Here is a 57671-nt window from a genome sequence, read left to right as displayed (position 1 = left end):
CGGACACCGGCGCGGCGATAGCCATTGCCAGCGCCATGGCGCCAACCGTCAGAAAATGTTTTTTTCCGATCAGCATTACTTAGCTCCTTGAACCCTTGGTATATGTTCGTCGGGTATTTGTTCGTGGTTACGGCGGCGCCGGCGGCTTCCCGACGGCTTGCGCAGGCCGTAAAGCCGTATAGTCTAACTTGCCGCCACGCAAAAGAATTTGGGGGGAATCCCTGAAATGGTGCATGCCGGAAGTGGCGCGCCCCACGCCGGGGCACGCGGCGCCAATATACTAAATCCGCGCGGCCGCCCTTGCCCCAAGACCGGCCGCCGCATCCAAAGGCCTCATCATGATCAAACGCGCATTGGGCCGTTCCGGCCTGCAAATTCCCCCCCTCACTTTCGGCGGCAACGTCTTCGGCTRGACCGTTGACGAGGCCGGCACGTACTCGCTGCTGGACGCGCTGGTGGATGCCGGGCTGAACTTCATCGACACCGCCGACGTGTACTCGCGGTGGGTGCCGGGCAACCAGGGCGGTGAATCTGAAACGCTGATCGGCAAATGGCTAAAGCGTTCCGGCAAGCGCGACCGCGTGATGATCGCCACCAAGGTCGGCATGGAAATGGGGCCCGACGCCAAAGGTCTGGCGCCCGCCTACATCCGCCGCTCGCTGGATGCGTCGCTTGCCCGGCTGCAAACGGATTACGTGGACCTGTACCAGTCGCACAAGGATGATCCCGATACGCCGCTGACCGATACGCTGGCCGAATACGCCAAGCACATCGAATCGGGCAAGGTGCGCGCCATTGGCGCGTCAAACTACACGGCCGTGCGCCTGTCGGAAGCGCTGATTACCGCCGAACGCCACGACCTGCCGCGCTATGAAAGCATCCAGCCGGAATACAACCTGTACAGCCGCGAGCCCTTCGAGTCTGGCCTGCAAAGCCTGGTGAAGACGCAGCAGATGGGCACCATCAACTACTACGCGCTGGCCAGCGGCTTTCTCAGCGGCAAGTACCGCAGCGCCGCCGACGTCAGCAAGAGCGCGCGCGRCCAGAAGATTGTGGACACGTATCTGAACGAGCGCGGGTTCCGCATCCTGAAAGCGCTGGACGAGGTTTCGGAAGACGCCGGCTGCACGCCTGCGCAGGCGGCACTCGCCTGGCAGATCGCGCAGCCCGGCATTACCTCGCCGATCGTCAGCGCAACATCGATCGCCCAGCTGGACGAACTGGTCAAGGCCGCCAGCCTGACGCTGACGCGTGACCAGTTGGCCAAGCTCAGCCAGGCGAGCGACTGGCGATAGCACGTTGACTAGAAGCGCTGCGTCAGCGTGAGCAGCGCGGTTCGGCCTTCGCCATAGAAGACCGAGTTGTAAAAGCCCATCGAGCGGTAGTACTTCTTGTCGGCCAGGTTGCGCACATTCAGCTGCAACTGCGTCTTGTCCGTGAAGTTGATCTGCGCCATCAGATCAAACAACGCGTAGGGTTTCTGCACGATCGAACCGGACTTCAGGCCGTAGTACGTCTGTGCGCTGGTCTGGCTCTGCCAGCGCACGCCGCCGCCCACCGTCACCTTGTTCAGCGCGCCGGGCAGACGGTACGCCGTGCTCAGCTTCAGCAGCTGTTCGGGCTGGGTCGTCTGCACCTTCTTGCCGTTGTTGTCCTTGGACTGGCGATACGTATAGCCCAGGAATACGTTCCAGCCCGGCATCACTTCGCCCGCCACTTCGGCTTCGAAGCCGCGCGTGCGCGTGCCGTCCAGGATGTAATACCAGCCGTCGTCGTGCGCGTAGTCGTAGCCGCCGTACTCGGCCACATCTTTCTGATCGGTTTGGAACACCGCAACGGATGCGTTCACGCGGCCATCCAGGTACGCCGCCTTCAGGCCCATCTCGTAGTTGTGGCCATAGGCTGGGCCGGCCATGTCCCACGTCTGCGTTTTCACCATCTGCGGCTGGAAGATGTTGGTGTAGCTGGCGTAGGCGGTGTAGGTGTCGTTCAGGTCATAGGTCACGCCCACATACGGCGTGACTTCGGAGTACGTGTGCGAATAGCCCGTCACGCCCCCGCTGGTTTCGGTGGATTCCCAACGGGTCCAACGCGCGCCGGTCAGCAGATGCAGCCGCTCGGTCAGGCCCAGGCGCAGCGTGCCGTAGATGCCCGTCTGCTTGTTGCGGTTGGTTTGCGACAGCGCCAGGATGTCCCAGTTGGGCGCGGGCCAGTCGCCCGTCCAGTGGTGGACGTCGGGAATGGGATAGGTGTCCTGATCCGTCGTGTCCCAGCTTTGGTTCCAGGCCTTGATATCGGAATGCGAGAAGCCGACGTTGAACTGATGCTGCCGGCCAAACGCATCGAAGCCGCCGTCCATCGAACCGCCCACCACGTTCTGGTCGCTGCCGCCCACGAATTTACGCAGCAATGGCGGCGTGGAAAAACCATCGATGGTGACGGGCACGTCTGACGTGAACAGCAGCGGCGCGTCAAACTTGTTTTCCAGGCGCGTGAACGACAAACGCGCGTTCCAACCGTTGGCGAAGCCATGGTCCAGCTGCGCGAAATACTCATGCGAATCGGTGTCCCAGCGCGACCACTTCGCGCCCATGGCCTGGCCCTTGGGCCAATCGATCGGCTTGCCATCGGCATCGAGTGCCGGCAGCCCGCCCCAACTGATGCCGCTGGGCCGAGTGCGCTGCACCGATGCGCCCAGGCTGACCGTGGTGGCGTCGGCGATGTCGGCCTCGACAATGCCGTAGAGCACGTCGCGCTTTTTCTTGTAGAGATCCATCGTGTCGCCGCGCCGTTCCTTGGCGCCAACGATGCGCCCGCGCACCGAGCCCGACTCATTGAACGGCGTGGACAAGTCCACTTCGCCGCGATAGGTGTCTTCGGTGCCGGCCGACAATTTGATGTCGCCCTGGAACTCGCGGGTGGGACGCTTGCGGATGAAGTTCACCGAGCCGCCTGGGTTGCCCGTGCCGCTCATCAGGCCGGTCGCGCCGCGGATGATTTCCACGTGGTCGTAGATGACCGGGTCCAGGTTGCTATCGCCAAACTGGTAGAGGCCGTTCAGCGGCTTGACCACGCCGTCGAACTGGAACGTGTCCATGGAAAAGCCGCGCGAGTAATACGTCAGGCGCTCGGACTCCGCCTGCTGCACGTTCATGCCGGTGGCGTTTTCCATGACGTCGCGCACGGACGTGATGGAACGGTCGTCCATTTGCTGGCGGGTCAGCACGCTGGTGGATTGCGGCGTTTCGCGTTGGGAAAGCACCAGGCCGTTGGCCGACCGCATCCAGTCAGCGGTGTAATCGCCCGTGCCTTCGGTGGTGGCGCCTGCGCCCAGCACCACCACCGGCGCCAACTGCGTGGCCTGAGGGCCGCCCGCGCGCTGCAACTGGTAATCGCCATCGGCGCGGCGCACGGCCTCCAGGCCCGTCCCCGCCAACAGGGCCGCGAAGCCCTGGTCGATGTCGTAACCGCCTTGCAGCCCGGCCGACTCCATGCCTGACGTCAGCGCCGGGTCGAACGACAGCAGCACCTGCGTCTGCTGGGCGAAGCTGGACAACGCGGCGCCGAGTGCGCCGGCCGGAATGGTCACGGAATGGCGGATCGTATTGGCGGCGCGGGGTTGCGCCTGCACCGTCATGGGTGACAGCGCGGCGCCCGCCATGGCGGCCAGCACCAGCGCGGCAAACGCCTTCAAGCGCAAACCCGCTGGCGCTGAGCAATGAGAGGGGAAAAACGGCAGAGACATTTCGTTGGGTTCCAGGCGAAGAAAATCGAGGCTTCACCCGTATGCCAATCGAGAATGCAAAAGTGACAGGGCCGCGCAGAAAATTCTTTGAATCACCCTCGCGGGCGGATCGTTACCCAGTAGCGTGTGAACCGATCGACGCGCACGGGCAGCGCGCGTTCAACGGCGGCCAGGATGCGGTCGGTGTCGCCCAGCGGGTACGAGCCCGAGATACGCAAGCCCGCCACGGCCGGGTCGCACACAAGCCTGCCCTTGCGATGCCGGCTGAGCGCATCAACGAAGGCATCCAGCCGCATGGCATCGGCGTACAGCGCGCCTTGCACCCAGTCGTCGGCATGGGGCGCGGGGCGGGCGGCTTGCACCGCGCGCGCATCAAAATGCGTACCGGCGCCCGAGTCCACCACGCGCGCCGCGCCCGCGCCGCCTGAGATCGGTTCGATTCTGACGGCGCCGTCGGTCACCGCCACCCAGGCCTCGTCGTCCAACAAGCGCACGACAAAGCGCGTGCCTAGCGCGGTGATGCGGCCCAGGGGCGTGGCCACGACCAAGGGCCGCGCAGGCGCGTGCGGATCGGCGTGCGACGCAATATGCAGCTCGCCCCGGCGCAACACGATCTGGCGAAGCAAGCCGTCAAACTGCACGTCGGCCGCGCTGTCCGTGTTCAGGCTAAGCACCGTGCCGTCGGCCAGCGTGGCGACGCGCCGTTCCCCCACCGATGTGGTGAAGTCGGCGCTCCAGGCGCGCCACGGCAAGCCCGCCGCCGCCAGCCCGCCCGCCCCCAGCACCAGCGACAAGGCCTTCAGCGCCTGACGCCGGCCACGGGATGGCAGGCGGTCCAGCGCCGCCAAACCGGCTTGGGGGTCAACCTGACCGAATTGGCGCCCCAGCATTTCCACGCGTTCCCATGCCAGGCGATGCAAGGGGTCGGCGTCGATCCAGCGGCGACAGGCCGCGCCATCGGTCGGCGTGGCCTCTTCGGCGCCCAGGCGCACAAACCAGTTGCTGGCTTCTCGGATGACGGCGGGCGGCAATTCCACCCGCCCCGTGGCGCGCGCGCTCACCACGCCGCCAGGCAATGCTGCATGGCGCGCGCCAGATACTGGCGCACCGAGCTCACCGACACCGCCATGCGTTCCGCGATCTCGCCGTGGCGCAGCCCTTCCAGCTGCGATAGCAGAAACGCCTTGCGCACCTTGGCGGGCAGCCCGTCAAGCAGCCGGTCAATTTCCAGCAACGCTTCCAATGCCAGGGCGCGGCGTTCGGGCGAAGGCGCGTGCGCGTCCTCCACCAGCGCCAGGCTGTCCAGATAGGCGCGTTCGATATCGCGGCGGCGAAACAGATTCACCATCAAGCCGTGCGCAATAGTCGTCAGATACGCGCGCGGCTCGCGCAGGGCGCGCGTGTCGTCCTCGCGGACCAGCACTTTCAGATAGGTGTCGTGGGTCAGGTCGGCCGCATCGAATGGGCAGCCCGTCTTTCTGCGCAGCCAGTCGCGCAGCCAGGATTGATGCTGAATATAGAGCCCTTCGATGGGGGCAGGCGTACCGCTTTGATTCATGACGTTCGACGGACCGGAAAGCAGATTTACCAATGATAACGATTATCAATAGTAATATGAATCCGGTCCGGCAAACGCATCAATCCAGCTTCACCCCGGAATCTTTCACGACTTTCGCCCAGCGATCCACCTCGCTATCGACGAACTTACCGAAGTCAGCGCCCGTCAATGTCGGCACCGCAGAACCGTTACCGGCCCAGGTTTCCTTGAGCTTCGGCGTGTTCAAGGCCTTGGTGATTTCCACCGCCATCTTGTCGACCGCTTCCTTCGGCGTGCCGGCGGGCGCCCAGATGGCGTACCAGGTCGACACGACGTAATTCGGCACGCCTGCTTCGGCGGCGGTCGGCACGTCGGGCAACGAAGCCGAGCGTTCGGTCGCGGCCACGGCCAGGGGCTTGATGACGCCAGCGCGAATATGGCCCGACGACGACCCCAGCCCGTCAAACGCCAGATCCACCTGGCCGCCGATCAGCGCCGACAACATAGGTCCTGCCCCCTGATATGGCACATCAACCAACTTGATGCCGGTCTGCATGGCAAACAATTCGCCCGCCAGGTGATGCGTGCTGCCCTTGCCGGCCGTGCCGTAGTTGATTTCGCCAGGGTGCTTCTTGGCGTAGTCGATGAATTCCTGCAAGGTCTTCACTGGCAGCTTGCTAGCGTTGATGACCACCACCTGCGGCGGCTGCGCCACCAGCGCAACGGGCACGAAGTCCTTCTGGATGTTGTAGTTCAGGCTTTTGTACAGCGACGGGGCCAACGCGTGATGCGCGCCGCCCATGAAGAAGGTGTAGCCGTCGGGCCGGGCCTTGGCGGCCACGCCCGCGCCCACCGTGCCGCCTGCGCCGCCCTTGTTGTCGATCACCACCGTCTGGCCAAGCTGCATGGTCAGTTGCTGGGCCAGCGGACGGGCAAAGGTATCCGTGCCGCCGCCTGCGGGGAACGGAACGATCAGCGTGATGGGGCGCTCAGGCCATTGCGCGGCGGCCACACCGCCAACACTCAGGGCTGCCACGGCGAATACGGCTGCGGCGGTCGTGCGAACTCTCATAGTGTCTCCTCTTGCTGCATCATGGGGACGGCGCGGTTATGTGCGTCTCGTCTCTTGGATTTTTTATGGAATGAAGCTGCCAGGACTGCGTTCACATTGAATGGGGATGGTCTCCTTGGGATAAAAAAATGCCGGCCCCTGGGGACCGGCATCTTCGCCTGGCGTTAAAGCGCCTTGTACGTTTCGCGCAGCACGTTCTTCTGCACCTTGCCCATGGTGTTGCGCGGCAGCTCGCCCACGATGTGCACGCGCTTGGGCACCTTGAAGTTCGCGATGCGTGACTTGAGCTCAAGCTGCATCGCCGCGGCATCCAGCGACACGCCGTTCTTGGGCACCACCACCGCCACCACGGCTTCGCCGAAGTCGGCGTGCGGCACGCCTATCACTGCCGATTCCGCCACGCCGGGCATGTCGTCGATCAGCGTTTCGATCTCTTTCGGATAGACGTTAAAGCCGCCCGAGATGATCAAGTCCTTGCTGCGGCCCACGATGGACAGGTAATCGGCCGGCACGTCTCGCCCAGCGGATTCGCCGCCCCAGCGGCCCACGTCGCCCGTCTTGAACCAGCCGTCTTCGGTGAATTCTTCGCGCGTCTTTTCCGGCATGCGCCAGTAGCCTGAGAACACGTTGGGGCCGCGCACCTGCACGTTGCCGATTTCACCCGGCGCCAAGGCGATGCCCGCATCGTCCACCACGCGCACCTGCACGCCCGGCAGCGCACGGCCGACGGTGCCGGCCAAACGCTCGCCCAGCTTGGCGTCGTAGGGGTTGGACGTCAGCATGACGGTTTCGCTCATGCCGTAGCGTTCCAGAATGGCGTGGCCGCTGCGCTGTTCGAAGTCGGTAAACGTTTCGGCCAGCAACGGCGCCGATCCCGAAATGAACAGGCGCATCTTCGCGCACACGTCGCGGGTAAAGCGCGGGTCGGCCAGCAGACGAACGTAATACGTCGGCACGCCCATCATCACCGTGCTTTGCGGCAGGTAATGCAGCGCCTGATCGGCGTCCAGCTTGGGCAGCCAGATCATCTTGGCGCCGGCCAGCAGCGCGCCGTGCGAGGCCACGAASARGCCGTGCACGTGGAAGATSGGCAGCATGTGCAGCAGCACRTCGTCKYYGCGCCAGCCCCAGTATTCRTGCAGCACCTGGGCGTTGGCGGCCAGGTTGCCATGCGACAGCATCGCGCCCTTGCTACGGCCGGTGGTGCCGGACGTGTACAGAATGGCGGCCAGGTCATCGGCCTGCCGGACCACGGTGGTGAACGTTTGCGGCAGGCTGCCGGCGGCGTCCAGCAAGGTGCCGGTGCGGTCTTCATCCAGCGTGTAAACATGCGCGCAGCCCGCCTTGTCGGCGGCGCGTTGCACCCAGTCGCGGTTCTTGCTGGCGCACACCACCACGGCCGGTTCGGCATTGCCCAGGAAGTATTCGATTTCGGATTCGCGGTACGCCGTGTTCAGCGGCAGGTACACCAGCCCGGCGCGCAACGTGGYCAGATACAGCAGCAGCGCTTCGGGCGATTTTTCCACCTGCACCGCCACGCGCGAGCCTTCGGGCAAGTCCAGCGACATCAGCAGGTTGGCCAGGCACGCGGTGGCGCGGTCGATGTCATCCCAGGTGTATTCCAGGTCGGGCGTTTCCAGCGCGACTTTGCTGCGGTCCTTGGGAAAGCCGCCTTGCAGGACGGCATAGAGGTTGGCGTTGCTCACCTTGGTCAATCTCCGGAAAAGGAAGGGTCTACGCCGGCCAGGAAAGCGCGCACGCCTTCCTTGTGGTCCCGGCTGTCGGCATAGGAGAAATAATCTTGATATTCGGCTTCGGTCAAGGCGCCGCCTTGGGCGAGCCTTGCGGACAAGCGTTTATTGATGCGGGCGGCGATGGGTGCGCCCTGCGCGATGCGCTCGGCGCTGCGGCGGGCCGCGTCGGCCACCTGCTCATCCGGCACGATGCGCGTCAACAGGCCCAGGCCGAGCGCTTCGTCGGCGCCGAACACGCGGCCTTCGAGCAGGATGGCGAGCGTGGCGGCGCGCCCGGCCAGCGCCAGCAGGCCGCGCATTTCGTCGGGCGCCATGGGAAAGCCCAGCCGGTTGATCGGCACGCCAAAGCGGGCGGATGCGCCGGCAATGCGCAGGTCGCACTGGCTGGCGATTTCCAGCCCGCCGCCCACGCACACGCCTTCAATCTGAGCAATGACAGGATGCGGGCATTGCGCCACGGCTTGCAGCGCGGGCGCCAGGATGTCACGGTGATAGCGCTGCACGCCGGCCATGTTGGCGCGCTGCTGCGGGAATTCGCGGATATCCGCACCCGCCGCAAAATTGCCGCCTTCGCCGCGCACGATCACGCAGCGCAGGCTGTCATCGGCGGCCAGCTGCGTGAACACGTCGCGCAGTTGCCCCCACATGCCTACCGTGATCGCGTTCAGGCGCCCGGGGTGCGATAGCGTCACCCAGGCAAAGCCCCCTTCGCGTTCCAGCCGCACGCGGCCAGCGTCGTCTTCCTTCATGTCCCCTGCCCTTCTTATGGATGGATGGCGCCGTGTATCCGGCGTTCAGCCCACGCGTCCCACGCCCCGGCTGACCTGGGGCTTGCCTTCACCCAGACGCGCCAGGTTGGTATCGAGCTCGTCCAGGTCATACAGGTAATTGACCATCAGCGCGCACGATTGCTTGAGGCCCTTGGGCGACGTGTCCGCCGCCCAGTTCAGGCGTTCGATGCGCGCGCCATTGCCCAAGTGAAAGCGCGCCACGGCGTCCACCGGCAAACCGTTTTTCATGGATTGCAGATACGTCGCCGCCAGCTTGAAGCCCGCACGCTTGACCACATCTGACGTCTTGCCCTGCGCGGCCGTGGCCAGGCGGGCCACCCAGCGTTGGCCGTCCGGCACGCCTTCGCGCTTGCGGTCCTTGGCGCGCGACTTGTCTTCGCGCACGATGGCTTCCACGGCGTCAGCATCCAGCTTGCCCAGCCAATCCGAGAACCCGGGAATCGGCGACAACGTCGCAAACGCCTTCAGCTTGGGCAGCTCTTCCAGCAATTGTTCCACCACGCGCTTGAGCAGGAAGTTGCCAAAGCTGATGCCCTTCAAGCCCGGCTGCGTATTCGAAATGGAATAGAAGATTGCCCAGCGCGCCTTGTCCAGATCCTGCGGCGGCAGCGTGCTGTCCAGCAGCACCTGCACGTTGTCGGCCATCTGGCTGGCGAATGCGACTTCCACAAAAATCAACGGCACGCCCGGCATTTGCGGATGGAAGTAGGCGTAGCAGCGGCGGTCGGGCGACACGCGGCGGCGCAGATCATCCCAGGATTTGATCTCGTGCACCGCTTCATACAGGATCAGCTTTTCCAGCAGCGACGCGGGCGAATCCCACGTCAGCGGACGCAGCTCCAGCAGGCCCACATCGAACCACGCCGACAGCAGCGCTTCCAGTTCCTTGTCCAGCCCCTGAATGCCGGATACCTGTTTGCGCCAGCGCACCATGTCGGCCCGCAATTCCACCAGGAAGCGCAAGCCCTGCGGCAAGCCATTGAATCGTTTGAAGAGGCGCGTGCCCTCGCCGCCGTCGCCCGCGTAAGTTGCGCGCACCTGCGCCAAGGCGGCCAGCATCAGCCGGCGGTCTTTGCCGTCGGCCGCGCTGTATTGCTCGCACCAGCGGCGCGCCAGCTTGTTGGCGGCTACGTCGGTCAGGCGCGCTTCGAACAGACGCCGGACTTCGGATTCGCTGGGCAGGCGGCCGCGTTCCCACAAGCGGCCCAGCCGCGTCATCAGGCTGGCGCTTTCGGCCGCCGTTGCGGCGTCGATCAGTTCGGCCTCGGGCTCAGGCGTGCGTGCGCCCCGCGCGGGCGCGAGATTGGCGGGGTCGGACATGGGCGGGCTCCTGGATAACGATGGGATCGGATAACGCCGGATCGGCGGCGTCTTCATTGGCCAACACGCGCAGCGCTTCCAGCTGCCGCATCAGATGGGAGTGGGCGAGCGCCTGCGCGGCTTCGCTGTCGTGCGCCTTCAGCGCGTCGAAAATGGCCAGGTGTTCGGTGCAGGATTGTTGGATGCGCCCCGGCCGCGCCAGGCTGCGGTGCCGCGACAGGCTCAGCACCTTGCGCAGATTGCCGACCATATCGGACAACCATTGGTTGCCGGCCAGCGCCTGCACGGCTTCATGGATCAGGTAGTTGGTTTGGTAATAGGCGTCGATGCGGCCGGCCTGGGCGTGGCCCGCCAGTTCGGCGTGCAGCGGCTCCAGCGCCGCCAGCTCCGCGTCGGTGGCCTTGCGGGCGGCCTCGAAGGCGCAGCGCCCTTCCAGCATGGCCATCAGCGGGAAGATGTCTTCCAGATCTTGCGTGGACAGTTCATTGACGAAGCAGCCGCGGCGCGGCTCCAACCGCACCAGCCCTTCGGTGGCCAGCACTTTCAGGGCCTCGCGCAACGGGGTGCGCGAAATGCCCATTTCGCCTGCTAGCCGAAGCTCGTCGATCCATTCGCCATTGCTGAGCGCGCGCGCATGGATCATGGCGCGCAGGCGATCCGCGACTTCCAGGTACAGGGCTTGACGGACGATGGGTTGGCTCATGGATGAACGGCTTGAACTGCGCCGTAATTCATAATTATGAATAAGGCCATGATAGAGCCCGCCACGGAAAAAGGTAAACCCCCTTCCGCCCCCGTACCTACCCTAATAGGGAAACACGCCCGGCAGAACGCCGGGCGATGGTCTTAGAAATGCAGCACGCCGTCCACGGCGTGGCGGGTCAGCGCCCGCGCCCAGCGGCGCGCCGGCAGGCCGTACTTCGATTCCACGACCTCGGCCCGCGCCAGCAGGTCTGCCGGGGTCACGGCCAGGCGCGGCCCGGAAAAGGCCAGCACGATCTGGTTGCCCGCGTCGACCTCGGGCAGCAGCAGCACGCGGTCGTCAAACGCCTTGGACAGGTTGTCGATGTTCTTGCCAAAGCTCTCGTGGCGGCCGAACAGGTTCACGGCCAGCACGCCGACATCACCCAGCACACGGCGGCAATCGCGGTAGAACTTCACGCTGTCGCGCACCGGCCCTTCGGCGGCCGCGTCGTACAGGTCAACCATCAGCACCGGGCAACGCCCCGCGTTCATGGGGTCGGCCACCCAGGCGCCCGCGTCCGCGTGCTCGACTTCCAGCCGGTTGGCCCCCGGCAGCCGGAAGAACATGTGGCAGGCCGCCGTCACGCGCGGGTTCCACTCCACCGCCAGCAAGGGGCTGCGCGTGTGCTTGACGCAGTACCGCACAAGCGACCCCGCGCCCAGGCCCAGCATGCCGATGGCTTCTTCCTTGGGCGGCTCCAGGAACAGCAGCCAGGCCATCATCTGGCCGGTGTATTCCAACACCAGTTCCGACGGGTTCTTGATGCGCATGGCGCCCTGAACCCATTCGGTGTTGAAGTGCAAATAGCGCACGCCGTCCACTTCGGACAGCGTCGGCTGATCAAGTTCAGAGGGGAAGTTCGATTTATGCATGGCGGGATTGTAGGGCGGACGCCGCGCGGCGTCAGGCACGGCGGCCCCGCTCACGCCGCTATTGCCGCGCCGCCTTCCCAGATTCGTTCCAACAGTTCGGCGCAGGAGGCTTGCGCATGCAGCGCCGCCGCCAGCCGCAGCACGCGCTTCAGATACAGATGCGCGTCACATTCCCACGTGACGCCCATCGCGCCGTGCGTCTGGATGGCGTTTTGCGCGGCGCGGCGGCCGCCTTCAACCGCCAATAGCGGCACATAAAGCGCATCGAGGTCCGCATTTTCGGAACCCGCGTCGTGCGATGCCACCGCAGCCATGCCGGCCAGCCGGGCGTCATCCAGCGCCATCCAATCGTCCGCCAGCCGATGCTTGATGGCCTGGTTGGCGCCGATGGCGCGGTCGAATTGACGGCGTTCCTGCGCGTAGGCCGCCGCCATATCCAGGGCCGCCGTGGCCGCGCCCAACAGTTCGGCCGAACGCAGCAGCGTCAGCCGGGTTCGCAAGCGGCGCGCGGTTTCCGTGCCAATGGGCAGTTCGATGCGGTCCAGAACGTCAGGCCGCGCCACCACCGCCACGGGCATCGTCGGGTCCAACCCCGCCAAGCCGCCAACGGGCGCGTAGCGTTCCAGCAGCAAGGCGTTCGGCCCCGTGCACCGTACGGACAACGCCGACACGCCCTCGCCCGCGCCTTCGATGAAGATCGACCCATCGGGACGCACCGAGGCGTCTGCAAAATAGCGGTCGCCCTGCATCACTTCACGCGCCCACTGCGCAGCCAGCCCGTTGATGCCCGCATCAACAAGCGCAGGCAGCACGACCATGTTGGCCACAAGCGGCAGGCTCAGCAGATGCCGGCCGGCCGCTTCGGCGACTACCCACGCGTCGGACAGACCCAGCCCCAAGCCATCCTGTTCGGCGGGCGCCAACAACGCCGGCCAGCCTTGCGCGGCCAACTCGCGCCATTGCGCCAGACGTTCAGCGTGCGTGCGCGCCGCCGCATTGCGCGCCAATGACAGCGGATGGCGTTCGGACAAATAGCGGCGCGCCGCGTCTTGCAGCATGCGCTGGTCTTCAGTCAGCAGAAAGGTCATGGTGATGTGGCTACGGGATTCAGATCGGGCTTCAGATCGGGTTTCAAAATTTGGGCAAGCCCAGCATCTGCTCGGCAATGATGTTGCGCTGGATCTCGGAGGTGCCCGCCAGAATGGTCTCGGCGCGCGACCACAGATAGGCGTGTGTCAGCGCCGCGGCCTGCTCGTCGGCGCCGTCCGTCAGGCAGGCGGATTCGCCCAGCAGCTGCATCGACAGTTCCAACAAGCGCTGATGCGCTTCGCTCCAGTGGATCTTGGTGGACGAACCCTCAGGCCCCGGCGGATCGCCCCGCATGGCGCCGGCCAACGCGCGCTGCGACTTCAACGCCAGCACATGGCTGTCCGCCGCCAGCCGCGCCCACTTGTGGCGCACGGAAGCTGACGAGGCTGGCACATGGCCATAGGCGTCGGGGCGCAGCGCCAACTGGCGCACCGTGCCGAGTTCTTGCGCAAAACGCACCAGACGCGGGATGAAGTAGGTGCCGCGTTCGAAACTGGCGGCCGCCATCGCCACCTTCCAGCCCTGGTTCTGTTCACCCAGCAGCAAGTCCGCCGGCACGAAGACATCTTCGAAGAACACTTCGCAGAACTCGGCCTCGCCCGTGATCTGGCGGATGGGCTCGACCCGCACGCCGGGGCTGCGCATGTCCACCAGCAAGAAGCTCAAGCCTTTGTGCTTGGGCGCTTGCGGGTCGGTACGCGCCAGCACGAAGCACCACTGCGCGCGGTCGGCAAACGACGTCCATATCTTGTGGCCGTTCAGCCGGTAGCCGCCGTCAACGGCCTCGGCGCGGGTGCGCACGGAGGCCAGATCGGACCCCGCGCCCGGTTCCGAATAGCCCTGGCACCAGACTTCGCGGTTGGACAGAATGCCGGGCAGGAAGCGGGCCTTTTGCGCGTCGGTGCCAAAGTGCAGCAAGGTCGGCGCCAGGATGCCGTGGCCAATCAGGTTCACGCCCAGCGGCGCGCCGGAACGCGCGTGCTCTTCATGAAACACGGCTTGGCGAGACAGCGGCAAAGCCTGTCCGCCGTGCGCCTTGGGCCAGCCCAAGCCCGACCAGCCGTTGGCGCACAAGGTGTCTTCCCAGGCGCGGCGAAAGTCCAGGTCGCGCGGGGCCGCGCCGCCCGGCCAGTCCCGGGCGAACCGGGCATAGGCCGAGGCCAGCCACGCGCGCAACGACTGCCGAAAGGCCGCGTCGTCAATCGCTGCGCTGTCGCACGCGGTGTTGCCTACGGGGTCGCACGCGGTGTTGCGTGCGGATTGCACTTCACTCATTCCTGCTACTCCAGACGAATATTCGACTCGCGCGCCACCTTGGCCCACGTGGTCACGTCCTGCCGGATGAAGGCGGCAAACGTCTTGGGGTCGCTGCCGATGATGTCCAGCCCCAGCCCCACAAACTGGGCTTTCACATCGGGCTGCTCCAGAATCTGCGCCAGATTCTGGTAGAGCTTGTCGATCACCGGTTGCGGCGTGCGGGCCGGCGCCACCAGACCCAGCCACGGCATCGCGGAATAACCCGGCAGACCTGAGCCCGCCACCGTCGGCAGATCCGGCACAGACGCCGACGGCCGCGTCGTGGTGACTGCCAGCGCGCGCAGCTTGCCGTCCTTCACGAAGGGGCCGGACGAGGCCCAGGCGTCGAACATCACCTGAATGCGCCCAGCCACCAGGTCATTCAGCGCGGGTGCGCTGCCTTTGTACGGAATGTGCGCCATCTGCACGCCCGCCATGCTGTTGAAGAGTTCGGCCTCCAGATGCGTGGAGCTGCCGGTACCCACCGAGCCGTAGCTGACCTTGCCGGGGTTCGCCTTCAGGTAGGCGATGAGTTCGCCTACGTTCTTGGCGGGAATCGACGGATGCACTTCCAGCACGTGCACCACCGACGCCACCTGGCTGACCGGCGCGAAGTCCTTGATGGGGTCGTAATTGACCTTGGCGTAGATGCTGGGCGCGATACCCAGCGACGAAGCCGCCATCAGCAGCGTGTAGCCATCGGGCTCGGCGCGCGACACGTAGTCGGACGCGATCATCGTGCCGCCGCCCGGCTTGTTTTCGACGATCACGGTCTGGCCCAGCTTGGCGGTCAGGCGCTCGGCCAGCAGCCGGCTCATGATGTCCGCCGCGCCGCCCGGTGAAAACGGCACCACGATGCGCACGGGCCGGCTGGGATACGGGTCCTGAGCGTACGACGGGTTCGCGACGCCAATGCAGGCCAGCGCGACGCCGGCCAATAGTCTCTTCATCATGCTTGTCTCCTCCTGGGGATGCGCTGCGCGGATTGCGCGATGGCGCTACGGGGTTGCGGGCAGGATCAGGGCGTCCAGTACCGCAACGCCTTGTCCCGCCTCTTTGATCAGCAAAGGATTCACTTCAATTTCCGCCACGTGGGCGGGCGCGGCAAGCAGCGCATTGCCAATTGCCACGATGCTGCGGCACGCCGCCGCCAGATCGGCGCGGGGCTTGCCCCGGTAACCGTCCAGCAGCGCAAACGCCTTGAGCTCATGCAGCATCTGCAAGGCGATGTTCTCGTCCACCGGCAACAAGCGATGGCTGGTGTCTTGATAGATCTCGGTCAGCACGCCGCCCAGGCCCACGGTCAGCACGGGTCCGAAGACGGGGTCGCGCGTGGCGCCCACGATCAGCTCTGCCACGCCGCGCTCCATCTTCTGCACCATCACGCCGTCGATGCGGGCGTCCGGCTGCGCTTGCGCGGCGGCTTGGCGAACCTGATCGAACGCGGTGCGCACGGCGGCGGCGTCGGCCAGCCCCAAGGCCACGCCGCCCGCTTCCGTCTTGTGCGCGATGTCGGCGCTTAGAATTTTCAGGGCTACGGGGTAGCCGGCGGCTTGAGCGTCGGCCACGGCTTCGTCGGCATCGCGGGCGCAATGCACGCGCGCCTGCGGCAAGCCAAACGCCGCAACATACGCACGCGCGTCGGCTTCGTTGCAGGGCAACGGCGGCACCGGTACCGTCTCAAGCGGCGGCATCGGGGCAATGCGCGGCTTCCCACGCGCCTCGCACCACAACAGATACGGCGCCAGCGCGGACACGGCCTGGCCCAGGTCATCGAACACGGCCACTTCCGCCTCGCGCAAGGCGGCGCGGCTTTGCGCAAGGCCCGTGTCGATGGCGATGAACAGGCGTTGATGCTGGCGCGACGCCTCGGCCAGCGCGTCCGCCATGCGGTCGAGCATGTAGCCGGGCGCATAGACGACGACCGCGTCAATCGCGTCTGTCGTCGCCAGCGCCTGCAACACAGTGCGCACGAAAGCAGGATCGTTGACCACGTTGCCGGTCACGTCCACCGGGTTGCCCACCATGCCGTAATCGGGAATGCCGCCGCGCAACACGGCTTGCAAGGCCTCGGGCAGATCAGGCAAGTCCAGCCCCGCGCCGATGAATTTATCGGCCAGGATGGCGCCCAATGCGCCCGACATCGTCAGCACCGCCACGCGTTTGCCCGCGCTGCGATGGCGCAGCGTGGCCAGGCTGGCCAGGTGCGCCATCTGGGCGAAGTCCGATGCCTCGATCACATTCAATTGCCGGAACGCCGCCGCGTACACGCGCCGGTCACCCGCCAGCGCAGACGTGTGCGAACGCACGGCCTGCGCGCCCTTGTCGGTATTGCCAGCCTTCAACGCAATCAGCAATTTGCCTTGGCGTTCAAGCTCGCGGCAGGCGCGGATAAAGCGTTCGCCATCGCGCAGCTGTTCGATGTAGCCCAGCACGATTTCCGTCTGCGGGTCAGCGGCTAGATATTCCAGGTACTGCGAAAAATCCAGGCACGCTTCGTTGCCGGTGTTGATGAAGTGCGAGAACGGCAAATCCAGCTTGCGCGCGATGGCGTACACCGCTGCGCAGACGTTACCGCTTTGCGTCAGCAGGCTGACGACGCCCGGGCCGCTCTGGGCGGGCGCGGTTTTGAAAACCGACGCAAACGCCGTGTGCGCCTGCGTGTTCAGGTTGGCAAAGCCCATGCAGTTGGGGCCGGCCACCGCCATGCCGCTTTCCGCCACGAAGGCTTCCAGTTCGTCTTGCAAGCGCTGGCCGTCGCCGCCCGCTTCCGCGAAGCCGGCGGCGTACACGATGGCCGCGCGCACGCCCTTGGCATGGCAGCGGCGCAGCATGGGCGTGACGTCGGCCGCGGCAATGGCCAGCACCGCCAGGTCTACGGGTTCAGGCACGGCTTCGATGTCGGGCCAGCAGCGCTTGCCGAACACTTCCTGGTACTTGGGGTTCACCGGATAGATGCCGCCCGCGTAGCCAAAGCGCGTCAGCAATTCCAGCGGCATGCCGCCGATGCGCCCCGCGTTGGCGCTGGCGCCGATCATGGCGATGGACCCCGGATTCAGCAAACAATCCAGCGCGGCCCTCATGCCGTTTCGCCCTTCTTGTTGCGCTGGATGGCTTGCGCCAGCCCGCGCTCGCGCACGGCTTGAAACTCTTCGCTCAGGTGCGACAGCTGATGCGTGTCGAAGTGCGCCGACAACGCCGTGCGGAAACCCTGCGCATCGGCCGTGCGGTTCAGTGACCGCTTGATCAGCCGCAGCCCGAAGGGCGGCGCCTGCGCAATACGGCGGGCCAGCGCCAAAGTGGCGTCATCCAGTTCGGCTTCCGGCACCACGCGGTTCACCATGCCGATGCGCAAGGCTTCCTGCGCGTCGACCTTCTCGCCGGTGTAAAGCATTTCCTTGGCCTTGCGCAGCCCCATCACCCAGGGATGGATCAGCACTTCGGTGGCGGCGGCGGCCAGCGTGTGGCCCACCGGATCAGAGAAATACGCGGTGTCGGAGCAGACCACCAGGTCGCACATATTGGCGACCATGAAGCCGCCCGCCACGCAGGCGCCTTGCACCTGGGCGATGGTGGGCTTCGGGAAGTCCCAGATGCGCAGGCAGTAGCCGTAGTAACGGCGCGACTCATAGTCCCAGCGTTCTTCCACGGTGAAGTCGGCGCGCTTGGCCTGCGCTTCCTTCAGGTCATGGCCCGCCGAAAAGTGCGCGCCGCGCCCGGCCAGCACCACGACCCGCACGGAATCGTCTTGCTCGGCCCGCGTCAGGGCGTCATCCAGTTCGTCCAGCATCTGCTGGCTTTGGGCGTTGCGCGCAGATTCGCGCGCCAGGCTGATGCGGCATACCGAGTCGAGCCGTTCGACGGCAAGGGTGGCGTATTCCATAGTCTCCTCAACGCTTGCTATGCCCGCGCTCGACGGATGGCGCGGATCGATTGGATTGAATTAACGCACCTCAAATCCTAGAATACAAAATATTCAATCAACTTTTCCCATAATATGAACAAATCGACCGCAACGGGCGGAACCCAAAGCATGCGGCGCGCGCTCGGCCTGCTGCGCGTGCTGGCGCAGCACCAGGAAGACGGGCTGGATCTGCAAGGCGTCATGAACGCGACCGGGCTGGAGCGCTCCACCGCGCATCGGCTGCTGAGCTGCCTGCTGGAAGAACAATTCGCCGAACGCGACAGCAGCACGCGCCGCTACCGGCTAGGCGTGGATTCCATGCAGTTGGGGTTTGCGGCGTTGCGGCGCACGCCTTTGTTGGATGCGCTGCGCCCCTTCGCGCAAAAGCTCGCGCGGCTGTCGGGCGACACCGTGTTTCTGGTGATTCGCCAGGGCGACTACGCGCTGTGCCTGCTGCGCGAAGCCGGGTCGTTTCCGGTGAAGGTGTTCACCATTGATCAGGGCGAACGCCGCTTGCTGGGCGTGGGCGCGGGCGGCCTGGCGCTGATGGCCAGCCTGCCCGATGAAGACATCTCCGCGCTCTATGCGCGGCATGCGGCCAGCTACGCGCAGATCGGCGTTTCCAGCAGCGCGTTGATGAAGGCCGTGAAACAGACACGCGCCACCGGCCATGCCGAAATCGTAGACACGATCACGCCAGGAGTTTCAGGCGTGGGCGTGGCGTTTCCGGTGTCAGAACTAACCTGGGTAGCGTTCAGCTTCGGCGCCATCAGCAGCCGGCTGGACGCGCCAAGACGCGCGGAGATGGGCGCGTTGCTGCACGCCGAATGCCTGGCGTGGGCGCGGGACTATTTGGGGGATGCGTAACGCATCGGGGCGAGTCGAAAAAAACAGGACGAGTCGAAAAAAAGCGGCCTCCGCCGTAACTGGCGGAGGCCGCTTGGATGCTGGGCTCAGATGGGGGGCTTAGGTGCAGCCCCTGAATGCAGCGCTTAGATGCAGCACTCAGATGCAGCGCTTAAATGCAGCGCTTAAATGCCGCACTTAAATGCGTTCGAAGATCGCGGCGATGCCTTGGCCGCCGCCGATGCACATCGTCACCAGCGCGTAGCGCCCGCCCACGCGTTGCAGCTCGTGCAGCGCCTTGACGGTGATGATCGCGCCGGTGGCGCCGATGGGGTGGCCCAGGCCGATACCGCTGCCGTTCGGGTTGACCTTGGCGGGGTCCAGCTTCAGTTCGCGCGACACTGCGCACGCTTGCGCGGCGAAGGCTTCGTTGGCTTCAATGACGTCCAGCTGGTCCACCGTCAGGCCGGCGCGCTTGAGCGCGGCTTGCGTGGCCGGCACCGGGCCGATGCCCATGATGTCGGGGTCAACGCCCGCGTGGGCGTAGGCCACCAGACGCGCCAGCGGCTTGATGCCGCGCTTGGCGGCAACCGACGCGTTCATCAGCACGACGGCGCCCGCGCCGTCGTTCAGGCCCGACGCGTTGCCCGCGGTGACGGTGCCGTTCTCTTTCTGGAAAACCGGCTTCAGCGTGGCCATGGTGGCGGCCGACACGTCGCGGCGCACGTGCTCGTCGGTGTCGAACACGACTTCGCCCTTGCGCGTCTTTTGCACGACGGGAACGATCTGGTCGCGGAAGTAGCCCGCGTCGATGGCGGCGGCCGCCCGGCGGTGCGATTCGGCGGCCAGCGCGTCCTGGTCCTGACGGCTGATGCCGAACTTGGCGGCCACGTTTTCAGCGGTAACGCCCATGTGCATGCGGCCGAACGGGTCGGACAACGCACCCGTCATCATGTCCAGCATGACGCTGTCACCCATGCGGGCGCCCCAGCGCTGCGACGGCACGATGTACGGCGCGCGGCTCATGCTTTCGGCGCCCGCGCCGATGGCGATATCGGCATCGCCCAACAAGATTGTTTGCGCTGCCGACACGATGGCCTGCARGCCCGAGCCGCACAGGCGGTTGACGTTGAAGGCCGGGGTTTCCTTGGCGATGCCCGCGTTCATGGCGGCCACGCGCGACAGGTACATATCGCGCGGTTCGGTGTTGATGACGTGGCCGACCGCAACGTGGCCGACCTCGTCACCCTTGACGCCTGCGCGTTCCAGCGCGGCGCGGATGACAGTGGCGCCCAGGTCGCACGGCGGCACGTCTTTCAGCGCGCCCCCGAAGTCGCCAATGGCGGTGCGGACGGCCGAAGCGACGATGACTTCATTCATGGTGTTTCCTCCTTGTAATGCGCTCCATCATACTGCCGCCCACTCTCGCTTTGCCTAGGCCCGTACTCAAACCCGCCCCCTGTTTGCCTGGCCTGCATTCATGCGCGCCCGCTCTCAGCCTAGCCGCCAGACGGGCGTCCCGCTTTGCGCGCGGCGCGTTGTGCGATGAAGTTTTCAACCGCCTCCGCGTGCGCGGGCGTCTTGTGGGCCAGGGCCTGATAGGCGGCCGACAGCTCCAGCAAATGGTCCAGGCGGGCGTGCTGGCTTTCGCGCAACAGGCGCTTGGTCAGGCGCACGGCGTCCGGCGAATTGGCCGCGATGCGGTTGGCCAGCGCGTGCGCGGCGGGCAGCAATTCCGTGGCCGGCACCACGCGCGACACCAGCCCCCAGTCCAACGCCGTTTGCGCGCTGATGGCGTCGCCCGTGAACGACATCTCGGCCGCCCGCGCCATGCCGATCAAACGCGGCAGGAACCAGGCGCCGCCGTCGCCGGGAATCAACCCCAGCTTCACGAAGCTTTCCGCGAACGACGCCCCTTCGGCTGCGATGCGCACGTCGCACATGCACGCCAGGTCGCAGCCCGCGCCGATGGCGGCGCCATTCACGGCGGCGATCGTCGGCACTTCCAGCGCATGCAACGCCAGCGGCAAACGCTGGATGCCGTGCCGGTATTCCTGACGCAACGCGGCGCTGCCCACCTCTGGGCCAATCTGCCGCTGCATGTCGTTGATGTTGCCGCCGGACGAAAATACATCGCCTGCCGCCGTCACGATCAGCACCCGCACGGCGGGGTCACGTTCAATGCGTGCGAACACCGCCAGAATCTGGTCCACGATGTCGCTGCCGGTCAGCGCGTTGCGCGTAGCGGGGTCGTCCAGCGTCAACGTTGCAACGCCCTGCGCGTCCAATTCGTAATGCACACGTTCCGTCATGCCCGCTCCTGATAGTGAAAGGGTTGATCGCCCCAGCGTAGGTGCAGGCGTTGCTTGCCGTCCAATATTAGTTTTCGCGCGGGTGATACGAGATTCGTATCGGAAAGCCCAAAAATAATATTGGACGCGCGCGGCCGCACGCCGCGATAGTGCGCTTTCGAGCCCCCGGCCAAGCGCCGGCCCGCACCGGAGCGCCTCATGATCGACACGCTGGAACTCACTGCCATCCCCGCCGCCGACGAAGCCTTGCGCGCCGAGGTGCGCGACTTTCTGGCCGAGACGCTGGATGGCCTGGAACCCGATGAACGCGCGCGCTCGTGGATGGGGTTCGATGCAGGCTTCAGCCGCCAACTGGCCGAGCGTGGCTGGCTCGGTCTGACATTGCCGCGCGAACACGGCGGCGCGGCGCGCGGACATTTCGCGCGCTTCGTGCTGTCGGAAGAACTGCTGGGCGCGGGCGCACCGGTATCGGCGCACTGGATCGCCGACCGCCAAAGCGCGCCGCTGATCTTGAAGTACGGCACGCCCGCGCAGCAGGCGTTCTACCTGCCCCGCATCTGCCGCGCCCAAGCCTTCTTCTGCATCGGCATGAGCGAACCCGGCTCGGGCTCGGACCTGGCCAGCATCCGCAGCCGCGCCGAGCCCACCGCGAACGGCTGGCGTTTGAATGGCAGCAAGATCTGGACAACCAACGCGCACCGTTCGCACTACATGATTGCGTTGGTCCGCACGTCAGGTACGGCAGAAGACCGGCATCAGGGCTTGTCGCAAGTCATCATCGACCTGTCGCTGCCCGGCGTGTCGATCCGCCCCATTGAAGACCTGGCGGGCGACGCGCATTTCTCGGAAGTGTTCTTCGACAACGTCGAGTTGGCCGACGACGCGCTGATCGGCCAGGAAGGCGCGGGCTGGGCGCAAGTGAATGCCGAGCTGGCGTTTGAACGCAGCGGGCCGGAACGTTTGTATTCCAGCATCGCGCTGCTGGAGTGTTGGCTGACGCATTGCCGTCGCCGTTCGGGTCACACGAACCCCGCTGATATGGCAGACCACCAGAACGATCATGCGGTGCTGGGCAGCATCCTGTCGCAGATGGCGGTGCTGCGCGCCCTGTCCGTGGCGGTGGCGGGCAAGCTCGCGGCAGGCGCCAGCCCTGCCGTCGAAGCCGCGCTGGTGAAGGACCTGGGCACAGCGCTGGAACAACAGATTCCACGCCTGATCGGCGACGCGCTGGGCCGCCATCCCAATACGCCGATTCCCTTGCCACTGATGCGCACGCTGGCGTACCTGGAGCAGGTGGCGCCCACGTTCTCGTTGCGCGGCGGCACGCGCGAAATCCTGCGCGGCATCATCGCGCGCGGGCTGGGACTTCGATAAGGACGATGACCATGGACACCTTGCTTGGCGACGCCGCCGAACGCCTGTTTGCCCAAACCTGCACGCCTGCCCTGCTGCGCGCCGCGGAACAAGGCCATAGCATTGCCGCCGCCTGGCAGGCCTGCGAAGACGCAGGCTTTGCGGATGCGCTGGTGCCCGAAGCGCAAGGCGGCGCGGGCCTGGATTTGGCCGACGCGCTGCCCGTGGTGTTGGCGGCCGGGCGGCATCTGTGCCCCTACCCCATCGCGCACACCGTGCTGGCGCGCGCCTGGCTCGCCCGCGCCGGACACGCCGTGCCAAAGGGGTCAATCGCCATCGCCGCGCAGGGTTTGTCGATGCAGCAGGATCGCATGACAGGCGTGAACGTGCCTTGGGTGCGCGTTGCCGATCACGTTCTGGCGCAGGCTGACGGGCACGTCTGGCTGCTGCCTGTTGCGGCGGGGTGTGTCGCGCCCAACGGCGTGCACGGCAGTCTGGATGGCGAAGCGTCTTGGGCGATGGCTGCGGCCGTCCGCGTGGATGGCGAAGCATCTGGGGGTTCACATGCAGACGTGCACAGGACTGGCGAAGCATCTGGGGCTTCACGTGCAGCCGTGCGCATGCATGGCGAAGAGTCCGAGGCATCATGTATTGCCAACCGGGAGCATGGCGACGCTCCGTTGGATGAACTCGCCGCCATCGCCTATGCCGGCCTGATGGCCGGCGCCATGGATCGCGTGTTGGCGATGACGCTGGACTATGCCAACCAACGCACGCAATTTGGCAAAGCCATCGGCCGGTTTCAGGCGGTGCAGCAACAGATCAGCGTCATGGCAGAACACGTGTGGGCCGCGCGCATGGCGGCGCAACTGGCGTTTCAGGGGCGCGGCGGCCAGCCGCAAGCGTTGATGGCCGCATTGGGCAAAGCGCGCACCAGCCAGGCCGCACCGCTAGTCGCAGACATTGCGCACGCGGTGCATGGCGCAATCGGCATCACGGCGGAATTCGACTTGCAGTGCTACACAAGACGGCTGCGCGACTGGCGTCTGGCGGGCGGCTCGGAATCGTATTGGCACGCGCGGATTGGCGCGGCGGCGTTGAGTAGCCATCTCGATGCGCTGACGTATCTGCGTACCGAACTCCAAGGGGCGGCGGGCTGACAGCGAAGCGCCGGAGAGCAACGTCCCGGATAGCAACGTTCCGGATAGCGAAGAGCATGATGCCAATGGACCCGATACCGAAGGGATAGCACCGATGCCGAATCCGATACGCGGGCCGTATCATCCTGGGCAACCCTCGCCCCGGACCGCCCCCATGGATTTTCGCCATCTTCAGCAGTTCCTGGTTCTTGCCGACACGCTGAACTTTCACCGCGCCGCCGAAAAGCTGCACATGTCGCAGCCGCCGTTGTCGGTGTCGATCCGCAAGCTTGAAGATATGGTGGGCGTGCCGCTGTTTGTGCGCGGACGCCAGGGCGTGCAGCTGACCGAAGCCGGCCTGGCCGCTCGCGACGAAGCGCGCCGCGCGCTGTTCCATGCCGAGCAGTTCCGGCTCGCGGCACGCGCGGGCGCGGCGGGCGAAGGCGGCACGGTGCGCGTCGGCTTCGTGGGCTCCGCCACGCACGGCATCCTGCCGCGCATCCTGCCCGCGTTTCGCCAGCGTTATCCTGGCGTGACGGTGGTGCTGCGCGAAGCCACGTCGATCCGCATCTTGCAGGACCTGGCCGAAGATGCGTTGGAAGTCGGCATCGTGCGCGTGCCGGTGGCCATGGGCTCGAACGTTCGCTTAACCCCCCTGACCACCGAGAATTTTGCGCTGGCCGTGCCCAAGAGCCATCCGCTGGCGCGCCGCGGCCGCATCCGTCTAGCCGATCTGGCGGATGAGGCCTTCATCATGTACACCGCGACAGAAGCCGCGGGGCTGCGCATGGCGGCCATCAACGCGTGCCAGTTGCGAGGCTTCACGCCCCGCATCACGCAGGAAGCCGTGCAGGTGCAAACGCTGCTGAGCCTGGTTGAAAGCGGCTTGGGCGTGGCGCTGGTGCCGGCGGGCAGCCGGCGCCATCCCGGCCCCAATGTGGTCTACAAGACGCTGGCGGACTTTCCGGCAGACGCATCCATCGGCATTTCCCTGGCGTGGAACCCCGACATCGAACGCAGCGCCGCCCGCAACCTGCGCGAATTGGCCAGCCTGTCGTTCCGCGACAAGGGTGCCAAATAAGCGGCGCCGCGCTTGCGGCAAGATGGCCCGCAGGCTTAGGATGGAGCATGGTTGCGCCGCAGCGCCCCGTCAGACCGAGGGCGCGACGCGCGGCCGGCGTTTGAACCTTGTCAGCGATCCGGGAGCACATCGTGAAATCAGTTGCTGAGATTCTTAGGGAAAAGTCGAACAATTCCGTCGTGACGGTTTCACCGGATTCTTCGGTGTTTGACGCCATCAAGACCATGGCCGAACGCAGCATCGGCGCCGTCGTGGTGGTGGAGGGCGACACCGTGCTGGGCATGCTCTCCGAGCGCGACTACGCCCGCAAAGTCGTTCTACAAGACCGCTCGTCGCGCAGCACCAAAGTGCGGGAAATCATGACCGACTCGGTCTATTACGTGGGCCCCACCGACACCCGGGAACACTGTATGGCCATGATGACGGAACGGCATTTCCGTCATCTTCCGGTCATCGAAAACGAAAAACTGATTGGTCTGTTGTCCATTGGCGACTTGGTCAAGGACATCATGAGCGAGCAGAAATTCATCATCCACGAGCTCGAACGCTACATCAGCGGCGGCCACGGCTAGTTGTCTGGCGAGTCGTCCGGCGAGTTCTCTCCCGAGCCGCCACCGCTAGCCGCCACGGCAAGTGGCGGCCATGACCCTGGCGGCTAGCCCGCCGCCAGTATCCGCGCCGCCGGCACGATCAGCCCCATGCCGGCTGCCAGCAACAGCACGAACACCATGCGCTTGACGGTCTTCATCGACCCGGCCGTGCTGTATCGGCGCGCCACCCACGTCACGCCAATCACTACCGGCAAGGCCTGCACACTCAGCCAGAATGACGACGCCATGAACGCGCCCTGCCCGGTCACCAGCGTCAGGCGCACCACGGCATTCAGCGAAAACAGCACCAGCAGGCTGTTGCGGATGGACGCCAGCGGCAAGGGCTGGCGGTACAGGTGATACACCATGGGCGGCCCGGCGCTTGAGAACAAGCCGCCCAGCACGCCGGAAATTCCGCCGAAAAATACGAAAGAGGCTTTGGACGACAAGCGCTCCAGCGGCTTGGCGCGCGCCACCAGCAAGATGGCACAGGCCAGAATCGTGACGCCCAACAGCAGTTGCAGCAAGACCGCCATCGATCCGCTGATCCACGTCAGCGCGGCAACCCCGGCACCCACGCCCACCAGGCTGGCGATCATGGCCGGCCGCATCAGCGACCAGTTCACTTGCGGCTTGGCCCGCGCCAGCGTCACGGCGGCGTTCACCAGCGACAACACGCTGACCACATTGGCCACTTCCGACACCGACGCCAGCTGGAACACCCCCGACAAACCGAGAAGCACGAGTCCGAACGCAAAGCCGGTCATGGTCTGGGCATAGGTGGCGAGCGCCACGCAGGCCAGGAACAGCAAGTGGTGGGAGATACTCATGCGCTTGGAGGGTTTGGGGTCGCGGCGATGATATCACCGGGGTGCTGACCACCCGCCCAACGCGGGCGGGTGAATATGCCGAATCACATATCTTGTCACAACTGGAAGCGTCCCCGAACCCGGCCGCTGCGCGCTGCCGCTATCCTTGCCGCCCTGTCCGTCCTTGCCGGAAAGCTCGCGCTCAGAATGACGCCCAAACACACCACGATCAACACGGTAACCCTGACCTGCTCGACTTGCGGCAGCGCTCAGTTCACCAAATTGGCTCCGAACGAATACCGCTGCAATCACTGCCACGCGCTGACGCTGGTGGAAGATGACGTTGCCCAGCGGCTGGAAAAGATTCTGCGCGGCATGCAGCAGCCCGCGCAGCACACGGCGATCAAGCCCGGGGCGCTGGCTGCGATCGCTTTCGTGGTGGTGGCCGCGGTGGTCGTGCCGCTGGTGATATCGCTGGTGTCATCAAACCGGACATCGACGCCTTATCGTGCGCCTGCCGTGGCGCCGCCAATCGACGCGTCGCTGGTGAAGCTGACCGATGTGCGCGAAATCCAGACGCGCGGCAGCAAAGAGTTGGTCATGATGATGCGCAACGAAACGGGCAAGAAGATCGACCCGCCACGCGTCACGGCCACTTTCTTCCAGGGGGAGCTGACGCTGACGTCGTCCTGGGGTTCGATCTCGGCGCGTTCCCTGCAGCCAGGTGAATACGCGCCCTTGCGGATCTCGGTGCCGGGCAAGGCCTATACGCGCTACACGCTGCAGGTCGCAACCCCTACGCCCGCCCGCGGCAAGCCCAACGATGTGGTGGCCAGCAGGGTGCAGCTGGTAAAGAATGATGGCGCGTACCGGCTGGTGGGATTGCTAAAGAATCAAGGACATGGCGACGCCAACAGCACCCAGATCACCGTCATCCTGTATGGCGAAGATGGCGCCATGATCGGCACCGGCAACGGCTACGCCGCCGCGGGTACGCTCGCGCCGGGCGCGGTGACGGCGTTCGATGCGCGGTGCGAAATGTTCGGCGACGGCAAGGTCGCGTCCTACGACTACATGGTGCAAAGTGAAAGCTGATCGTCGCGGCGCCCAGCCGCTGTCCTGGCCGGCCAAGGCCGTATTGGTGCTGATCATCCTGGCGGCCGCCGGATTTGCATTGACGAAGTACACCGCCGCCGGCCCCTGGGCCATGCGCAAATTCGGCATGCAAGACGCGCCGGCCAACGACGCGCCCAACGTGGAAGCTACAAAGGTGGAACCGCCCAAAGTGGCCGCCCCCGCCACCCGCATGGTGCGGGTCAGCCCGGCGGATGTGCGGGTGATCGACCATGTGCGCCTGACCACCGAAGAGCTGCTGGACCCCGGCTTTGCGCTGTTCGACACCAAAGCGCTGACCTTGTCCGCGCCGCGCCGGCTGCTGGACGAAATCGACCGCCCGATCATGTACGCGGAAGTCGTCAACACCAGCCCGGACTATGTCGCCCTGTCGCCCCAGGCGCAGATCACCGTGTTCGATGGCTCGACCCCGCTGAAGGTCCGGCAGGACTGGACCCTGCCCGCCTATCTGTATCCGGGCGAGCGCGTGCCGGTGGCGCTGGTCGGCGGCAACTACGAACGCTACACCGAGGTCAAGACCGACTGGATGCCCGCCAAGCGCGCCGCCCTGCCCGGCCCCCGGCCCAAGCTGGACATTTCCGTCGACAACACCGAGGCCGGCGTCGGCACCGGCACGCTGAACTTCAGCTACCGCTACCGTTACAAATACGTCACCGTGACGGGCCGCGTGCGCAATGAAGACCAGGCGGAAGTGAACAACGTGCGGGTCTGGGTCAGCCTGTACGACGCGCAGGACAAGCTCAGCGGCGCCAGTTTCAAGGAACTGCGCCTGCCCAAGCTGCAACCCGGCGAAAGCGCCCCGTATGAGGTCATCGTGAAGCAGTACGGCGGGAATTTTGCGCGGGTTGGCGTGGTGTACGACGTCACGGCGCGCTAGCTTCCCCCCGCCCAATCCCCTGCCCAATAATCCCCTGCCAATCCCCAGCGCGCGCCCTGCGCGCCCCCTACGCTCGCCCTACGCTCGCCCTACGCTCCCCGTGCGCCGCGCCTGCGCGGCCGCGCTCTGCGTCGCCGTAACGCAACAGCTATCGGCTCAGGTCTTATATAAGATATAAGACATTTGCTAGCGACTTCTGTTGCCTCTACAATTCCGGTCGAAAACCCTTCTTCCAACCCGACTTTGAGCAGGCCTCACATGCTGGATAACTACCGCCAACACGTTGCCGAACGCGCGGCTCTGGGGATTCCCCCGCTGCCCCTTACGGCTAAACAAACCGCTGAACTGATCGAACTGCTGAAGAACCCGCCCGCTGGCGAGGAGCAGAATCTGGTCGAACTGCTGACCTACCGTGTGCCGGCCGGCGTGGACGATGCCGCCAAGGTCAAGGCGTCCTACCTGGCCGCCGTGGCGCTGGGCAAGGAAGCTTGTGCGCTGATCAGCCGTGCCAAGGCGACGGAACTGCTGGGCACGATGCTCGGCGGCTACAACATTGGCCCGCTGGTCGACCTGCTGGACGATGCTGAAATCGGCACCATCGCCGCCGATGCGCTGAAAAAGACCCTGTTGATGTTCGACGCCTTCCATGACGTGAAGGAAAAGGCTGACAAGGGCAACGCCAACGCCAAGTCCGTGCTGCAAAGCTGGGCTGACGCCGAATGGTTCACCAGCCGCCCGGAACTGCCGGAAAGCCTGACCATCACCGTCTTCAAGGTGCCTGGCGAAACCAACACCGACGACCTGTCGCCGGCGCCTGACGCCACGACCCGCCCCGACATCCCGATGCACGCCCTGGCGATGCTGAAGAACAAGCGCGACGGCGCCGCGTTCGAACCGGAAGAAGACGGCAAGCGCGGCCCGGTCAAGTTCATCGAATCCCTGAAAGAAAAGGGCCACCTGGTCGCCTACGTGGGTGACGTGGTTGGCACGGGTTCGTCGCGCAAGTCGGCCACCAACTCGGTGCTGTGGTTCACGGGCGAAGACATCCCGTTTGTGCCGAACAAGCGCTTTGGCGGCGTGTGCCTGGGCAACAAGATTGCCCCCATCTTCTACAACACGATGGAAGACGCCGGCGCGCTGCCGATCGAACTCGACGTTTCCAAGATGGAAATGGGCGATGTCGTCGAACTGCGCCCCTACGATGGCAAAGCGCTGAAGAACGGCGAAGTCATCGCTGAATTCGAAGTGAAGTCCGACGTRCTGTTCGACGAAGTGCGCGCCGGTGGCCGCATTCCGCTGATCATCGGCCGTGGCCTGACCRSCAAGGCSCGYGAAGCGCTSGGCCTGGCKCCGTCSACGCTGTTCCGCCTGCCGMAMRACCCGGYCGACACCGGCAAGGGMTWCACSCTGGCYCAGAAGATGGTTGGCCGCGCCTGCGGTCTGCCGGATGGCAAGGGCATTCGCCCGGGCACCTACTGCGAACCGAAGATGACCTCGGTCGGCAGCCAGGACACCACCGGCCCGATGACCCGCGACGAGCTGAAGGATCTGGCTTGCCTGGGCTTCTCGGCTGACCTCGTGATGCAGTCGTTCTGCCACACCGCCGCCTACCCGAAGCCSGTGGACGTCAAGACSCACCACACGCTGCCGGAATTCATCAGCACCCGTGGCGGCGTGTCGCTGCGTCCGGGTGATGGCGTGATCCACTCGTGGCTGAACCGCATGCTGYTGCCSGACACCGTCGGCACCGGCGGCGACTCGCACACCCGCTTCCCCATCGGCATTTCGTTCCCGGCCGGTTCGGGCCTGGTCGCCTTTGCCGCCGCCACCGGCGTGATGCCGCTGGACATGCCGGAATCGGTGCTGGTCCGCTTCAAGGGCAAGCTGCAACCCGGCGTCACCCTGCGTGACCTGGTCAACGCCATCCCGCTGTACGCCATCAAGCAAGGCTTGCTGACGGTGGCCAAGCAAGGCAAGAAGAACATCTTCTCGGGCCGYRTCCTGGAAATCGAAGGGCTGCCGGACCTGAAGGTCGAGCAAGCWTTCGAACTSTCSGACGCKTCCGCYGAACGTTCGGCYGCCGGYTGCTCGGTGYKCCTGAACAAGGAACCGATCATCGAATACATCAACAGCAACATCRYGMTGYTGAAGTGGATGATCGCCAACGGCTACGAAGACGAACGCACGCTGGGCCGCCGCATCAAGGCCATGGAAGCCTGGCTGGCTGACCCCAAGCTGCTGGAGCCGGACGCYGACGCCGAATACGCCGCCATCATCGACATCGACCTGGCTGACGTGCACGAGCCCATCGTGGCCTGCCCGAACGACCCGGACGACGTCAAGACGCTGTCGGAAGTGGCTGGCGCCAAGATCGACGAAGTGTTCATCGGCAGCTGCATGACCAACATCGGCCACTTCCGCGCAGCCTCCAAGCTGCTGGAAGGCAAGCGCGACATCCCGGTCAAGCTGTGGGTGGCCCCGCCCACCAAGATGGACGCCACGCAACTGACCGAAGAAGGCCACTACGGCGTCTTCGGCACCGCTGGCGCGCGCACGGAAATGCCGGGCTGCTCGCTGTGCATGGGTAACCAGGCACAAGTGCGCGAAGGCGCGACCGTCATGTCGACCAGCACCCGCAACTTCCCGAACCGTCTGGGCAAGAACACGAACGTGTACCTGGGTTCGGCCGAGCTGGCCGCCATCTGCTCGAAGCTGGGCCGCATCCCGACCAAGGACGAGTACATGGCCGATATGGGCGTCATCAACAAGAGCGGCGACCAGATCTATCAGTACCTGAACTTCGACAAGATCGCGGACTACAAGGACGTGGCGGACGTGATCGAGGTGTAAGCCTTGCACGCTAGCCAGGTGTCTTAGCCTGCTTGCAGTACGAACGACGGCCCCGGAGCAATCCGGGGCCGTTTTTCTTTGCAGGTCGTTTTCTTTGCAGGTCGTTTTCTTTGCAGGCTGCTTTCTTTGCAGGCTGCTTCCTTTGCAGGCTGCTTCCTTTGCAGGCAGCTTCCTTTGCAGGCAGCTCCCTTTGCAGGCAGCTCCCATTGCAGGCAGCTTCCATTGCACGCCGCTTTCTTTGCAGGCCGCTTCCTTTTGGGGCCGAGTTTCGGGCAGAGGGTTTCAGCAGTTGCTCCCTTAACGCCAGAGCAAGCATCCGAACAGGAAACTTTTCCGGCGATACGTTTTCATACAATCGCGGTACCTTGTGACACCTGCCCGGCGCAGCATCCCGTTTGCGCCCCGAACCTGAGGAGGAAGCCCGCCAATGACCCGGCTTTTGCTGCCGCCGCTGCTACTGCTGGCGCTTGCCGGTTGCGCCACGGCGCCGCCATCGAACCCCGAGAATATTTGCGCGATCTTCCGAGAAAAGCCGGACTGGCACGACGCCGCCCTGAAGGTGCAGAAGAAATGGGGCGCCCCCGTCCCGGTGCCCATGGCGATGATGTACCAGGAGTCGTCCTTCAAACAGGACGCCGTACCGCCCCGCTATTACTTCCTGGGCATCATTCCCTGGGGCCGCGTCAGCTCTGCCTATGGCTACGCCCAAGCCAAGGACGAAACCTGGGCCGACTACAAAAAAGAAGCCGGCGGATGGGGTTCCAGCCGCGACAACTTCGCCGACGCGCTGGACTTCATGGGCTGGTACATGAGCAAGTCACAACGCATCAACGGCGTGTCCAAGTGGGACGCCTACGGCCAGTACTTGAATTACCACGAAGGCTGGACCGGCTACCGCAACCGCAGCTACGACCGCAAGGCCTGGTTGAAAACGGTGTCGCAAAAAGTGCAGGCACGCGCCGAGAAATTCTCGTCGCAGTACAAGAGTTGCGAAGGAGATTTGACGCGCGGGGGGTGGTTTTGGTGAGGGGATAGAGGAATCCCGTGGGCAATTGATCCTTATACAAAAATTTGTATAATCGCCGCATGAGCGTCCTCAAACTCGTCACCTTTTTAGGTACGGCACTTGACGAACTGCGGGCCTTTCCACTGCATGCACGACGCGACGCGGGGCATCAGATTGATCAGGTACAGCGCGGCTTGGAGCCGGACGACTGGAAGCCTATGACAACGATCGGACCAGGGGTCCGTGAAATTCGGCTTCGGGAAGAGTCGGGCGCGTTCCGCGTTATATACGTCGCAAAATTTGCCAAAGCTGTCTATGTCTTGCATTGCTTCCAAAAGAAGGCGGCAAAGACAGGAAAGACCGACCTGGATCTGGCGGCCAGACGATACCGCGATCTGTTGAAGGAGCTAGGCCTATGAGCAAGCAACAATTCGCCAGTGTGTGGGATGCCATTGAAGACACCCCTGCCGAAGCTGAAAACATGAAACTGCGCTCAGAACTCATGGTGGCGCTGAAGCATCACATTGCCCGATCGGAGATGAGCCAACAGCAAGCGGCGCAGCTGCTCGGCGTTACGCAACCGCGCGTGTCAGACCTGATGCGCGGCAAGATCAACCTGTTTGGCCTGGACGCCCTGGTCAATATGGCAACCGCCGCGGGCCTGCATGTGCAGATGACGATTCAAGAAGCCGCCTGAGCACCCGCTTGCTTTCCTTCAAATAAAAATCCCGGCGCCAGGCCGGGATTTTTTGTTGCGTACCGGTCAAAGCCGGCTGCGATCAGAAGTCCATGCTGGCTGACAGCAGGAACGTGCGCGGGCCGCCCAGTACCAGGTAGCCGTTGCCGGGGTATCCGCCCACCGACGACCAGTAGTTGCGGTTGGCGATGTTTTCCACGCGGGCGCGCAGCGTCACGACGTGGCCGTCGATGTCCGTCATGTAGCGCAGGCCGGCGTCAAAGCGGGTCCAGCCGGGCACTTTGAGGGTGTTGGCGTCGTTCGCGTAAGACGAACCGGTGTAGACGACGCGGCCGTCCACGGCCAGGCCTTGCACGCCGGGAATGTCCCATTCCACGCCCATGTTGGCCTGAAAGCGCGGCACACCGATCACGCGGTTGCCGTCCAGCGAGGCGTTGCCGGTGGAGCGCTGCTCGGCATCCAGCCACGTCAAGCCGCCCAGCACGCGCACGCTCTTGATGGGCTCGCCGTAGACGGTCAGTTCCGCGCCTTGGTGACGGTCTTTGCCGGCCGACTTAAACGTGTAGTTATCGTTGGCGTCCACGAAACTCCGCGGCTTATCGGTAGAGAACAGGGCAAGGCCCGCCCCTAACCCATCAGCCTCATATTTGACTCCAATTTCTTTTTGCTTAGACACGTACGGCGCCAGACTTTGACCCGCGTTGCTGACATCCTGATCGTTGCTCTTCGCCGGGGCTGTATCGCCCGCCACCAGCGCCTCGATGTAGTTCGCATACAACGAGACATTCGGCGTTACTTTGAAGACAATGCCTGCAGCAGGTGAATTGCGGCTAGCGTCATACGCACCAGTTTCTTTGCCGGTTGTGTAAGAGTAGTCCCGCTGAGAAATTCTCTGATGGCGTACACCCAGGGTCAAAAGAACCTTGTCATCCAGGAAAGACATAGTGTCGCCCAAGGCGAAACTGCTCATTTGCACCCTGCCCTGCAATAGCGGATTATCCAGGTCTCCTCCCGGATTACCGACAGGATTTATGTAGGGCTTATCGTACGAAATTGGATTGTAAATATTGGTGGGAGTGCCAGCGGCGCCGAACAAATACGCGTTCTTTTTCTTAAGTTGAAAGAAGGACGCCGAGGTAACTAGTTCGTGCCCAATCGGCCCTGTGCGCAATTTCGCGCGTAGGCCAAACTCACCCGTATCAACCGAATCTTCACGCGTGTTATCAAAGCGCGCAAAAGTACCCGCGCCCGTGCTGCCGTTCGTCAACGTGACGTTGCCCAGCGAGTTCGCTTCATCGCTGCGGCGGAATCCGTAGGCTGCCCAGCCGGTCAGCTTGTCGCTGAAGTCATGTTCCGCGCGCAAGGTGCCGAACACATCGCGTTCGTTGGAGTACGACCACGGTTGCGCGTAGTTGGAGCTGGCGTCCGGTGCGTCGGGCACGGTGGTGACGCCCGCGCCCAGCGTCACGTTCGGACGCGCGCGCTTGAGCTTGTTTTCCTGCCAGCCGATATCCCCCGACAAGCGCGTATCCGCCGAGCGCCAATCAATGCCCAGCGACACCAGGCTGGTGCGGGAATGTTCATCATCAATCGCCGTATCACCGCTGCGTTGCGCGGCGTTCAGGCGGATGCCGGTGCTGTCGTCCGGGCCAAAGCGGCGGGCGATGTCGGTGGACAACTGAAACTGGCCGCCGCTGGAAATACCGGTCGTGACGCGCGTCAGCGGATCGTTCGGGGCGCGCTTGGGCACCAGGTTGATCACGCCGCCGATACCGCCGCCGCCAGGGGTGGCGCCGGTCAGGAATGCCGTTGCGCCGCGCAGCACTTCCACGCGTTCGAACAGTTCAGTGGCGATGTACTGGCGCGGCAGCAGGCTGTACAGGCCGTTGTAGGCCACATCGTCCGAGCTCAGGATGAAGCCGCGGATGAAGTACGACTCCTGAAAGTTACCGAAGCCGCGCGCCACGCGCACGCCGGAGTCGTTTTGCAGCACGTCGCCGACGCTGCGTGCCTGCTTGTCCTGGATCAGCTCGTTCGTGTAGCTGGTGATGCTGAACGGCGTGCTCAAGTTGTCTTGCGTACCCAGAATGCCGACGCGGCCACCGGTGGCGACTTGGCCGCCCGCGAACGGGGCCGACAGGCCGCCTGCCGACGCGTCCGCGCTGGCTTCGACCTTGATGGCTTCCATGGATACGGTAGCGTCGCCAGATTGGGCAGCCGGAGCCGTCTGGCCATAGGCTGCGCCCAGGCACGGAAGCGTGGCCGCCACGCAAGCTAGAGTTCTGATTTTCATATCGGGATCGATGGGCTAGGGAATGCGCGTCACCGCGCGAAGAAACACCAAATCCCGATGGGGTCACGCGCGGAAAACGGCTTATCTCCTTGCACTACCGCAAGGCTGTACAACGGCCCTGCCGAGCCCGTTCACCATGGGGTATTGAGGTCTGACGACGAAAATGTTATCAAACCGAGAATCATTCTCATACCATTTCCAACGCAGGAAAACCCGCCCGTTGCCCGGCCGCAACAAGTTGGGTTCGTTAAGGTCAAGGTCAGGATCAGGCGGCTAAATCGGGCTGCAACCGGCCAAAATCACCCGCCTCGAAAGCGGTTTCCGACTGGGTCAGACCGCGTCGGGCTGGCTTGGCGGCCGCATGGGGCTGGCCTGAAGCGGCTTCGATGGCGCCGCCCGCAATCAGCACGAAATGCACCGGCGCCCTGCCCGCCATCAAGACCAGCACGCCATGTTCATCGTCAATGGACGCTGACGCGGCCAGGGCCGAGCCCGCGTGCACCACAGCGAAATCCGGGTCACCGCCCGGCCGTTTCGGCAAGGCCGGTGCGCCCGTCAGGCGATGCCTGGCGCGTACGCCCACCTCCCCCTGCACGACATAGATCCAGGCATTCCACCCCGGCGCCAACGGCACCAGTTGCGTCGCGCCGGGGCGCAGCCAGGCGTCCAGCAGCATCAGGGGGTCTGGCGTGGCCAGCGGCGATTGCCAGCCGCTATGGCTACCCGCCGCCACGCGGATACGGCCCGCGTCGGTCTGGATGACGGGCATCTCCCAGCCCCGCAGCAACGCAATGCCTGGCGGTTGGGCGGGCTGGCGGTCTGACAGCTTGATCCCGATGCGCAGCCCGTGCAGCCGCGCCTGCGCCTCGGGCCGGTGTACCCGCAGAATCCCCTGGCCCGCCTGCGTCCAATGCAGGTCGCCCGCCCGGATCTCGTGGTCGTCCTTGGTGCTGCCCAGGCTTTGCATGACGCCCTTGGAGTCCTCCAGCAACAGCGTCGCGGCGCACAGGCCGGGGGCCGGCTCAGGCGCCGTGGCAGGCCCTGTCATGACGAAGTGGTCCACGCTGACCACTGGCGACGGGCTGCGGGAAAAATCGGTGTGGCGAAATGGGCGGACGGTGCAGGCGTCGCCCGCGGACTGGACCGGGCTGGCAACGACGTTACTGAGATGGATAGTCAAAAAAGTGCTGCCTGGGGAAGTGGTAACGCTGGCTGACGCCAAGCTTATGAGTTCCACCTGGCGGACAGTAGAGGCCAATTTCAGGAATAGTTGTCCTGTCTTGCAGGACAATTCGCTCCTTTTTCGTTCGCGCCCAGCTGAAACCCCCATGCAATCGCACATTCATCACGTCGACGACCTGCTGCTCTTTAGCGAGGTCGTTGAAAAAGGCGGCTTCTCCGCCGCCGCGCGTGTGTTGAATATGCAACGTTCGAAGCTCAGCCGGCGCGTGGCTGAGCTGGAAGCGCGCCTGGGCGTCCGGTTGCTTCAACGCAACACGCGCCGGGTATCGCTGACCCCGATGGGCGAACAGATCTATGTGCATGCCCAAACCATGGCCCGCGAAGCCCGCACGGCGTTCGATCTGGCGGCGTCCATGGGCGACACCCCCAGCGGCCTGCTGCGCATCACCGCGCCGTCTCCGCTGGCTGTGACCTTGTTGGGGGACATGGTGGCCCGCTTCTGCATGGCGAACCCCGGGGTACGGGTATTGCTGGATACGCGTGACGAAATCATCGACCTGGTCGGCGAAGGCTATGACCTGGCGTTTCGCGCCATGAGTTCGGCGCTGACGGACTCCCGGCTGATCGGCCGTGAACTGGCGCTGGTGCCGCTGACGCTGCTTGGCGCGCCAGCGCTGGCCCAGGCGCGGCCGCGCCACCCCCGCGACCTGGCCGCCCTGCCCTTGCTGGCGCACGCCACGCAAGACAACCGCCACACGTGGCGCTTTACCGGGCCGGCTGGGGAAATCGAGACTTTGGAATTCCAGCCGCGCTGCCTGAGCAGCAACATGGCCACGCTGCGTTCGATGGCGCGCAGCGGGCTGGGCGTGGCGCTGCTGCCGCACTACCTCAGCGCAACCATGATGGCCAAGGGCGAACTGGTTCCGATTCTGCCCGGCTGGCAGGCCGCGCCATCACGCATCTACGCCATCATGCCCGCCCGCCGCGGCGAGCCTCTTGCGCTGCGCCGCTTTCTGGARCTGGCGGCGGCGGAGCTGCCCGTGTTGCTGGCTTGATGCGCTTGCTTGATGTGCGGGCCGGGTGCGCTTGCTTGATGCGCGGGCCGGACGTGTTTGCCTGATCACCGTGGCCCGACCCCGCATCTAATCCAGCTTGATGTGATTCGCCTGAATGACGGCGCCCCACCGCTCGCGGTCTTCCGCCACGTAGCGGTCGGTTTCCGCCTGATCACGCGGCGCCTGGATCACCAGCCCCAAGGTCTGGAAACGTTCGCGGAAATCCGGTTGCGCCATGACGCGCGCAACCGCCTCCTGCAAGGCTCGCCCTTCGGCGGCCGGCGTCGCTTGCGGCACGGCGATGCCAAACCAGGTGGCTGCGCGGAACCCCGGGAACCCGCTTTCCGCCACGGTCGGCACATCGGGCAGCACGGGCAAACGTTCCGCCGTCGTTACCGCCAAGGCCTTGATTTTGTTCTCTTTCACCAGCGGCAGCGACGTGCTGATCACATCCACCATCAGTTGCGTGTCGTTGGCCATCAGCGAGCTCAACGCCGGCGCGCTGCCGTTGTACGGGATGTGCGCAATGTCGACGCCGGTGCGCGACTTGAGCAATTCCGTCGCCAGCTGCAAGGGGTTGCCAATGCCCACCGACGCATAGTTCAGCTTGCCCGGACGCGTCTTGGCGTAGCTGACGAATTGCGCCAGCGTGGTGGCCGGCACCGCGTTGTTCGCCACGACCACCAGCGGCAGTTCAGCCACCACCGACAGCACGCGGAAATCGCGCGCGGCGTCGTAGGCGATCTTCTGATACAGCATGGGGTTCAGCACCATGCTGGCATTGCTGGCCAGAAACAGGGTGTAGCCATCGGGCTGGGCGCGGGCCACCTGCGTGGCCGCAATCATCGTGTTGGCGCCCGGCTTGTTCTCCACCACGACGGGCTGGCCGAGTTCGCGCGACAGGCGCTCGGCCAGCACGCGCGACAACTGATCCGCCGCGCCGCCCGGCGTATACGGCACCACCAGCTTCACCGGGCGGTCAGGGAACGCCGCCAGCGCTTGGGGTGCAATTGCCGCGCAAGCCAGCACGGCGGCCGCGGTGCGGCCCAACCAACGATTCATTTTCAACATGCTTGTCTCCCGAGTCTTGAACGACTCTTGTAGTGGGTACTGCTGGGGTATTGCTGGGGTATTGCTGGGGTGTTGGCCTGACGTTCGCCGCTACACCTTGCGCGCCTGCCCCTCCCAGAACTCGGCGCGCAGGCGGCGTTTGGCGATCTTGCCGTTGTCGTCGCGCGGCAAGGCCGGGCGCAGTTGCAAGTCGCGCGGGATCTTGTAGCGCGCGACGCGGCCAGCCAGCCATTGCAGGGCGTCCTGCACATTCACCGTGGCGTCCGGCGCGGGTTGAATCAAGCCCAGCAAGCGTTCCCCAAACTCGGCATCCGGCACGCCAAAGACGGCGCAATCAGCCACGCCCGGGTACTGCGTCAGGTGGTGTTCGATTTCGGCGGGATAGATGTTCACGCCGCCGGAAATCACCAGGTCCGATTCGCGGTCGCACACGAACAGATAACCGTCTTCGTCCACATAGCCCAAGTCACCCAGGCCGATCAGGCCGTCGCGCTCGACGGCCTGGCGGGCCTCGGGGTGGTTGCGGTAGGTGAAGTCGGCATAGGCCGGCTGGCGCACGTAGATGCGGCCGACCTCGCCGGGCGCGCAAAGCGACCCGTCTTCGGCATACACGCGCACCTGCGCCGGCCCGATGGGCCGCCCCGCGCTGCCGGGCTTGGCCTGCGCCTCGTGGGAGTCAATTACCGTCACCATGCCTGCCTCGCTGGACGCGTAGGTTTCATGCACCACGGGGCCTAGCCAGTCGATCATGGCCTGCTTGAGTTCAGGCGCGCACGGCGCCCCCGTCGACGCCACGAAACGCAGCGACGACAAGTCGAACGACGCTCGTGTGCGCGCATCCAGCTTCAGCAGCCGCACATACATGATGGGCACGAGATAGATGGTGTCGATGCGATGCTGTTCGATCAGGCGCAACACCTCGATGGGATCAAAGCGCGCGGTCAGCACCAGCGTGTCGCACACGCGCAGCGCCACCTGGGCGAAGACGCTGGGCGCGCTGTGATAGACCGGCGCGGGCAGCAAGGCGCGGCATCCGGGGCGCAATCCGTAGGCTTGTTCCACCACGGCTTCGACGGCCGCCAGGTGCTCGGGCAGACGCGCCACCGGAAACGGCTGACGCACCACGCCCTTGGGCCGGCCGGTGGTGCCCGAGGTGTAGGCCATGTGCCCGCGGGGCGCGACGAGCGGCCCGTCGTAGCGCGGCTGCGCATTGCGCCAGGTTTCGTAGTTGTTGGCTTCGAAGTCGTTGGCTTCGGAATCGTTGGGGGCAGACTCGTTGAGGTCGGACTCGTTGGGGTCAGACTCGTTGGGGTCGGACACGCCGGCGGCTACATCAATGTTGCCGGCCACCGACTTCCCGCCGCCCATCACCCGCAGCGCGGGCAGCCCCTTTGGCAGCGCGGTCCAGACCTGCCGCCACAAATCGTCTTCGGCAATCACCAGCTTGGCGCCGCTATCGGTCACCAGAAACGCCACTTCCTCGGCCGTGTAATGCCAGTTGATCGGGCAGTAGTAGCAGCCCAGCCGCTTGCAGGCCTGGATGATTTCTAGATACGGCATGCCGTTGCGCAGCAGCACCGCGATCACATCGCCTTCGCGCACACCCATCGCCGCCAGCCCGGCCGCCACTTGCTCGCCGCGCGCAACCAGCGCGTCACGGGTCAACTCAATGCCGCCCGCAATGATGCGCCCGCTCATGCCGGCTTCCCGGCGCGCTGCGCCTTGTCTTGTGCGGTGCGCGCCTCGATCGCGGCGCGGGCGGCCGCCCAATCGTCGTCGCTCCATTCGAAGTACTGCTTGAAGTACGCGCCGTTGGCCAGGTAGTCGCCGCCGTCCAGCGCAATCGTCTGGCCGTTGATCCAATCGTTGCCCGGCCCCAACAGGAACGCGGCCAATTCGCCGATGTCGTGCCCGGTGCCCAGACGGCGCATCGGATTTTGCTGGGTCAGCGCGTCCTGGCCATCGCCGTTGGGGCGCAGCCTTGCGGTTGCGCCTTCGGTGGGAATCACGCCAGGCGCGATGGCGTTCAGGCGGATACCGTGGCGGCCCCATTCCACGGCCAGCGACTTCGTCATGGCGTCGATACCCGCCTTGGACATGGCCGACGGCACCACGAACGGCGAGCCCGTCCAGACCCACGTCACCACAATCGACACCACCGCGCCGTGCGTGCCGGTCTCGATCCAGCGCTTGCCGACCGCCTGGGTCATATAGAAGGTGCCGCGAAACACCGTGTCGGCGATGGCGTTAAAACCGCGCGCCGACAGCTTCTCAGTCGGGCTGATGAAGTTGCCCGCGGCATTGTTGATCAGGCCGTCCAAGCCGCCATGCTCGCGCCAGATGCCGTCCACCATGGCGTCCACGGCGTCGGCATCGCGGATGTCGACGGCATGCGCATGGGCCTGGCCGCCGTAGCGGGCGCGCAGCGTGGCCGCGGCAGCTTCAACGACCGACAGCCGGCGGCCGCACAGGTGCACGGTGGCGCCCAGCGCGGCCAGTTGTTCGGCCATGGCGTAGCCCAGCCCGGTGCCACCGCCTGTGACCAGGATGCGCTGACCGCGGAACAGATCCGCGCGGAACATGCTTTGGACCATGGGGTTGTCTCCTTTACGTCGATATGGATTTGCTTTGGACCGAGAGTATCAACGCCAATATTCCGCGACAATCCTTCGGCTTGCGTAAACTATGTTTCCTCACAGGCAACAATCGAAGACGCCCATGTCCGCCTTGCCCGCGCTAGACCTGAACCTGATCCAGCTGTTCGTCACCATCGTCGAAGCCGGCACGCTCAGTGAGGCGGCCTTGCGCCAGGGTGTGACGCGGTCGCACGTCAGCCGGAATCTGCAAAAGCTGGAGCGCACGTTCGGCGCCCAACTGATCCGGCGCACCACCCGCCGCCTGGAACTAACGCAGCAAGGCACGGTGCTGTATGAGCACGGCGCGCGCATGTCGCGCGAGGTGGAATCTGCGCGACATGCCTTGCAGAAGCTGGGCGCGGAACCCACGGGCCATGTGCGGCTGTCCTTGCCCACCGGCCTGGGCGAGCTGGACGCGCTGCGCCCGCTGCTGGTGCGATTTGCGCTGGAACACCCCAGCCTGAGCCTGCGGGTGCTGTTCTCCAACCGCGTCAGCGACCTGATTTCGTCAGAAATCGACGTGGCGCTGCGGGTAATTTCGACGCCGCCGCAGGACTACGTGGCCCGCGAGCTGGGCGAAGTGAAATGGCATCTGTGCGCCGCGCCCGGCTACTTGCAGCGCGTGGGCAAACCCGCCCACCCGCGCGACCTGGGCCGGCTGGATTTTCTTTGCCCGCCTGGCCCCAAGCCACAAACGACGCTGCGCCTGACCCGCAAAGGCCAGGTTTACGAGGCCAAGCTGGCGCCCCGGCTGCAATCCGAATACTTCCCCTTTCTGGCCCAGGCCGCGCGCGACGGCGCCGGCATCGCGCTGCTGCCCGCCTACATCGTGCAGCCCGATCTGGAAGCCGGCCGGCTCATTGAAGTGCTGCCGGCCTACAAGGCGCAAGGACCGGGCGACAAGCTGTTCATCCTGACGTCCCCCACGCCCTACCCGTCGACCGCTCAACGCGCGCTGGTCGACTTTTTGAAATCCGAGCTGGAACCGCTGTTGCGCGGCTTCCTGGCCTGATCTGAAATTTTCCTGACCGCCGCCACGCCACGGTAGAACTTCCCTGTTAAAAACGCGGGGTCTTGCAGGCTTGGCTCATGTCCGCCAAAGTAGGGGTTTTGCAGTGCGGGGAGTGCCATCCCGGTGCCTTGCCGGAACTCGGACGGAACTTTGACGTGCGCCCCAAGTCTTATATAAGATATAAGACATGCAGCCGCGCAAGGGCTTGTCTCCCCTACAATGACAACCGCGCAAAATCGCCAGAAAATGCCGCCTGCGCCTGGGCACATACAGTCGGGCAAAACAACGGAGTCCATCATGCCGCACAACACTCTAGACACCCTCAAGAACTTCAAGATCGGCAATAAATCCTGTCAGTACTATTCGCTGCCGGCGCTGGGCAAGTCCCTCGGCATTGATGTGCAGCGGCTCCCGGTTTCTATCCGCATCGTGCTGGAATCCGTGCTGCGCAACTGTGATGGCAAGAAGGTCACTGAAGAGCACGTGAAGCAGCTGGCCAACTGGCAAGCCAACGCCCGCCGCGAAGACGAAATCCCCTTCGTCGTGGCGCGCGTGGTGTTGCAGGATTTCACGGGCGTGCCGCTGCTGGCTGACATCGCCGCCATGCGCTCGGTCGCCGACAAAATGGGCAAGAGCCCCAAGAGCATTGAGCCGCTGGTGCCGGTTGACCTGGTCGTCGACCACTCGGTCATGATCGACTACTTCGGCACCAAGAACGCGCTGGACCTGAACATGAAGCTGGAGTTCAAGCGCAACCAAGAGCGCTACCAGTTCATGAARTGGGGCATGCAGGCGTTCGACACGTTCGGCGTCGTGCCTCCGGGCTTTGGCATCGTCCACCAGGTCAACCTGGAATACCTGGCGCGCGGCGTGCACCAGGACAAAAAGAACAACGTCTATTACCCCGATTCGCTGGTGGGCACCGATAGCCACACCACGATGATCAACGGCATTGGCGTGGTGGGCTGGGGCGTGGGCGGCATCGAAGCCGAAGCCGGCATGCTGGGCCAGCCCGTGTACTTCCTGACGCCCGACGTGGTGGGCGTTGAGCTCAAGGGCCAGTTGCGCGGCGGCGTCACTGCCACCGACCTGGTGCTGACCATCACCGAAATGCTGCGCCGTGAAAAAGTGGTGGGCAAGTTCGTTGAATTCTGCGGCGAAGGCACCGCCAGCCTGACCGTGGCCGAACGCGCCACCATCGGCAACATGGCGCCGGAGTACGGCGCCACCATGGGCTTCTTCCCCGTTGACGAACGCACCATCGACTACTTCCGCGGCACCGGCCGCACGGAAGCTGAAATTGCCGCCTTCGAAGCCTATTTCAAGGCGCAGAAGATGTTCGGCATTCCGGCCGCCCAAGACATCAACTTCACCAAGCTGCTGACGCTGGACCTGTCCACCGTCGCCCCGTCGCTGGCCGGCCCGAAGCGCCCGCAAGACCGCATCGAAATCGGCAACGTCAAGAACACGTTCATCGACTTGTTCTCCAAGCCGGTCGCTGAAAACGGCTTCAACCAGCCCGCCGAAAAGCTGGCCGAAACCTTCACCACCAGCACCGGCACCAAGATCAAGAACGGCGACATCCTGATTGCCGCCATCACGTCTTGCACCAACACGTCGAACCCGAACGTGCTGCTGGCCGCAGGCCTGTTGGCCAAGAAGGCCGTGGAAGCCGGCCTGAAGGTGCCCAAGCACATCAAGACCTCGCTTGCGCCCGGATCGCGCGTCGTGACCGACTACCTCACCAAGACGGGCCTGCTGCCCTACCTGGAAAAGCTGGGCTTTGACGTGGCCGCCTACGGCTGCACCACCTGCATCGGCAACGCGGGCGACCTCACGCCGGACCTGAACGAAGCCATCACCGGCAACGACCTCGTCTGCTCGGCCGTGCTGTCTGGCAACCGCAACTTCGAAGCGCGCATCCACCCGAACATCAAGGCCAACTTCCTGGCCTCGCCCCCGCTGGTGGTGGCGTACGCGCTGGCCGGCACCGTCACGCGCGACCTGATGACCGAGCCGGTTGGAAAGGGCAAGAACGGCGACGTCTGGCTGGGCGACATCTGGCCCACGTCCGAAGAAGTCGAAGCGCTGATGAAGCATGCGCTGGACCCGAAGGTGTTCGAGGCCAACTACGGCCAGGTCAAGAGCAACCCGGGCAAGCTCTGGGAAAACATCAAGGGCGTCAGCGGCGACACCTACAACTGGCCCGACTCCACCTACATCGCCGAACCGCCCTTCTTTGAAGGCTTCGACATGACGCCGGCCGCGATGCCCACCGTCAAGAACGCGCGTGCGCTGGGCGTGTTTGGTGATTCCGTCACCACCGACCACATCTCGCCCGCCGGTTCCATCAAGGAAACCTCTCCCGCAGGCAAGTGGCTGAAGGAAAACGGCGTCATGAAGGCCGATTTCAACAGCTACGGCTCGCGCCGCGGCAACCACGAAATCATGATGCGCGGCACGTTTGCCAACGTGCGCATCAAGAACCTGATGATCCCGTCGTTGCCGGATGGCAGCCGCTTCGAAGGCGGCGAGACCCTGTTCCAGCCCACCGGCGAMSARATGTCGATCTAYGACGCCGCCATGAARTACRTSGCCGAMGGCACGCCCACCGTGGTGTTCGGCGGCGAAGARTACGGCACSGGCTCGTCGCGCGACTGGGCGGCCAAGGGTACGCAACTGCTGGGCGTGAAGGCCGTGATCACCCGCAGCTTCGAACGCATCCACCGCAGCAACCTCGTCGGCATGGGCGTGTTGCCGCTGCAGTTCAAGGGTACGGACAGCGTGCAGTCGCTGGGCATCACGGGCGAAGAAACGTACGACATCTCGGGCCTGGAAAACGGCATCAAGCCGATGCAGGACGTGACGCTGACGATCACCCGCAAGGATGGTTCGAAGCAGGACGTAACCGTGCTGCTGCGCATCGACACGCCGATCGAGGTTGACTACTACCAGCACGGCGGCATCCTGCCCTTCGTGCTGCGCCAGTTGCTCGCGGCCTAAGCACGTTACTGCGCCGCACCGCGCCGAGCGCGATGCAAAAAGCCCCGGAACCGCCAGGTTCCGGGGCTTTTTACTGGCGGAAAACGGCCGGCGTCTGCCGCCGAACGAATACGCGCCAGTCGCCTAAGGGCTTCGCATCAGTCGTCGAACTGATACGCGTCCATCGCCAGCGCGCCGTACGAAATCTCGTCGTTCAGACGCTTGGCCGATGCGCCCGCCGCGCCCAGCGCCACATACAAAGGCATCAGGTGATCGTCGTGCGGATGGGCCTGCAACGCGCCCGGCGCCTGCGCCTGCCAGTCCAGCAGCGCCGGCACATTGTGCTCGGCCAGATTGCGCGCATACCACTCCTGAAACGCCGGCACGTACGGCACCGCCGGCGCATTCTGCGGCATGCGGACATGGCGCAGATTGTGCGTCAACGACCCCGACCCGATGATCAGGATGTCTTCATCACGCAGCGGCGCCAACGCCCGCCCCAGCGCCAGCTGGCCCGCGGCATCCCGGCCCATGTCCAGCGACAACTGCACCACAGGCACGTCCACGTCGGGATACAGGTAGCGCAACGGCACCCAGGCGCCGTGGTCCAGCGGACGGCGCGGGTCGCGGTCGGCGGCAATGCCCGATTCGGCCAGCAGCGCCTGCACGCGCGCGGCCAGCTCGGGAGAACCCGGCGCGGCATATTGCAGCGTGTAGAGCTCTGGCGGAAAGCCGCCGAAGTCATGCCAGGCCACCTGTTGATCGCGGGTGGACAGCGCCAGGCCCTCGCCCATCCAGTGCGGCGACACCACCAGAATGCCGCGCGGCTTGCGGCCTTGCGCAGCGCTCCAATCCGCCAGCACGGGGCCGGTCAGGCCCGGTTCAACGGCCAGCATGGGCGAGCCGTGAGAAACAAAAAGCGTAGGCCAACGCATGGCGAAGCCTCCAGAGAATAAGTTGATGGAAGCATTTTCAGCTGTTTCCAATCAGCAATAAACCCCCGCAGTGGGGATAATCTGTTGTCATTCCAGCACTAATGTGCCGAAGCGTCCGCCTCGCTCGCCGCATTGCCCTATTACCAGGCAATGCCGCGCCGTCATGCCGGTGCGCGCGGCGGGCGTTAAACTACGTCGTTACACACTTACTGGACGTCCCTCGAAGTTATGGCCCGATCCCGCAGCCAATCCGCTCCCCGCATGACCCGTGACGCTACCCGCCTGGTTGCGCTTGCCCAAGCGCTGAACCGCTCGGGCAGCCGCGTCGAAGACGTGTTCTGGGAGAACCAGCTTGGCGAGGCGATCCCCAAGCTGCTGAAGGCCGGGCAGGATGCCCCGCTGGAAGCGGCCCTGGACCACCTCGCGCAAAGCGACATAGGCGCTTACGAGGTCTTGATCGAGCAGGCCGAAACCCTGTCTGAATCGATGAAGATCGAGAAAAACGGCGTCCAGTACGACGTATTGCTGATCGTCGCGCCCATCGTCGCCTGGACCCGGTACGCCATTCCCACCGGCCCCGTTTCCGCCACCGCCCAACAGGCGCTGCTGGCTCAGTTGCATGGCCATGTGTTGTCCAGCCAGGCCCGCACCGCGCTGATGCCCATGCTGGTCAGCGTGGACCAGATGCCGCGCACCTTCGGCGAAACCTGGCAGTGGTTGCAACGCCTGGGTTCGCAGGCGCTGGGCGCCGAAACGACGAAGCCGACGCTGAACACCGAAATCGAAACCGCCAACATGCTGGCCGACACGCGCTACATCATCGGCGCGGTGGCAGTGCCCGAAAACGCGCCGATCTTCCGCTGGCAGGAAAGCATGGGCGACGCCGACGCCACCCGCGACGCCTGCCAGGCGCAATGGGCCGAGCAGGCGCAGCCCACGCTGGCCGCGCTGCTGCCGGGCTGCGGTTTCGAAGCGCTGTTGCCTGACGCCTATTACGTCAGCAACCGCGAAGCCGACCGCCGCGTGCGCCCGTTGTCGCTGCGCGCCGCCATCAGCTGGCTGGAAGGCGCGGTCAGCCTCGAAGCCTCGCAATTGCGCGCGGTCGTGGCCGGCTGCGGTGAAAGCCGCATCGACGAATACCGCATCAGCTTCACGGCACGCAGCAGCAACGACGTCTACTACGGCTGCGTGTGGCCGCTGTACGGCCGCGAAGAAGAGCTGCCGTCCGAAGAAGGCCAGCCCGATGTGGTCGACGAAATCGCCRCATTGCTGAAGGAATACGGGGTCACCGAAGTGCGCCGCATTCCCGGCGTGCTGCCGGCCGAGTACTGCGAAGATTGCGGCGCGCCCTACTTCCCCAATCCCCTGGGCGAGCTGGTGCACGCCGAACTGCCCGAGGACGCCGAGGCCGCGCCCGCCAAGTTCCACTAAGCGGCCATGCAAGCGGACATCTTCTGCCGGGTCGTCGACAACTACGGCGACATCGGCGTGTGCTGGCGGCTGGCCCGCCGGCTTGCGCAAGGCCGTGGCTGGGATATCCGCCTGTGGGTCGACGACCTGGCCAGCTTTGCACGCATCCAGCCGGGCATCACCGTGTCAGCCCCCCGCCAGCAGTTGGGCGGGGTCGACATCGTCCATTGGTCCGACACGCCTGACCCGGCCCTGACCGCCCGCGATGCCGTCATCGAAGCCTTTGCCTGCGACCCGCCGCCCGCGTTTCTGGACAGCATGCGCCAAACGCATCCTGCCTGGATCAACCTGGAATATCTGAGCGCGGAAGCCTGGGTGGAAAGCTGCCACGGCCTGCCCTCGCAGCGGCCCGACGGGCTGGTCAAGCACTTCTTCTTTCCGGGTTTCACGGCAGCCACCGGTGGCCTGCTGCGTGAACCCGGCCTCACCGCCGAGCGCGACGCGCTGCAAGCGTCGATAGACCAGCAAAATGCCTTCCTGCGCACGCTAGGCGTGGACGAGGCCGTGCTGTTGCGCCGGCAAGACGGCGCGCGCACGGTGTCTCTGTTTTGCTACCCTTCCGCGCCGGTCGATGCGCTGGTGCAGGCCCTGGCGGCGGACCCGCGCGCAAGCGTTCTGCTGGTGCCAGAGGGCATCGCCCCCGGGCTGGAAGCGGCCTGTTCGGCGCCCGGCGCGCCGCTGCTCGCGCGCCTGCCGTTCGTGGCACAACCGGATTTCGACCGCTTGCTGTGGAGTTCGGACCTGAATTTCGTACGCGGCGAAGATTCCTTCATCCGCGCCGCCTGGGCCGCCCGGCCGCTGGTGTGGCAGATCTACCCCCAAGACGAAAACATCCATCTGGAAAAGCTGGACGCCTGGCTGGCCCGCTATCCGGCCCCGGATTCCGCCCACGCGCTCATCCGCGCCTGGAACCAGCCGGAAACCGGCCAAACACAAGCAACGGCCGCCGCAGCGCTTGCGCCCGCAGCATGGAAAGCCTGGGCCAACGCCGCGCGCGACTGGGACGCCAGCCAGGCCGCGCGCCCGGATCTCGCCGAAAATCTGGCCGACTTTTGCGCAGACTTGGCCAAGAAACGTTAGAATAGAGAGTTTTCTGAGTCGCCCTGAATGTGTCGGGCCTCAACTATGACGCCTCCCGGGGTGTGCATGAAACGTCGCGAGCTTGGGTAGCCATCAGCAACACGCTACCGAGCGCCAGCGGTTTTTTGCAAGCACGGCGAGTGCACCTATCACCCCCGGAGTTTTATCGATGAAAACCGCTCAGGAATTGCGAGTCGGCAACGTGGTCATGGTCGGCAAGGACCCCCTCGTGGTCCAGAAAGCCGAATACAACAAGTCTGGCCGTAACGCTGCTGTTGTGAAGCTGAAGTTCAAGAACCTGCTGACCGCCTCGGCCAGCGAATCGGTCTACAAGGCCGACGAAAAGTTCGAAGTCGTTCAACTGGATCGCAAGGAGTGCACCTACTCCTACTTCGGCGACCCGATGTACGTCTTCATGGACGAAGAGTACAACCAGTACGAAATCGAAGCCGAAAGCATGGGCGACGCCCTGAACTACCTGGAAGAAGCGATGCCCGTGGAAGTGGTCTTCTACGACGGCCGCGCCATCTCGGTTGAACTGCCCACCACGCTGGTCCGCGAAATCACCTACACCGAACCCGCCGTCCGTGGCGATACGTCGGGCAAGGTCACGAAGCCGGCCAAGATCAACACCGGCTACGAACTGAACGTGCCGCTGTTCTGCGCCATCGGCGACAAGATCGAAATCGACACCCGCACGAACGAATACCGCAGCCGCGTCAACAACTGATCCGGCAGCAGGTACGAAAAAGCCAGGCCCTGTATTCAGGGGGCCTGGCTTTTTTTATGTCTGCGCATATCGCCGCGTGAAGGCCGGCAACACTTGCCAACGTTTACTGCAAGCGTTCGTCGTCCAGAAAATCCGGCACGGCCATGACGTCGATACCGTCTTCAGCCAGCGATTGCCGTTCTTCCTGCGTGGCCGTGCCGCGAATGGGCCGCTCATCGGCGTCGCCATCGTGAATGCGTCGCGCCTCTTCCGCAAAGCGCGGGCCCACGTTTTCGGTATTGCGCAACAGCGCGCGCACCTGCTTCATCACCAACGCCTGCACCGCCGCCATCTTCTCGGCATCCGACGCGCCAGCCGACACGGCGGGCGCTTGGGCCGCCGGGGCGTGCAGGTGCGACACATTCAAACGCGGGGCCGACAGGCGCTTGGTAATGGTGGCCGACCCGCACACTGGGCACGTGACCAGGCCACGCGCCGTTTGCGCGTCATAGTCTTCGTGCGAACCGAACCAGCCTTCAAAAATGTGGCTGTGTTCGCACTGGAGATCGAAAACTTTAAGAGCCATGGTGGCTATATGGGGTCCGGGCGCAAGATATCAAGCATCCACCAGCAAGCGCCATTCCCGCAGCGATGGGATAAAGGACACGGGCTTTCAAGAAAAAACGGGCCCGAAGGCCCGTCTTCGTCTTGGCGTAAGCCTGCGCTTATTTGCCGCGCTTGGACGCCGGGCTGGCGTCGATTTGCGCCTGCTGCGCCTGCAGGGAATCGATCTGGCGTTGCAGATCACGCAGTTGCTGACGCACATCCTTTTGCTGATCGGCCAACGCGGTGGTTTCCTGGCGCGACTGTTCCTGACGCGCCGCCACTTGCTCTTCCTGCTGCATGCGCAGCGTGCGGTCGGCTTGCAGCGTGCTCAACTGCGCGCTGCGCGTGGCCAAGAGCTTCTCAGCATTGGCGTATTCGGCTTGCAGCTTGATGCGCTTGATGTCCACTTCGGCCAGCTCGGCCGATTGCGTCGTGAAAGCGCGGTACGTCGCTTCGGCCTGCTTTTCCGACACCGTTTTCAGCACGCGCCAGAAATCCTTTTGCTGAAACAGCGCGACGTAATACGTCAGGTCGTCCGGCTTGAACAGCAGGCTGGCGCCGTACGTGCCGTTGTAGGCGGTACGCAGCTCAGAAACCTGACGGTTCTGGATCAGGCCTTGCAATTCAGCCACGGTCGACGACGGCCGTGCAGCAGCGGGTGCAGGCGCGGCGGGCGGGGTCACCGGCGTTGTGGCCGGCTGCTTGTCTTCGACCTGCTTAACCGTGGGCCGCGGCGCTTCGGATTGCGCGCTGGCGCAAGCCGCCAGGCCGGACAGAGCCGTGCCCAACAGCGCCATGCGAGTGGCGGCACGGATAAATTGGACGTTCATGCCTTCCCCAAAAAAATCGTTGCGGAACTATAGCAATTTATTTCGCTCGCGGCTGTTCCACTTACATTGCCAGCAAGCAATTTGTCGCCCGATACGGGCCTTTCCCTATTGCGTGATCAGGATGCCTCGACGATTCCTTCCGCCGTTTCGCCTTGGCCGCCGCCCAGATGCAGTTTGCGCATCTTCTCCCAGAGCACTTTGCGGCTGATGCCCAAGGTGTTGGCGGTGTCCTGCCGGCGCCATCCGTTGACGTCCAGCGCGGCCAGGATACGGGCGCGTTCGGCGCGCTCCGCATCGGTGAAGACGGGCGGTTCGCACAGCGTGCTGGCGCCGCCCAACGCACCTGCTGCGCGCAGCGGTTCGGCAATCTGATCAAAAATGCGTTCGATGCGGGGCTGGTCCCAGGTTTTGAACTGCTTCTGCATGATGGCCACGCGTTCGGCCACGTTGGACAGTTCGCGCACATTGCCCGCATAGCGGGTACGCGCCACGCGCTCCAGCAGCCAGTCCGGCGGCTCCCCTTCCCCGCCCAGGCGCTCAAGCAGCGAACGGAAAATAGCGATCTTTTCTTCGCCGCCGCGCTGTTCCAGGTTGGGAATACGCAGCTCGATCACTGCCAGCCGGTAATACAGATCGGCGCGGAATTCGTCCTGCCCCACCAGCACACGCAGATCTTTATTGGTGGCGGCGACCAGCCGGAAGTCCACCGGCACCTCGGCGGTGGAACCCAGCCGGGTCACGGTGCTTTGCTCCAGCACGCGCAGCAGCTTCACCTGTTGGTACAGCGGCAGATCGCCGATTTCATCCAGGAACAGCGTGCCGCCATTTGCCTGTTCGAAATAGCCCTTGTGTGCGCCCACCGCGCCCGTAAAAGCGCCTTTGGCATGACCGAAGAAATGCGCTTCGAACAAACCTTCGGGAATCGCCCCGCAATTCACGGCTACGAACGGCCCGTCGGACCAGGCCGCGCGGTCGTGCAGCAGACGGGCAATGCGCTCCTTGCCCACCCCCGTTTCGCCATGGATCAGCGCATTGCTGCGGCAGTCGGCAAACATCTCGGCTTCGGCCAGCAACGCCCGCATCGGCTCAGACACCGCGATCAGCGGCTGCTCGCGCTTGGGCGCGGTGCGATTGAACTGGTCCAGCGTGCCAAGCAGCTCGAACAGCAGCTTGCGCAGGTCTGCCGTGGTGAAAGACAGCGGCAAGGTGTACGAGTATTCGGGCGGGTAGTAGCGCGAATCGCGCCCGCGGGTTTCGGCCGACACCCAGATAACAGGCATTGCCTGCACCGACAGCCAGTCATAGCCGCTGAACCGGTTGTCGCCCATCACCGATACCGACACCAGCGCAACCGCCGGACGCGTCGGGTCGCGTGGTGGCGGAAACGCGGTGCCCGCATCCGCCCGCACCAGCGACACGTCCATGCCCGCCAGGCAGCGCTCGGCGCGGCTGGCAATATCGGAAGTGCCTTCCCAGACGTACACATCGAACTCGTCGCGCGCGAATTTTTGAGTCATCAGTACACCAAGCGCGGCTGGCCGCAATCCACGGACAGCAGCGAAACGTCAGTCTGGCCCACGCTCAGACCCAGCAGGTCTAGCAGTTGCTGCAACAAGGTAGACAGCGGCGCCAGCACGGGTTGCAACAGGTTCACCACAATCGACAGCACACCGCTTACCTGCGAGCTGCCGCTAAGCGCCAACGAGGCGACGGAATTGATACGGCATTGGCGGATGGCGCTGGGCGTCAAGCCTAACGCGCACACCACGTCGTTCACGGGCGCCAGCAACAATGAGCTCAGGACATTGCCGACCAGTTGCAACGTGCCGCCCAGCACGCCCGTCAGGCCGCCTGTGGTCAGACGCGCGCTGAGCTGGTTCAGCGCAGTCGTGGACCACTGCAAGTTATTGACGACCTGCGTGATGGAGTTGCCGGCGCTGCTGCCGCCACCGCCCACCAAGTCTGTGGCCAAAGCCGTGCGCTCGGCCGCCGTCAGCGGCGTGCCGGTGTTGAAAAGATCGCCCAAGATGCCGCCGATCAAGGCGTCTGACAGGTTCGATGCCAGCGCGCCCAGGTTGACGGACGTGGCGGTCACCGTCTGCGTGGACGGCGTGCCAGGCGGTTCGGTCAGCGTCACGGACACGGGCGCCGTTGAATTGAATACCGGCAACGTCACCTTGGCCGTCAACGGCAAGATGCCCAGCACATTCAGCACCTGATAGCGCTGGATGGCGGAAAACGAACTGACCTGGCAACTGTTGGTCAGCGACACGAAGTTGGCGGCGGTTTGATCGGTGCTGGACGTCATGCCCGGGAACCGCCCCAGGCAGATATTCGCCACGGACGACGTCACCGCGATCGTGGCTTGCGACTGCGTCAATGGCGCCTGGCACAAATTCGTCAGCGTGCCCGTGGATTGCGCCACATCCACGATGATGGGCAGGTCCACCTTCGTGCCTAGCGTGTTCGCCAAGAGCGGCCCCACCAGCGGAATGTTGCTGGTATTCACCCGGATGTACACGCGTATGCCTGCGCTGGTGGCTTGCGTGCCGATGCCGCCAATCGCCAAGGTGGGCGGTTCCACCACGCGCACGCGGGCGTCCACGCCCAGCAGCGGGACGCTCAGGCCCAGATTGATCAGGTTCTGGCCGTTGGCCACGACCAGCGCGGTTTCAAGCAGGTTGAGCGCGTTGAGATTCGCCGACAATGCGCCCGTGGCATCGCCCCCCACCACCGACAAGTTCAACACGCCGCCATTGCCGAACAGCTTGACCGGCAAGTTCAACGGCATCACGGCCAGCACGGTATTGATGGCGTTGCTGACCAGGCCCACGTTCGCGCCGGCCGTGCCGCTTTGGTTGACGACCGTCAGCGTGGCTTGCAGCAACTGGCCCAGCGTCAGGTTGTTGACCGCGGCCAGCTCGGCGGGCGTACCCACGCCAGTTGCAACCGACAGCGGCAAGCCCAGCGCCTTGAGCAAGCCCGAAGGCGTGATGTTGACGCTGGCAAGCCCCGCGGCATCCAGCACGTCCAGCTGCGTGGGCGTTGCGCCCACGCTCGACAGCAATTGCGACAACAGGCCGCCGCGTTGCAAGCGCAGCAAGCGCGAACCCACCATGAACGCCGCAACGGGCTGGGTGTTGGTTGCCACCGCATTCACCGACACCGTCGTCCCCAGGCCCAAGACGCCAAACAGGCTACTCAGGTCCTTACGGATGGTCAGGCGCACCGCATTGAGCGTCTGCGTGCCAGTGGGATCGAATACATGCATGCCCGTGGCGTCGGCGCGGGTGGAATCCCAGAGCTTGCATTCCACGGTGATGTCGCCCGCCGCGAAGGTGTCAAAAATATTGGGCACGTTCGCCAACGCCGACGTGCGCCCCGCCGTGACGGCGCGCGTGCAGTCAGCGGCCGAGCCCATGCCCAGCACCTGCACCGCAGACAGCGCGGCCAGATCCGCCGCCTTCTGCATTTCGCGCTTCATGTAATAGCCATAGCCCAGCTGCGCCACGCCCAGCAACAGGATGCCCACCAGCACCGCGAACACCACGGCGATGGCCATGCTGCCGCGCTGACGCAGCGGCGGAACACGAAGAGGAAGGGCTGGCATGACGTTAGCAACCTTGGAGGGGAATCGCGCGCGGGCGCCGCGGGTCCACGCTTAATTGGTGTTCTTCGTCTCGACCCGCTTCTGCAAATATTCCGGTATGGGATGCGAGAAGCTATCCAGATAGCGGTTCCAGGCTGCGGTGGATACGGGCCCCAGGATGGGTAATGCGCCGCCCGCCCGCCGGCCGTCCGCCTGCGCCGCGAGCAAGGCGCGCGTGACGTCGCCGAAGTTTTCTTCAACGGCGGGGGCCGATGATGCCGTTTGGGTGGCCGCAGCCGCCGGTGCGGCCTGGGCGGATTGGGCGGACTGCGCCGCAGGCTGCGGCATCGGCGTCTGCACCTGCTGCACCACCGGCCGCTGAGGCAACTGCGCCTGGGGCAATGTAGAAGCGGGAGCGGCGGCGGCGGCAGGCGACCCGGCAGGCGACCCTGCAGGCGTCCCGGCAGCCGGCGCGCCACTCGTCATGTTGCCGGTCAGCGGCGCGTTCGATTGCGCAAGGGATGCCAACGGCATCAACGTGGCCACCGCCACCGCCAATGTCAGGGGACCAGAAATGCGGAAATCGGGCATGCGAAAACGAGACATGGTTGGCTTCCTGAGTTCGGAGTTAACGCACGATGGGGCCATTGCTCAGCCCTTCCATCAACGGACTCATCATCGGCATGACGATGCCGCCCCCGCTGGACACCCGCGTCGCGGGCGAATCCGCCGATGCCGCAGACACCGACGGCGCCGCTACCGTCGACGCCGAGGGCGACAGCGTGCGCTGGCTGCGGATATCCGAGGCCAAGCGCAGCACCTGGCTGCGCGCCTCATCACCCAGTTGAGCCTGATCCATCAAGCGCTGCGCACGCACGGGTTCGCCTTCCACCAGCAACAGCACCGCCAGATTGGCCAACACCTTGCCGTTGTCGGGCGCCAGTTCGGCCGCCTGCCCCAACGGCACACGAGCCCCTGACGGATCACCGGCACGCAAGCGCGCGTAGCCCAGGTCGCCCAGAATGCGCGGGTCCATCGGCGACAGCTTTGCCGCGCGCGCGAAGTCGTCAGCCGCCTGATCGAACTGCCCGCGCGAACCCGCAATCAGGCCCAAGCCATGCCAGCCGTCGGCAGCCTGATCAGTGCTGAGCAGCGCGCGATACGCCTGCTCGCTCATGGCCACCTGCCCGGTCTGCCGCAAAGCTTCCGCACGCAACACGGCCACGCGCGGATCGTTTCCGAATTTCTGCTGAAAAGCGTCGATGTAAGCCAGGGATGCAAAGTAGCGATCCTGGCGCTGCGCTTCCGAAATCAGCGACAGCATCATTTCGGGCTCTTTCGGACGGCGCTTGTTCTCGGCATCCTCCTCTTTCTGGCGTGCCAACGCCTGCTCCTGCTGTTGCTGCTGAATCAATTGCCAAGCGCTCTCCGCGCTATTGCTCTTGCATCCGGCCAGCCCGGCAACGGCCGCGATGGCTGCCGCCATCAAGGTCCAACGCAGGGCGCCCTTTTTTCTTCCCATGCCACCAGCCATCACAAGCCCCCCAAGCGCGACATACCGCGCAATACCGCAATGAACCCTGCGCCGCCCGTCACGATCAACAGCGCGGGCAACAGCGTCAAGATCATGACCCCCGTCATCTTCACGGTGGTCTTGCCCACTTTTTCCTTCAGCTCCAAGCGACGTTTGTCGCGCAGCCGCTCGCCGAACCGGTTCAACGGTTCCTGCACCGCGCCGCCATGCTGATCCACCTGCGCGATCAGGCGGCAGATGGCGGACAGGTCGTCGTTATCAAAGCCCGTCGCCAGGCGAGCCAGCGATTGTTCGCGCGTGCGGCCTCGCACATACAGTTCAGACGCCAGACGCAGCTCGGACGACAGCACCGGCAGCACCTGCGCGAATTCCTTGATCAGTACCTGCATGCTTTGGTCAATTGACAAGCCGACGCCTTGCAGCAGACGCAGCAAATCAATCAGCAGCGGCAGCTCGTCAGCAGCCATGCGCCGCCGCCGCGCCATGCGCCGCCGGACAATCCATTTGGGCAGCATGTAGCCAATCGCAAACCCGAAGAAGGCGGCGATAAGCACGCCCATCGATGAGTTGATCAGGTGCTTCTTCAGGTCCAGCACCACTGCCAGCACGGGGAACAAGATGGCCAAGCCGAAACGCGCCGCGACAAAGCGCGAGCGCGCGGTGCCGATGTCGGCGTAGCCGGCCATGTCGACCATCTTGCGGTCTTCGGCGGCCAGCAGCGCGTCGGCCAGACGGCCTTCGCTAAGACGTTTGCCGAACGCGTCCGCCGCACGCGTGGCCGAGGCGAATTTGCCCTTGCTTGCGTCGGCAGGCGCCACTGCCGCCGATGCCCCCGCATTCTTGCGCGTGGCCAGCGCCTGCTCAACCACCTGCCGGCTGCGGCCCTGGCCGCGCAGGCGCCGCGTCATGCTGACGCCCAGCACCAGCATCGCGCCAGCAACCAGCATCAGCGCCACCGCCAGCACCGTCGAGGCATTCAAGGATTGCAGGATATCCATCGTCGCCTCCTCTTAAATGGACTTGGCCATGCGGTACAGCCAATAGCAGCCGCCCAGTTGCAGACCCACCGCGGTCAGCAGCATCTTGAAGCCCACCGGGTCTTCCCACAGGCCCATGAACAACTTGTTGTTGGCCACGATGATGAAACCGGCAATGCCCACGGGCAGCAAGGCCAGAATCCATGCCGACAAGCGCACTTCGGCCGAGCTGGCGGTGAGCTCGTCGCGGGCCTGGGACACGTCGCGCATGAAGGCCGCCATACGCTCCAGCACCTGGTCGCTGCGCCCGCCGAACCGCATGGCCAGCGACACCACCGCAGCAATCATGTAGAGCTCTTTCAAGCCGTACATGCGCGACACCTGCACCAGCGCGGCATCCAATTCCTTGGCCGAGCGGCTCAGACTGGCCGCGGTTTCCACCACTTCCAGCAAGGGTTGGTCGGTGGTTGCGGCAGCCGTCTGGAACGCCGACCCCATGCTGTTGCCGATCGTGATCAGGCGCACGATGTTGTCCAGAAATGCGGGCAACTGCGAGATCATGCGCCGCTGGCGGCGGTCGGCGCGCAGCCACAACATGAAGTACATCAGCACGGCCAGCATGATGCTGGTCACCACGCCAGACAGCGGCCCCAGGAACAGCCAGGCGAGGACACCGCCCGCAATCACAGGCAACGTGATCCGCAGATAGAAACCCGGGGTTTGGCGTACGCCTGCCAGCAGCAGCATGCGGTCCCAGCCCGAAAAGCCGCTGCGCAACGCGCTGCCGCGCGCCGCTTCCGAAAACGTGCCTTCGGCCGGCGTCTCGCGTCCGCGCTTGAGCTGGTTGTCGAGAAAATCAGAGCTGGCCTTGCGACGCGCGCCGCTATTGGC

50 protein-coding genes (2 of these 50 only partly in view) are annotated in these 57671 nt (G+C 64.7%); 18 read left to right on the top strand and 32 right to left on the bottom strand.

Translation table 11 applies throughout. The features are described 5' to 3' along the window. Window positions 1-76, bottom strand: partial view of an ABC transporter substrate-binding protein gene (locus AC1DSJ_RS05515; RefSeq protein ID WP_054426450.1) — the 5' portion only. It extends 896 nt beyond the left edge of the window; 76 of the gene's 972 nt are visible here — the first part of the coding sequence; the start codon lies at window positions 74-76; its stop codon lies off the left edge, out of view. Between the two features lie 262 nt (window positions 77-338). Here AC1DSJ_RS05515 and AC1DSJ_RS05510 point away from each other — a divergent pair, with 262 nt between their 5' ends. After that, window positions 339-1295, top strand: a complete 957-nt coding sequence (locus AC1DSJ_RS05510) for an aldo/keto reductase (RefSeq protein ID WP_476760275.1) — start codon at window positions 339-341, stop codon at window positions 1293-1295. Between the two features lie 8 nt (window positions 1296-1303). Here the strand turns inward: AC1DSJ_RS05510 and AC1DSJ_RS05505 are convergent, their stop codons facing one another. From AC1DSJ_RS05505 to AC1DSJ_RS05440, 14 genes are all read right to left on the bottom strand, one after another. Next, entirely contained in the window at window positions 1304-3745 is a 2442-nt protein-coding gene (locus AC1DSJ_RS05505; protein WP_427948608.1) for a TonB-dependent siderophore receptor, read from the bottom strand. Window positions 3746-3837: 92 nt separating this feature from the next. Continuing rightward, window positions 3838-4806 (bottom strand): FecR domain-containing protein, encoded by a 969-nt coding sequence (locus AC1DSJ_RS05500; protein WP_441371533.1) that lies wholly within the window; start codon window positions 4804-4806, stop codon window positions 3838-3840. Then, entirely contained in the window at window positions 4803-5303 is a 501-nt protein-coding gene (locus AC1DSJ_RS05495; protein WP_054426733.1) for a sigma-70 family RNA polymerase sigma factor, read from the bottom strand. The genes AC1DSJ_RS05500 and AC1DSJ_RS05495 overlap by 4 nt, the downstream gene beginning before the upstream one ends. Window positions 5304-5382: 79 nt before the next feature. Beyond that, a complete protein-coding gene (locus AC1DSJ_RS05490) occupies window positions 5383-6354 on the bottom strand; it encodes a Bug family tripartite tricarboxylate transporter substrate binding protein (RefSeq protein WP_346550628.1) in 972 nt (323 codons plus the stop codon). Window positions 6355-6518: 164 nt separating this feature from the next. Next, on the bottom strand, window positions 6519-8060 hold the full coding sequence (locus AC1DSJ_RS05485) for a malonate--CoA ligase (RefSeq protein ID WP_476760274.1): 1542 nt from the start codon (window positions 8058-8060) through the stop codon (window positions 6519-6521). Window positions 8061-8065: 5 nt separating this feature from the next. Then, a complete protein-coding gene (locus tag AC1DSJ_RS05480) occupies window positions 8066-8857 on the bottom strand; it encodes an enoyl-CoA hydratase/isomerase family protein (protein ID WP_441371531.1) in 792 nt (263 codons plus the stop codon). Window positions 8858-8902: 45 nt separating this feature from the next. Then, the gene (locus AC1DSJ_RS05475) at window positions 8903-10219 is read right to left on the bottom strand and encodes a malonyl-CoA decarboxylase domain-containing protein (RefSeq protein ID WP_441371530.1); all 1317 of its coding nucleotides are present in this window, start codon (window positions 10217-10219) and stop codon (window positions 8903-8905) included. Continuing rightward, complete coding sequence (locus AC1DSJ_RS05470; RefSeq protein WP_441371529.1) at window positions 10170-10922, bottom strand: GntR family transcriptional regulator; 753 nt, start codon at window positions 10920-10922, stop codon at window positions 10170-10172. The genes AC1DSJ_RS05475 and AC1DSJ_RS05470 overlap by 50 nt, the downstream gene beginning before the upstream one ends. Before the next feature lie 143 nt (window positions 10923-11065). Then, on the bottom strand, window positions 11066-11836 hold the full coding sequence (locus tag AC1DSJ_RS05465) for a class I SAM-dependent methyltransferase (RefSeq protein WP_342066749.1): 771 nt from the start codon (window positions 11834-11836) through the stop codon (window positions 11066-11068). A 50-nt stretch (window positions 11837-11886) separates the two neighbouring features. Further along, window positions 11887-12924 (bottom strand): acyl-CoA dehydrogenase family protein, encoded by a 1038-nt coding sequence (locus tag AC1DSJ_RS05460; RefSeq protein WP_441371528.1) that lies wholly within the window; start codon window positions 12922-12924, stop codon window positions 11887-11889. A gap of 43 nt (window positions 12925-12967) precedes the next feature. Next, window positions 12968-14200, bottom strand: a complete 1233-nt coding sequence (locus AC1DSJ_RS05455) for an acyl-CoA dehydrogenase family protein (protein ID WP_441371527.1) — start codon at window positions 14198-14200, stop codon at window positions 12968-12970. Window positions 14201-14205: 5 nt separating this feature from the next. Then, window positions 14206-15174: a Bug family tripartite tricarboxylate transporter substrate binding protein gene (locus AC1DSJ_RS05450; protein ID WP_175171340.1), complete on the bottom strand. Its 969-nt coding sequence runs from the start codon at window positions 15172-15174 to the stop codon at window positions 14206-14208. 45 nt (window positions 15175-15219) lie between these two features. Then, a complete protein-coding gene (locus AC1DSJ_RS05445) occupies window positions 15220-17304 on the bottom strand; it encodes an acetate--CoA ligase family protein (protein WP_441371526.1) in 2085 nt (694 codons plus the stop codon). Further along, on the bottom strand, window positions 17301-18104 hold the full coding sequence (locus tag AC1DSJ_RS05440; protein ID WP_441371525.1) for an enoyl-CoA hydratase: 804 nt from the start codon (window positions 18102-18104) through the stop codon (window positions 17301-17303). The genes AC1DSJ_RS05445 and AC1DSJ_RS05440 overlap by 4 nt, the downstream gene beginning before the upstream one ends. Before the next feature lie 114 nt (window positions 18105-18218). Here AC1DSJ_RS05440 and AC1DSJ_RS05435 point away from each other — a divergent pair, with 114 nt between their 5' ends. Then, window positions 18219-18992, top strand: a complete 774-nt coding sequence (locus AC1DSJ_RS05435) for an IclR family transcriptional regulator (RefSeq protein WP_054426465.1) — start codon at window positions 18219-18221, stop codon at window positions 18990-18992. 177 nt (window positions 18993-19169) lie between these two features. On the opposite strand, the gene bktB is transcribed toward AC1DSJ_RS05435, so the two are convergent. Together bktB and AC1DSJ_RS05425 are read right to left on the bottom strand one after the other, a co-directional pair. After that, window positions 19170-20351, bottom strand: coding sequence for a beta-ketothiolase BktB (gene bktB / locus AC1DSJ_RS05430; protein ID WP_054426466.1), 1182 nt, complete (start codon window positions 20349-20351; stop codon window positions 19170-19172). A gap of 119 nt (window positions 20352-20470) precedes the next feature. Further along, entirely contained in the window at window positions 20471-21283 is an 813-nt protein-coding gene (locus tag AC1DSJ_RS05425; RefSeq protein ID WP_441371524.1) for a crotonase/enoyl-CoA hydratase family protein, read from the bottom strand. Between the two features lie 198 nt (window positions 21284-21481). On the opposite strand from AC1DSJ_RS05425, the gene AC1DSJ_RS05420 reads away from it, so the two are divergent. The 4 genes from AC1DSJ_RS05420 to AC1DSJ_RS05405 all read left to right on the top strand — a co-directional run bounded on the left by AC1DSJ_RS05420 (window position 21482) and on the right by AC1DSJ_RS05405 (window position 25428). Next, window positions 21482-22657, top strand: coding sequence for an acyl-CoA dehydrogenase family protein (locus AC1DSJ_RS05420; RefSeq protein WP_175171344.1), 1176 nt, complete (start codon window positions 21482-21484; stop codon window positions 22655-22657). A gap of 11 nt (window positions 22658-22668) precedes the next feature. Further along, window positions 22669-23796: an acyl-CoA dehydrogenase family protein gene (locus tag AC1DSJ_RS05415; protein ID WP_441371523.1), complete on the top strand. Its 1128-nt coding sequence runs from the start codon at window positions 22669-22671 to the stop codon at window positions 23794-23796. A gap of 154 nt (window positions 23797-23950) precedes the next feature. Continuing rightward, window positions 23951-24856 carry a LysR family transcriptional regulator gene (locus AC1DSJ_RS05410; RefSeq protein ID WP_441371522.1) on the top strand — a complete coding sequence of 302 codons (906 nt, stop codon included), beginning with the start codon at window positions 23951-23953 and terminating at the stop codon, window positions 24854-24856. Between the two features lie 131 nt (window positions 24857-24987). Next, window positions 24988-25428 (top strand): CBS domain-containing protein, encoded by a 441-nt coding sequence (locus AC1DSJ_RS05405; protein WP_054426470.1) that lies wholly within the window; start codon window positions 24988-24990, stop codon window positions 25426-25428. 83 nt (window positions 25429-25511) lie between these two features. On the opposite strand, the gene AC1DSJ_RS05400 is transcribed toward AC1DSJ_RS05405, so the two are convergent. After that, entirely contained in the window at window positions 25512-26276 is a 765-nt protein-coding gene (locus AC1DSJ_RS05400) for a sulfite exporter TauE/SafE family protein (RefSeq protein ID WP_342066740.1), read from the bottom strand. A 186-nt stretch (window positions 26277-26462) separates the two neighbouring features. On the opposite strand from AC1DSJ_RS05400, the gene AC1DSJ_RS05395 reads away from it, so the two are divergent. From AC1DSJ_RS05395 to AC1DSJ_RS05370, 6 genes are all read left to right on the top strand, one after another. Further along, a complete protein-coding gene (locus tag AC1DSJ_RS05395; protein WP_441371521.1) occupies window positions 26463-27350 on the top strand; it encodes an FxLYD domain-containing protein in 888 nt (295 codons plus the stop codon). Beyond that, a complete protein-coding gene (locus AC1DSJ_RS05390) occupies window positions 27340-28266 on the top strand; it encodes an FxLYD domain-containing protein (RefSeq protein WP_441371520.1) in 927 nt (308 codons plus the stop codon). Before AC1DSJ_RS05395 ends, AC1DSJ_RS05390 begins: the two co-directional genes overlap by 11 nt. Window positions 28267-28524: 258 nt before the next feature. Beyond that, on the top strand, window positions 28525-31116 hold the full coding sequence (acnB, locus tag AC1DSJ_RS05385; protein WP_476760273.1) for a bifunctional aconitate hydratase 2/2-methylisocitrate dehydratase: 2592 nt from the start codon (window positions 28525-28527) through the stop codon (window positions 31114-31116). A gap of 427 nt (window positions 31117-31543) precedes the next feature. Continuing rightward, window positions 31544-32143 (top strand): transglycosylase SLT domain-containing protein, encoded by a 600-nt coding sequence (locus AC1DSJ_RS05380; protein ID WP_054426475.1) that lies wholly within the window; start codon window positions 31544-31546, stop codon window positions 32141-32143. A 59-nt stretch (window positions 32144-32202) separates the two neighbouring features. Continuing rightward, a complete protein-coding gene (locus AC1DSJ_RS05375) occupies window positions 32203-32541 on the top strand; it encodes a type II toxin-antitoxin system RelE/ParE family toxin (protein WP_175171350.1) in 339 nt (112 codons plus the stop codon). Further along, entirely contained in the window at window positions 32538-32819 is a 282-nt protein-coding gene (locus AC1DSJ_RS05370; RefSeq protein WP_175171351.1) for a helix-turn-helix domain-containing protein, read from the top strand. Before AC1DSJ_RS05375 ends, AC1DSJ_RS05370 begins: the two co-directional genes overlap by 4 nt. 82 nt (window positions 32820-32901) lie before the next feature. On the opposite strand, the gene AC1DSJ_RS05365 is transcribed toward AC1DSJ_RS05370, so the two are convergent. After that, window positions 32902-35112, bottom strand: a complete 2211-nt coding sequence (locus AC1DSJ_RS05365) for a TonB-dependent receptor (RefSeq protein WP_441371519.1) — start codon at window positions 35110-35112, stop codon at window positions 32902-32904. 265 nt (window positions 35113-35377) lie between these two features. Next, window positions 35378-36292 carry a pirin family protein gene (locus AC1DSJ_RS05360; RefSeq protein ID WP_441371518.1) on the bottom strand — a complete coding sequence of 305 codons (915 nt, stop codon included), beginning with the start codon at window positions 36290-36292 and terminating at the stop codon, window positions 35378-35380. 148 nt (window positions 36293-36440) lie between these two features. On the opposite strand from AC1DSJ_RS05360, the gene AC1DSJ_RS05355 reads away from it, so the two are divergent. Further along, on the top strand, window positions 36441-37349 hold the full coding sequence (locus AC1DSJ_RS05355; protein WP_054426479.1) for a LysR substrate-binding domain-containing protein: 909 nt from the start codon (window positions 36441-36443) through the stop codon (window positions 37347-37349). A gap of 87 nt (window positions 37350-37436) precedes the next feature. Here AC1DSJ_RS05355 and AC1DSJ_RS05350 read toward each other — a convergent pair whose 3' ends face one another. The 3 genes from AC1DSJ_RS05350 to AC1DSJ_RS05340 all read right to left on the bottom strand — a co-directional run bounded on the left by AC1DSJ_RS05350 (window position 37437) and on the right by AC1DSJ_RS05340 (window position 41002). Next, window positions 37437-38420 carry a Bug family tripartite tricarboxylate transporter substrate binding protein gene (locus tag AC1DSJ_RS05350; protein WP_054426480.1) on the bottom strand — a complete coding sequence of 328 codons (984 nt, stop codon included), beginning with the start codon at window positions 38418-38420 and terminating at the stop codon, window positions 37437-37439. Between the two features lie 90 nt (window positions 38421-38510). Further along, on the bottom strand, window positions 38511-40118 hold the full coding sequence (locus tag AC1DSJ_RS05345; RefSeq protein ID WP_441371517.1) for an AMP-binding protein: 1608 nt from the start codon (window positions 40116-40118) through the stop codon (window positions 38511-38513). Further along, entirely contained in the window at window positions 40115-41002 is an 888-nt protein-coding gene (locus AC1DSJ_RS05340; protein WP_441371579.1) for an SDR family oxidoreductase, read from the bottom strand. The genes AC1DSJ_RS05345 and AC1DSJ_RS05340 overlap by 4 nt, the downstream gene beginning before the upstream one ends. 136 nt (window positions 41003-41138) lie before the next feature. Here AC1DSJ_RS05340 and AC1DSJ_RS05335 point away from each other — a divergent pair, with 136 nt between their 5' ends. Together AC1DSJ_RS05335 and acnA are read left to right on the top strand one after the other, a co-directional pair. Next, window positions 41139-42068 (top strand): LysR family transcriptional regulator, encoded by a 930-nt coding sequence (locus tag AC1DSJ_RS05335; protein ID WP_441371516.1) that lies wholly within the window; start codon window positions 41139-41141, stop codon window positions 42066-42068. Window positions 42069-42365: 297 nt separating this feature from the next. After that, a complete protein-coding gene (acnA, locus tag AC1DSJ_RS05330) occupies window positions 42366-45071 on the top strand; it encodes an aconitate hydratase AcnA (protein ID WP_476760272.1) in 2706 nt (901 codons plus the stop codon). 137 nt (window positions 45072-45208) lie between these two features. Here acnA and AC1DSJ_RS05325 read toward each other — a convergent pair whose 3' ends face one another. Next, the gene (locus tag AC1DSJ_RS05325; RefSeq protein WP_175171355.1) at window positions 45209-45985 is read right to left on the bottom strand and encodes a DODA-type extradiol aromatic ring-opening family dioxygenase; all 777 of its coding nucleotides are present in this window, start codon (window positions 45983-45985) and stop codon (window positions 45209-45211) included. A 228-nt stretch (window positions 45986-46213) separates the two neighbouring features. On the opposite strand from AC1DSJ_RS05325, the gene AC1DSJ_RS05320 reads away from it, so the two are divergent. The 3 genes from AC1DSJ_RS05320 (at window position 46214) to efp (ending at window position 49265) form a co-directional block, all read left to right on the top strand. Then, complete coding sequence (locus tag AC1DSJ_RS05320) at window positions 46214-47416, top strand: DUF2863 family protein (protein ID WP_476760271.1); 1203 nt, start codon at window positions 46214-46216, stop codon at window positions 47414-47416. Window positions 47417-47422: 6 nt separating this feature from the next. Further along, a complete protein-coding gene (earP, locus tag AC1DSJ_RS05315) occupies window positions 47423-48535 on the top strand; it encodes an elongation factor P maturation arginine rhamnosyltransferase EarP (RefSeq protein WP_441371515.1) in 1113 nt (370 codons plus the stop codon). Window positions 48536-48704: 169 nt separating this feature from the next. Beyond that, window positions 48705-49265 (top strand): elongation factor P, encoded by a 561-nt coding sequence (gene efp, locus AC1DSJ_RS05310; protein WP_006225610.1) that lies wholly within the window; start codon window positions 48705-48707, stop codon window positions 49263-49265. Window positions 49266-49368: 103 nt separating this feature from the next. On the opposite strand, the gene AC1DSJ_RS05305 is transcribed toward efp, so the two are convergent. The 8 genes from AC1DSJ_RS05305 to AC1DSJ_RS05270 all read right to left on the bottom strand — a co-directional run. Then, window positions 49369-49830 (bottom strand): DUF1178 family protein, encoded by a 462-nt coding sequence (locus AC1DSJ_RS05305; RefSeq protein WP_054426488.1) that lies wholly within the window; start codon window positions 49828-49830, stop codon window positions 49369-49371. 139 nt (window positions 49831-49969) lie between these two features. Next, window positions 49970-50680, bottom strand: coding sequence for a DUF2968 domain-containing protein (locus AC1DSJ_RS05300; protein WP_054426489.1), 711 nt, complete (start codon window positions 50678-50680; stop codon window positions 49970-49972). Between the two features lie 116 nt (window positions 50681-50796). After that, window positions 50797-52197, bottom strand: coding sequence for a sigma 54-interacting transcriptional regulator (locus AC1DSJ_RS05295; RefSeq protein WP_054426490.1), 1401 nt, complete (start codon window positions 52195-52197; stop codon window positions 50797-50799). Beyond that, window positions 52197-54290, bottom strand: coding sequence for a TadG family pilus assembly protein (locus AC1DSJ_RS05290; RefSeq protein WP_342066733.1), 2094 nt, complete (start codon window positions 54288-54290; stop codon window positions 52197-52199). The genes AC1DSJ_RS05295 and AC1DSJ_RS05290 overlap by 1 nt, the downstream gene beginning before the upstream one ends. Window positions 54291-54341: 51 nt before the next feature. Then, the gene (locus tag AC1DSJ_RS05285) at window positions 54342-54875 is read right to left on the bottom strand and encodes a DUF3613 domain-containing protein (protein WP_441371514.1); all 534 of its coding nucleotides are present in this window, start codon (window positions 54873-54875) and stop codon (window positions 54342-54344) included. 22 nt (window positions 54876-54897) lie between these two features. Continuing rightward, window positions 54898-55791: a tetratricopeptide repeat protein gene (locus tag AC1DSJ_RS05280; RefSeq protein WP_254600723.1), complete on the bottom strand. Its 894-nt coding sequence runs from the start codon at window positions 55789-55791 to the stop codon at window positions 54898-54900. Between the two features lie 11 nt (window positions 55792-55802). Continuing rightward, window positions 55803-56801, bottom strand: coding sequence for a type II secretion system F family protein (locus tag AC1DSJ_RS05275; protein ID WP_054426494.1), 999 nt, complete (start codon window positions 56799-56801; stop codon window positions 55803-55805). A gap of 12 nt (window positions 56802-56813) precedes the next feature. After that, window positions 56814-57671, bottom strand: partial view of a type II secretion system F family protein gene (locus tag AC1DSJ_RS05270; protein WP_175171359.1) — the 3' portion only. Its footprint extends 72 nt past the window's final position; the window shows 858 of its 930 coding nt (coding positions 73-930); its start codon lies beyond the right edge, outside the window; the stop codon is at window positions 56814-56816.

The organism is Achromobacter sp. 01N37, assembly GCF_056399725.1.
This window is presented reverse-complemented; position numbering and strand designations above follow the sequence as displayed.

Coding starts and splice junctions, on each gene's coding strand:
- AC1DSJ_RS05505 (WP_427948608.1), bottom strand. CDS start 3,745: ATGTCTCTGCCGTTTTTCCCCTCTCATTGCTCAGCGCCAGCGGGTTTG.
- AC1DSJ_RS05495 (WP_054426733.1), bottom strand. CDS start 5,303: ATGAATCAAAGCGGTACGCCTGCCCCCATCGAAGGGCTCTATATTCAG.
- AC1DSJ_RS05490 (WP_346550628.1), bottom strand. CDS start 6,354: ATGAGAGTTCGCACGACCGCCGCAGCCGTATTCGCCGTGGCAGCCCTG.
- AC1DSJ_RS05480 (WP_441371531.1), bottom strand. CDS start 8,857: ATGAAGGAAGACGACGCTGGCCGCGTGCGGCTGGAACGCGAAGGGGGC.
- AC1DSJ_RS05475 (WP_441371530.1), bottom strand. CDS start 10,219: ATGTCCGACCCCGCCAATCTCGCGCCCGCGCGGGGCGCACGCACGCCT.
- AC1DSJ_RS05470 (WP_441371529.1), bottom strand. CDS start 10,922: ATGAGCCAACCCATCGTCCGTCAAGCCCTGTACCTGGAAGTCGCGGAT.
- AC1DSJ_RS05465 (WP_342066749.1), bottom strand. CDS start 11,836: ATGCATAAATCGAACTTCCCCTCTGAACTTGATCAGCCGACGCTGTCC.
- AC1DSJ_RS05460 (WP_441371528.1), bottom strand. CDS start 12,924: ATGACCTTTCTGCTGACTGAAGACCAGCGCATGCTGCAAGACGCGGCG.
- AC1DSJ_RS05455 (WP_441371527.1), bottom strand. CDS start 14,200: ATGAGTGAAGTGCAATCCGCACGCAACACCGCGTGCGACCCCGTAGGC.
- AC1DSJ_RS05450 (WP_175171340.1), bottom strand. CDS start 15,174: ATGATGAAGAGACTATTGGCCGGCGTCGCGCTGGCCTGCATTGGCGTC.
- AC1DSJ_RS05445 (WP_441371526.1), bottom strand. CDS start 17,304: ATGAGGGCCGCGCTGGATTGTTTGCTGAATCCGGGGTCCATCGCCATG.
- AC1DSJ_RS05440 (WP_441371525.1), bottom strand. CDS start 18,104: ATGGAATACGCCACCCTTGCCGTCGAACGGCTCGACTCGGTATGCCGC.
- AC1DSJ_RS05435 (WP_054426465.1), top strand. CDS start 18,219: ATGAACAAATCGACCGCAACGGGCGGAACCCAAAGCATGCGGCGCGCG.
- AC1DSJ_RS05425 (WP_441371524.1), bottom strand. CDS start 21,283: ATGACGGAACGTGTGCATTACGAATTGGACGCGCAGGGCGTTGCAACG.
- AC1DSJ_RS05420 (WP_175171344.1), top strand. CDS start 21,482: ATGATCGACACGCTGGAACTCACTGCCATCCCCGCCGCCGACGAAGCC.
- AC1DSJ_RS05415 (WP_441371523.1), top strand. CDS start 22,669: ATGGACACCTTGCTTGGCGACGCCGCCGAACGCCTGTTTGCCCAAACC.
- AC1DSJ_RS05410 (WP_441371522.1), top strand. CDS start 23,951: ATGGATTTTCGCCATCTTCAGCAGTTCCTGGTTCTTGCCGACACGCTG.
- AC1DSJ_RS05400 (WP_342066740.1), bottom strand. CDS start 26,276: ATGAGTATCTCCCACCACTTGCTGTTCCTGGCCTGCGTGGCGCTCGCC.
- AC1DSJ_RS05395 (WP_441371521.1), top strand. CDS start 26,463: ATGACGCCCAAACACACCACGATCAACACGGTAACCCTGACCTGCTCG.
- AC1DSJ_RS05380 (WP_054426475.1), top strand. CDS start 31,544: ATGACCCGGCTTTTGCTGCCGCCGCTGCTACTGCTGGCGCTTGCCGGT.
- AC1DSJ_RS05375 (WP_175171350.1), top strand. CDS start 32,203: ATGAGCGTCCTCAAACTCGTCACCTTTTTAGGTACGGCACTTGACGAA.
- AC1DSJ_RS05370 (WP_175171351.1), top strand. CDS start 32,538: ATGAGCAAGCAACAATTCGCCAGTGTGTGGGATGCCATTGAAGACACC.
- AC1DSJ_RS05365 (WP_441371519.1), bottom strand. CDS start 35,112: ATGAAAATCAGAACTCTAGCTTGCGTGGCGGCCACGCTTCCGTGCCTG.
- AC1DSJ_RS05350 (WP_054426480.1), bottom strand. CDS start 38,420: ATGTTGAAAATGAATCGTTGGTTGGGCCGCACCGCGGCCGCCGTGCTG.
- AC1DSJ_RS05345 (WP_441371517.1), bottom strand. CDS start 40,118: ATGAGCGGGCGCATCATTGCGGGCGGCATTGAGTTGACCCGTGACGCG.
- AC1DSJ_RS05340 (WP_441371579.1), bottom strand. CDS start 41,002: ATGTTCCGCGCGGATCTGTTCCGCGGTCAGCGCATCCTGGTCACAGGC.
- AC1DSJ_RS05335 (WP_441371516.1), top strand. CDS start 41,139: ATGTCCGCCTTGCCCGCGCTAGACCTGAACCTGATCCAGCTGTTCGTC.
- AC1DSJ_RS05325 (WP_175171355.1), bottom strand. CDS start 45,985: ATGCGTTGGCCTACGCTTTTTGTTTCTCACGGCTCGCCCATGCTGGCC.
- earP (WP_441371515.1), top strand. CDS start 47,423: ATGCAAGCGGACATCTTCTGCCGGGTCGTCGACAACTACGGCGACATC.
- efp (WP_006225610.1), top strand. CDS start 48,705: ATGAAAACCGCTCAGGAATTGCGAGTCGGCAACGTGGTCATGGTCGGC.
- AC1DSJ_RS05305 (WP_054426488.1), bottom strand. CDS start 49,830: ATGGCTCTTAAAGTTTTCGATCTCCAGTGCGAACACAGCCACATTTTT.
- AC1DSJ_RS05300 (WP_054426489.1), bottom strand. CDS start 50,680: ATGAACGTCCAATTTATCCGTGCCGCCACTCGCATGGCGCTGTTGGGC.
- AC1DSJ_RS05295 (WP_054426490.1), bottom strand. CDS start 52,197: ATGACTCAAAAATTCGCGCGCGACGAGTTCGATGTGTACGTCTGGGAA.
- AC1DSJ_RS05290 (WP_342066733.1), bottom strand. CDS start 54,290: ATGCCAGCCCTTCCTCTTCGTGTTCCGCCGCTGCGTCAGCGCGGCAGC.
- AC1DSJ_RS05285 (WP_441371514.1), bottom strand. CDS start 54,875: ATGTCTCGTTTTCGCATGCCCGATTTCCGCATTTCTGGTCCCCTGACA.
- AC1DSJ_RS05280 (WP_254600723.1), bottom strand. CDS start 55,791: ATGGGAAGAAAAAAGGGCGCCCTGCGTTGGACCTTGATGGCGGCAGCC.
- AC1DSJ_RS05275 (WP_054426494.1), bottom strand. CDS start 56,801: ATGGATATCCTGCAATCCTTGAATGCCTCGACGGTGCTGGCGGTGGCG.